40 protein-coding genes (1 of these 40 running past the window's edge) are annotated in these 57,671 nt (G+C 52.8%); 20 read left to right on the top strand and 20 right to left on the bottom strand.

Translation table 11 applies throughout. From position 1 onward, the window contains the following. Positions 1 to 450 carry the final stretch of a DUF1573 domain-containing protein gene (locus tag AB1L42_RS11345; RefSeq protein WP_367054971.1) on the top strand. 453 nt of this gene lie to the left of the window's left edge, so the window shows 450 of its 903 coding nt (coding positions 454–903); its start codon lies off the left edge, out of view; its stop codon occupies positions 448 to 450. Here the strand turns inward: AB1L42_RS11345 and AB1L42_RS11340 are convergent. Beyond that, on the bottom strand, positions 414 to 728 hold the full coding sequence (locus tag AB1L42_RS11340) for a transcriptional regulator (RefSeq protein WP_146510233.1): 315 nt from the start codon (positions 726 to 728) through the stop codon (positions 414 to 416). The genes AB1L42_RS11345 and AB1L42_RS11340 overlap by 37 nt on opposite strands. Before the next feature lie 397 nt (positions 729 to 1,125). Here AB1L42_RS11340 and AB1L42_RS11335 point away from each other — a divergent pair, with 397 nt between their 5' ends. Continuing rightward, entirely contained in the window at positions 1,126 to 3,708 is a 2,583-nt protein-coding gene (locus AB1L42_RS11335) for a hypothetical protein (protein WP_367054967.1), read from the top strand. A 71-nt stretch (positions 3,709 to 3,779) separates the two neighbouring features. Next, entirely contained in the window at positions 3,780 to 4,298 is a 519-nt protein-coding gene (locus tag AB1L42_RS11330; protein ID WP_367054964.1) for an NUDIX domain-containing protein, read from the top strand. Positions 4,299 to 4,364: 66 nt separating this feature from the next. Here AB1L42_RS11330 and AB1L42_RS11325 read toward each other — a convergent pair whose 3' ends face one another. From AB1L42_RS11325 to AB1L42_RS11315, 3 genes are all read right to left on the bottom strand, one after another. Then, entirely contained in the window at positions 4,365 to 5,093 is a 729-nt protein-coding gene (locus AB1L42_RS11325) for a glycosyltransferase (protein WP_367054961.1), read from the bottom strand. A gap of 158 nt (positions 5,094 to 5,251) precedes the next feature. Next, positions 5,252 to 6,427, bottom strand: a complete 1,176-nt coding sequence (locus AB1L42_RS11320; RefSeq protein WP_367054958.1) for an ELM1/GtrOC1 family putative glycosyltransferase — start codon at positions 6,425 to 6,427, stop codon at positions 5,252 to 5,254. 57 nt (positions 6,428 to 6,484) lie between these two features. Then, positions 6,485 to 7,213 carry a glycosyltransferase gene (locus tag AB1L42_RS11315; RefSeq protein WP_367054955.1) on the bottom strand — a complete coding sequence of 243 codons (729 nt, stop codon included), beginning with the start codon at positions 7,211 to 7,213 and terminating at the stop codon, positions 6,485 to 6,487. A gap of 322 nt (positions 7,214 to 7,535) precedes the next feature. On the opposite strand from AB1L42_RS11315, the gene AB1L42_RS11310 reads away from it, so the two are divergent. Beyond that, positions 7,536 to 8,981: an MFS transporter gene (locus tag AB1L42_RS11310; protein ID WP_367054952.1), complete on the top strand. Its 1,446-nt coding sequence runs from the start codon at positions 7,536 to 7,538 to the stop codon at positions 8,979 to 8,981. A 16-nt stretch (positions 8,982 to 8,997) separates the two neighbouring features. Here AB1L42_RS11310 and AB1L42_RS11305 read toward each other — a convergent pair whose 3' ends face one another. Next, positions 8,998 to 9,894 (bottom strand): TIGR01777 family oxidoreductase, encoded by an 897-nt coding sequence (locus AB1L42_RS11305; protein WP_367054949.1) that lies wholly within the window; start codon positions 9,892 to 9,894, stop codon positions 8,998 to 9,000. Positions 9,895 to 10,115: 221 nt separating this feature from the next. Continuing rightward, positions 10,116 to 12,611 (bottom strand): tetratricopeptide repeat protein, encoded by a 2,496-nt coding sequence (locus AB1L42_RS11300; RefSeq protein WP_367054946.1) that lies wholly within the window; start codon positions 12,609 to 12,611, stop codon positions 10,116 to 10,118. A gap of 642 nt (positions 12,612 to 13,253) precedes the next feature. Between AB1L42_RS11300 and AB1L42_RS11295 the strand changes: the two genes are divergently transcribed. From AB1L42_RS11295 to AB1L42_RS11285, 3 genes are all read left to right on the top strand, one after another. Further along, a complete protein-coding gene (locus AB1L42_RS11295; RefSeq protein ID WP_367054943.1) occupies positions 13,254 to 14,486 on the top strand; it encodes an efflux RND transporter periplasmic adaptor subunit in 1,233 nt (410 codons plus the stop codon). 13 nt (positions 14,487 to 14,499) lie between these two features. Then, positions 14,500 to 17,697, top strand: a complete 3,198-nt coding sequence (locus AB1L42_RS11290; protein WP_367054940.1) for an efflux RND transporter permease subunit — start codon at positions 14,500 to 14,502, stop codon at positions 17,695 to 17,697. Between the two features lie 172 nt (positions 17,698 to 17,869). Further along, positions 17,870 to 18,490, top strand: a complete 621-nt coding sequence (locus AB1L42_RS11285; protein ID WP_367054937.1) for a 4Fe-4S binding protein — start codon at positions 17,870 to 17,872, stop codon at positions 18,488 to 18,490. Between the two features lie 185 nt (positions 18,491 to 18,675). On the opposite strand, the gene AB1L42_RS11280 is transcribed toward AB1L42_RS11285, so the two are convergent. The 6 genes from AB1L42_RS11280 to AB1L42_RS11255 all read right to left on the bottom strand — a co-directional run bounded on the left by AB1L42_RS11280 (position 18,676) and on the right by AB1L42_RS11255 (position 28,652). Further along, on the bottom strand, positions 18,676 to 20,718 hold the full coding sequence (locus tag AB1L42_RS11280) for a serine protein kinase (RefSeq protein ID WP_367054934.1): 2,043 nt from the start codon (positions 20,716 to 20,718) through the stop codon (positions 18,676 to 18,678). Positions 20,719 to 21,001: 283 nt separating this feature from the next. Continuing rightward, positions 21,002 to 22,381, bottom strand: a complete 1,380-nt coding sequence (gene argH / locus AB1L42_RS11275; protein ID WP_367054931.1) for an argininosuccinate lyase — start codon at positions 22,379 to 22,381, stop codon at positions 21,002 to 21,004. 162 nt (positions 22,382 to 22,543) lie between these two features. Then, positions 22,544 to 23,398, bottom strand: a complete 855-nt coding sequence (locus AB1L42_RS11270) for a rhomboid family intramembrane serine protease (RefSeq protein ID WP_367054928.1) — start codon at positions 23,396 to 23,398, stop codon at positions 22,544 to 22,546. A 337-nt stretch (positions 23,399 to 23,735) separates the two neighbouring features. Next, complete coding sequence (locus tag AB1L42_RS11265) at positions 23,736 to 24,722, bottom strand: TGS domain-containing protein (RefSeq protein WP_367054923.1); 987 nt, start codon at positions 24,720 to 24,722, stop codon at positions 23,736 to 23,738. Between the two features lie 196 nt (positions 24,723 to 24,918). Next, complete coding sequence (locus tag AB1L42_RS11260; protein ID WP_367054920.1) at positions 24,919 to 25,449, bottom strand: FKBP-type peptidyl-prolyl cis-trans isomerase; 531 nt, start codon at positions 25,447 to 25,449, stop codon at positions 24,919 to 24,921. A 137-nt stretch (positions 25,450 to 25,586) separates the two neighbouring features. Further along, positions 25,587 to 28,652 carry an insulinase family protein gene (locus AB1L42_RS11255; RefSeq protein WP_367054917.1) on the bottom strand — a complete coding sequence of 1,022 codons (3,066 nt, stop codon included), beginning with the start codon at positions 28,650 to 28,652 and terminating at the stop codon, positions 25,587 to 25,589. A 1,866-nt stretch (positions 28,653 to 30,518) separates the two neighbouring features. On the opposite strand from AB1L42_RS11255, the gene AB1L42_RS11250 reads away from it, so the two are divergent. From AB1L42_RS11250 to AB1L42_RS11240, 3 genes are all read left to right on the top strand, one after another. Further along, a complete protein-coding gene (locus tag AB1L42_RS11250; protein WP_367054914.1) occupies positions 30,519 to 30,836 on the top strand; it encodes a hypothetical protein in 318 nt (105 codons plus the stop codon). A gap of 178 nt (positions 30,837 to 31,014) precedes the next feature. Next, positions 31,015 to 31,650 carry an imidazole glycerol phosphate synthase subunit HisH gene (gene hisH, locus AB1L42_RS11245; protein WP_367054911.1) on the top strand — a complete coding sequence of 212 codons (636 nt, stop codon included), beginning with the start codon at positions 31,015 to 31,017 and terminating at the stop codon, positions 31,648 to 31,650. 38 nt (positions 31,651 to 31,688) lie between these two features. Continuing rightward, a complete protein-coding gene (locus AB1L42_RS11240; protein WP_367054908.1) occupies positions 31,689 to 31,955 on the top strand; it encodes a hypothetical protein in 267 nt (88 codons plus the stop codon). Between the two features lie 71 nt (positions 31,956 to 32,026). Here the strand turns inward: AB1L42_RS11240 and AB1L42_RS11235 are convergent, their stop codons facing one another. Further along, entirely contained in the window at positions 32,027 to 33,865 is a 1,839-nt protein-coding gene (locus AB1L42_RS11235; protein ID WP_367054905.1) for a sulfatase-like hydrolase/transferase, read from the bottom strand. 453 nt (positions 33,866 to 34,318) lie between these two features. Between AB1L42_RS11235 and AB1L42_RS11230 the strand changes: the two genes are divergently transcribed. Further along, the gene (locus AB1L42_RS11230; RefSeq protein WP_367054902.1) at positions 34,319 to 36,592 is read left to right on the top strand and encodes a serine/threonine protein kinase; all 2,274 of its coding nucleotides are present in this window, start codon (positions 34,319 to 34,321) and stop codon (positions 36,590 to 36,592) included. Positions 36,593 to 36,613: 21 nt separating this feature from the next. Here the strand turns inward: AB1L42_RS11230 and AB1L42_RS11225 are convergent, their stop codons facing one another. Further along, positions 36,614 to 37,021, bottom strand: a complete 408-nt coding sequence (locus AB1L42_RS11225; RefSeq protein ID WP_367054899.1) for a cyclophilin-like fold protein — start codon at positions 37,019 to 37,021, stop codon at positions 36,614 to 36,616. 210 nt (positions 37,022 to 37,231) lie between these two features. Between AB1L42_RS11225 and AB1L42_RS11220 the strand changes: the two genes are divergently transcribed. Continuing rightward, the gene (locus AB1L42_RS11220) at positions 37,232 to 37,948 is read left to right on the top strand and encodes a hypothetical protein (RefSeq protein ID WP_367054896.1); all 717 of its coding nucleotides are present in this window, start codon (positions 37,232 to 37,234) and stop codon (positions 37,946 to 37,948) included. Between the two features lie 76 nt (positions 37,949 to 38,024). After that, positions 38,025 to 38,603 carry a thioredoxin family protein gene (locus AB1L42_RS11215; protein ID WP_367054893.1) on the top strand — a complete coding sequence of 193 codons (579 nt, stop codon included), beginning with the start codon at positions 38,025 to 38,027 and terminating at the stop codon, positions 38,601 to 38,603. A gap of 121 nt (positions 38,604 to 38,724) precedes the next feature. Here the strand turns inward: AB1L42_RS11215 and AB1L42_RS11210 are convergent, their stop codons facing one another. Next, the gene (locus tag AB1L42_RS11210; RefSeq protein WP_367054890.1) at positions 38,725 to 39,807 is read right to left on the bottom strand and encodes an SGNH/GDSL hydrolase family protein; all 1,083 of its coding nucleotides are present in this window, start codon (positions 39,805 to 39,807) and stop codon (positions 38,725 to 38,727) included. A gap of 145 nt (positions 39,808 to 39,952) precedes the next feature. Further along, a complete protein-coding gene (cysK, locus tag AB1L42_RS11205) occupies positions 39,953 to 40,885 on the bottom strand; it encodes a cysteine synthase A (protein ID WP_367054887.1) in 933 nt (310 codons plus the stop codon). 295 nt (positions 40,886 to 41,180) lie between these two features. Between cysK and AB1L42_RS11200 the strand changes: the two genes are divergently transcribed. Next, positions 41,181 to 42,122: a hypothetical protein gene (locus AB1L42_RS11200; RefSeq protein ID WP_367054884.1), complete on the top strand. Its 942-nt coding sequence runs from the start codon at positions 41,181 to 41,183 to the stop codon at positions 42,120 to 42,122. Between the two features lie 6 nt (positions 42,123 to 42,128). On the opposite strand, the gene AB1L42_RS11195 is transcribed toward AB1L42_RS11200, so the two are convergent. Both AB1L42_RS11195 and AB1L42_RS11190 read right to left on the bottom strand, forming a co-directional pair. Further along, entirely contained in the window at positions 42,129 to 42,932 is an 804-nt protein-coding gene (locus AB1L42_RS11195) for a metal-dependent hydrolase (protein WP_367054881.1), read from the bottom strand. A 197-nt stretch (positions 42,933 to 43,129) separates the two neighbouring features. Then, positions 43,130 to 44,794, bottom strand: a complete 1,665-nt coding sequence (locus AB1L42_RS11190) for an alkaline phosphatase (protein WP_367054878.1) — start codon at positions 44,792 to 44,794, stop codon at positions 43,130 to 43,132. A gap of 288 nt (positions 44,795 to 45,082) precedes the next feature. On the opposite strand from AB1L42_RS11190, the gene AB1L42_RS11185 reads away from it, so the two are divergent. Continuing rightward, positions 45,083 to 46,519 carry a porin gene (locus AB1L42_RS11185; RefSeq protein WP_367054875.1) on the top strand — a complete coding sequence of 479 codons (1,437 nt, stop codon included), beginning with the start codon at positions 45,083 to 45,085 and terminating at the stop codon, positions 46,517 to 46,519. 67 nt (positions 46,520 to 46,586) lie between these two features. Here AB1L42_RS11185 and AB1L42_RS11180 read toward each other — a convergent pair whose 3' ends face one another. Both AB1L42_RS11180 and AB1L42_RS11175 read right to left on the bottom strand, forming a co-directional pair. After that, positions 46,587 to 47,534 (bottom strand): MotA/TolQ/ExbB proton channel family protein, encoded by a 948-nt coding sequence (locus AB1L42_RS11180; RefSeq protein WP_367054872.1) that lies wholly within the window; start codon positions 47,532 to 47,534, stop codon positions 46,587 to 46,589. Next, on the bottom strand, positions 47,534 to 50,701 hold the full coding sequence (locus tag AB1L42_RS11175) for a tetratricopeptide repeat protein (RefSeq protein ID WP_367054869.1): 3,168 nt from the start codon (positions 50,699 to 50,701) through the stop codon (positions 47,534 to 47,536). Before AB1L42_RS11175 ends, AB1L42_RS11180 begins: the two co-directional genes overlap by 1 nt. A gap of 530 nt (positions 50,702 to 51,231) precedes the next feature. Here AB1L42_RS11175 and AB1L42_RS11170 point away from each other — a divergent pair. The 5 genes from AB1L42_RS11170 to AB1L42_RS11150 all read left to right on the top strand — a co-directional run. Continuing rightward, positions 51,232 to 53,511, top strand: a complete 2,280-nt coding sequence (locus tag AB1L42_RS11170) for an MMPL family transporter (RefSeq protein ID WP_367054866.1) — start codon at positions 51,232 to 51,234, stop codon at positions 53,509 to 53,511. Between the two features lie 401 nt (positions 53,512 to 53,912). Then, positions 53,913 to 55,307 carry a sigma-54 dependent transcriptional regulator gene (locus AB1L42_RS11165; protein WP_367054863.1) on the top strand — a complete coding sequence of 465 codons (1,395 nt, stop codon included), beginning with the start codon at positions 53,913 to 53,915 and terminating at the stop codon, positions 55,305 to 55,307. Between the two features lie 78 nt (positions 55,308 to 55,385). Next, a complete protein-coding gene (locus tag AB1L42_RS11160; protein ID WP_367054860.1) occupies positions 55,386 to 55,832 on the top strand; it encodes a hypothetical protein in 447 nt (148 codons plus the stop codon). A gap of 289 nt (positions 55,833 to 56,121) precedes the next feature. Then, on the top strand, positions 56,122 to 56,541 hold the full coding sequence (locus AB1L42_RS11155) for a hypothetical protein (RefSeq protein WP_367054857.1): 420 nt from the start codon (positions 56,122 to 56,124) through the stop codon (positions 56,539 to 56,541). 328 nt (positions 56,542 to 56,869) lie between these two features. After that, positions 56,870 to 57,671: DUF3644 domain-containing protein (locus AB1L42_RS11150; protein ID WP_367054854.1), on the top strand; the 802-nt coding region annotated here is incomplete at its 3' end.

Raw genomic sequence — 57,671 nt, 5'->3', positions numbered from 1 at the left:
TTTCGGATGGTGATTCCCGAACGAAAAGTGACTGTCACGCCAGCCGAAGTTTACTTCTATCAGACCCACGGAAATCCTGATTCACGCGAAATCCTCGTGCAGGATCATCGCGGTCGGCAGCTCAACGTGCTTCGTGTCGAATCGAAATCGAACAACGTCTCGGCCGAAATTGGAGAGCGACGCATTCGCGGTCAGGGTGTCGAAGTCCCCATCCGAATTGACGTGCCCGGTGATGTTGCTCCGGGAAAAGAGACGTGTTGGCTGAAAATTGAAACCGACGATCCCGAATATCAAGTGATTCAAGTGCCCATTTTGATCTGGGGGCCTCAAGCAGCGACGAAGCCCGAGATTCAGCCAGTGTCAAATAACAGCCCCAGTGAAGCGTCAGCCCCTTCAAACGTTCAGCCAGCGACCTATGACCAGCCCGACTCAAAATCGTCGGCACCTTGACCATCAATTTCAGCCTGCAATTCGTCTCGCTCCGAGCGAGTCACTTCGAGATCGAACATCAGGTACTTCACATCCAGACGCAGCTGTGAAAGTGCCTCTTGAACCAGTTTCAGGATTCTCCGCCGTCTTCGAACAGAATCTACAACCTGCGAGTAAGCCCCTTCGATTTCGCGGAAGTGCTCCTCCGGGAGTGCAGCGATTTTTTTTCCGAGGTCCAGCAATTCACGAGGGAGTGCGTCTGCGGATGATTCAGGAAAGCGGTTTGGATTGTGCATCATGACACCAACTCGAAAGTCGTTGAGAATTTGCGGATTCGCCGCGAGCCTCCGAAGCTGTTGCCGTGATTCGGTTCAAAAGCACTTCCTGACGTTGTTTGGTTTCGGCAACAGACACCAGAGTCGTTTATGTTGCCAAACTGAAACGATCAAACACAAGTGTCCCTCTCGCTGGTTCTGCAATTTTGAATCAACATCCACGCTCCAGGCACTGATTTCCTTGGTTTTTCGTCGGTTCCCTCAGGGAAATCCTGTAATTGGCATCTGTCTGTTCGTCTTGTGCGCGAATGTTGCTTCTAGTCAACAGCCGGAGCCAGTCGTCATTGAGGAGGCGGAAGAAAAGAGCCCGTCGCGGCTTTCACTGGTTGACTTTGAAGACGGGGAATTGAGATGGGCAGCGGTGTCGGAAGTGCTGCGGTCCGTCGTGACAGACTCTCGTCACACAGACCTCGGACCGCATTCTGGGGCCGGATGTGAACAGTGGATCTTTGAAAGCAACCGAATTCTCCTCGACCAACGACTCGAAATGCGCGTCGTTCCGTCGTACGTCTTTGACGAACTCAAAACGTCTGTCTGGGTGAGGACCGACTGCCAGAACGTACGGTTCATGCTCCGGATTCGGTTTCCGAATCAAATCGATCCGCGGACGAAAGAAATTCTGTCGATCGATTTTCCCGGAACTGTCTATTCGAAATCCGGGCAATGGCAGCAACTTGTCTGTTCCACCTCTGATGAAGAAGTCAGAAATCGAATCATCCGAGCCCGTGGACAACTCGCGGGATTGCTGTCGGGTGGGACGATCGATACGCGAGAAGCCTATGTCGATCAGATCGCCCTCGTCTTCGATGTGCCAGCTGCAGGCTCGGTTCTACAGATCGATACGCTGCGTCACGGACCGATCGTGACTCCTGAGAATCTGATCGAGACACCCGAAGCGGCGGACATTTATCAGCCTCGTCTGACGGTGACGGATGACAGAGTCATGAAAGATGACCGTCCGTTCTTCCCGGTCTTCACGCTCTATCATGGAGAGAGTTTGAAAGAAGTCGAGTCGACCGGCGTGAACATGCTGTGGATCGAAGACTACGCCGATCGCGCCATTTTGGAAGCACTGGATCAAATCGGGATCGGCGCGATTGCTCAACCTCCTCAGCCAACGACCGAAGATGCGATTCTTCATCGACAGGGGATTCCAACATTCGAATCCTGGACGGAGCCGATCTGGGCGTGGATGTTCGGGTTCGCGATTCCGGAAGACGATGTTCGATATCTGCAAGGCTGGTCAAATCAGGTCCGAGGCGCCGATCGCAAATTCCGTCGGCCAATCCTCGCGGATGTCGTTGGACAGGAGAGGTCCTTCCATCGTCAGGTCGATTTTCTCGGCAGCAGCCGCTTCGCAATTCACAGCGATCTGCCGGTGGCTGATCATGTCGAAATTCTGAAGCGAAGCCGAAACGCAGCGCTTCCCGGAAAGCCGATGTTCACCTTCGTCCAGACCGAAGCACTTTCGACGTATTCTGGAAAGAATCGTGAGCCGGGTGCCTCGCCAATCGTCGAGCCAGAGCAGATTCTTCATCAGGGATACGCAGCCCTCGCAGCAGGTTACAAAGGGATCGGATTCTGGAAACAGATTCCCCTTGATCAACAAACCGTTGGGCTTGATGAGCGAATTCATGCGATTCGATTGTTCGCGCTGCATTGTCGAATTCTCGAGTCGTGGCTGGCAACAGGCAGGGTTGTGGATGACTTGATCGTTCGCACCAATGACTCGTTCCCCCAACAGACGGCGAGCTTACTCAGCCCGCTGAAAACACGCTGGGATCAACCAATTGATGCCGCTGGCGGACAGCCGTTGGGGGCGAATTCAGAGATTCGGGCTTCCGTGTTTCGATGCGATGACGGCTTCTTGATTCTCCCTGTCTGGTACGAAAAAGACGAACAGTTTGTTCCCGGTGCTCAGGCAGTGAAGGGAATCCGGATGCTGCTGAGGGCGGACGTGATGCAAGCTTGGGAAGTCACACCGACGGGGATCACACAATCCAACCTTGAGCTTTCTCGCGTTCCTGGCGGTACCGAAATTCACTTGAAGGAATTCGATCAGCAAACTGCCATTGTGGTGACGAGCAAACCGTCTGCGATCGAGGAAATTCGTCGTGCGTGCCGGACTTATCGCACAGATGCCGCACAATCGACTGTTGCGATGGCTGCCCAGAAATTCGAACGAGTCTCGAACGTTCATGCTGAGCTTGTCGAACTCGCTCCTGCAGTTTCCGATGCTGAGCTTGTCCTGAAGTATGCCTATCAGAATCTCGAGAACGCTCGTAAGGCATTGGCTGCGGGACATGATGCGGATGCATATGCCGCCGCTCGTCGTACGCTTAGAAACTTACGGGTTTTGCAGCGACGCTATTGGGAGTCCGCCGTTCAGGAACTTCCCGTTGCGACCGCAAGTCTCGATGCAACCGGGTTCCAGACTTTGCCACAACACTGGCTGACGATGCGAGAACTGGAAGATCGAACCTCCACAACGCAGAATCTTCTCTCATCGGGTGACTTTGACAATCAGGCCGATGTGCAGCAGGACTGGCTCGAAGACTCTTCCGGAAACGGCCTGCAACTGGTCGAACTCAATTACGATGCTGCTTCTCAGAGGACATTTCTGCGGATGCAGTCTGCCAACCAGGGCGGGAACTTCTTTGCGTTGACCGGTCCGGGAATCCCGGTCGCAGCGGGGGATTTGGTCGTCGTCTCCGCTCGTGTTCGATACGCTCCAACACAGCAGGACATCGGAAACGAACTCGTCATCTACGACACAACTGTCGGATTGCATGGTGCCACACACCTTCGCAAAGCGAGCGAAGACTGGCAGCAGGTCGAATTCATGCGGAAGATCGACGAAGACCGCGAGTTCAGAATTCGTCTAGAGTTGCGCGGATCCGGGATTGCCGACGTCGACGATTTGAAAGTCCGGCGATTGGAATAGATCATCTCATCAGATGCTCGCTACGAGTCGCAGCAGCCCGGTCATGTCGTGGTCAAAGAAAAGTCGATGCAATGGTGGAAGAAGTCTTTGATGTCTGCGATTCGGATGACAACGTCATCGGGCAAGCTCCCCGTTCGGTCGTCCACGCGGAGAATCTTCTGCACCGTGCTGTTCACATCTGGATTTGGAACACAAAGCGTGAGTTGCTCATTCAGCAGCGGACCGCTCTCAAAGATCAGTATCCGCACTGTTTGACATCGTCCGCTTCAGGGCATGTCGACTCAGGTGAGGACTATCTGACAGCTGCTGTGCGGGAACTCAAAGAGGAACTGCAACTTTCCGGCCAGCTTGAGTTTCTCGTCAAACTCCCGGCAGGACCGGAGACCGCTTACGAACACACTGTGCTCTATGAACTGGTGACGGATGATCCTCCGATTCCCGATCCGAATGAAATCGCCGATCTGTGGTTCGAAGCTCCAGGCAAACTGATGGAGCGACTTCAGCAGACGCCAGACCTCTTGACCCCACCATTTCGAGAACTGTTTCAATGGTGGGCCGAACAGAACGGGATGGCGGATCGTTCCGAATGACGATTAAGAGTCTCGCGGAGGTTTGATGCGTCGCTCGCTGATTCAAACCCGTTCGAGCACTCTCCGCTAGATCCAGTGTTTCTTCAGCGCGGGTTGAGCTTTGACGCGACGAAGTTTCACCCAGGTTCCATTGATCGCTTCTTCCGGTTTTGGTCTTCCGTGGAATGCGATGATCTTCGCCTCGCTGGGGATTTTCGGAGCTTGGAACCAGTTCCATGGCCATGGCGCAATGCAGTCGTGTTTGTAGCTGACGCACCACTCTTGCGGCCAAAATGTCACGGGGCCAATTTCTCTGAGCTTGCCGGTGACGTAAGCCTGTTCGCGGCGGAATTCACTTTGAATCTGCTGACGATTCTCAATGAAGTATTCGTAGACCTCAGCATGTCCCCCCGCTTCGAAGCGGTAGACGGATGTGTTGCCGATCAGTTGATTGGGGTCGGTCCATTCTTTGATCACACAGAACCCTTCCCCGAATTCGAAGAAGCAGTTGATGTTGTCGATGATCAGAATGTCGAGGTCGAGGAATAAACACTGGCCGGTGATTCCGTCGAGCTCGGGGCGGAAGTTATAGACTTTGTTCCACGCTCCGGTGGTTGTACCTTCGGTCAGGTCATCGGCGGGGAGGGGAAGTCGTTTGATTCCGGGATCGAGATCGAGATCGTTGTTGGTGAAACAGTAGAAGTTGTGGGGGAGTGTGAGATGCCGCTGCACCATGCGATACAAGCGATTCACATAGCTGGCACCGTAGAGAGTGCCCCAGTTCATGCAGATCACATTTCGATTCGTCTCGCTCACTGGACGGTTCCTTCTTGAGAGCAAGTTGCTCTAGCTTGTGTATTCAGTCTTGCGTGTTGATTGACATGTTTTCGCGTTGATTGCTCAAGCCGGCCTGCGAAAACCAATTCTCATTGTGTTCGTTGTTTGTTCTGTTGCTCGCCGATGTCAGGATTCTCTCATGCAGCAGATGAGATACCCGGGGGCTTGTCGTGTGTCTCATTTTCCGATCGTTGATCGGCAGCGACTGTGAACAACTCTGGGCATCGAATTCGTATGTGATGCAGCACCGTTTCTTCCCATTGTTCCCGCAGCGTTTGGAATTCGGTCACGTCTTCCTTCACGGAATGTGCGGCTGCGAATTCTTGGGTGCTCAGACGAATCAGTCGGCGCTGCTCGGACTGATGTTGGGCGAATGTATAGGCTTTTGTGCGTTGAGGTGCCCGGTCCGGAGTCAGTGCGTAGACCGGGCGTTGTGAAACGATCGCTTCAGACAACATCGAGATGCTTTCTTCGGTTGCGAAGACTCGCTCTGATGCTCCCAGATACGCACTCATGATCCGTTGAGGATTCTCAGCATACCAAACCGCGTGAGCGATCGAATTGGGTGAGATTCGAGACTGCAGAATCGCTTCCGCACGAGAGCCGGTTCTTCGAGATGTTGTCAGAACCCATTGAATGTTGAATTGAGCGGCAACGTTGTTGATTCCATCGGCGAGGCGTTCCCAGTCTCGCTCCGACCAGCGGTATCCACCGCCGTCGCCACCGACGAGCATCGCCCAGACTCTGTTCGGAAGTTCGACCTCCTGTCGGAAACGTTCGCCAGCTTCATCAAGTGATTTCGAGCTGACTTGTGTCGGTGCCACCGGAAGTGGAACTTCACCGGCTTCAGGGTTCACTCCCTGAGGAGTAATCACCATTGAAAACTCGCCAGAATCGACACGGCAGGGACGCCCGATGTGAACGCTGTGGCACTTCCAGTAGCGGGTCAGTACGGCGTTTGGAATTTCGCCTCGGCCGAGAGTTCCACATACCAGCTTTGGAGGTCGTCCGAGAGGAAATGCTCCGCGAAATGCGATTCGCCAGAACCAGTTCCAAACTCGAGGATGTTGCATCAGCCGTTCGACGAACTGAAACCGAAGGGCTCGCCTGAGCCCCCATGCCAGGATCGGAGCTCGAAATTTCACGTCAACGACTTCCACCTCACCGTGAATCTCTTCAGCAATCAGCGAAGCGATCGCGAGGACATGGGTGTCGTTTCCGATCTTTCCGTTGTGCAGCGCAATAATTCGAGCTTGAGAATCGCACGGGATCGTGAATTCAGTCGTTTCAGAAGATGCGGCTTCTGATTCCACAGCGAAAATCCTGGTGCGACGTTTCAGAGAATGGATGTGACAAGATGGGGACGAAATCTATCGCCAGTGATCGGCGAGCGCCGGAGTTGCTTGAATGCGACGGAGTTTGGAGCGGCTTCCGTGAATGGCATCCTCGGGTTTTGGGTCCCCGTGAAAAATCAGGATTTTGGCATCATCCGGAATCGTTGGAGGCTGAATCCAGTTCAGCGGCCAGGGAGGCAGGCAATGTCTCTTAAAGCTTCGGCACCAGTTGACGGGCCAATAGGTGATCTCGCTTTTCGCTGCGATACTCTCCGTGACGTAAGCCTGTTCGCGGCGGTACTTTCCGCAAATCTCGGCTTTGTGTTCGATCAGGTTTTCGTAGACGTGAGTGTGAGCACCGATGTCGAACCGATAAACCGAGGTGTTTCCGGTTCCCTGGGAGGATTTATCCCATTCTCGAATCACGCAGAACGATCCGGGGATCTCAAAAAAGGAGTCGATGTTCTGGAGAATGATCACATCAAGGTCGAGGAAAAGAGCCTGCCCACGCAGGTCGCCGAGTTCTGGGCGGAAGTTGTAGACTTTGTTCCATGCCCCGGTTTTCGTGCCCTTGGTCAGATCTTGCTCAGGCATCGGGAGGACTTCGATATCGGGATGAAACCCTTCATCGTTGTCAGTGAAACAGATGAAGCGATGCGGCAGAGTCAAGTGGCGACTGACCATGCTGTGAAGCTTGTTCACATAGGTCGCGTCGTACTTGCGTCCCCATTTCATACAAATGACGTTACGGTCAATGACATCCATGTCCTGCTCCCGGGCGATCGCCAGCTCGAGCCGTTCCTGGTTCAGTCTGGCGGATTTTTGAGTCTACTTCTGTGCGTTCCATCAATGCAAGATCGAATTGAAACCACTGTCGCAGCATCGATTTCCGGATGAATGCGGAACGATTCGATTGAGCATCGACCGCTACAAGCCGACTTGGGCATGAGGAGAGAACCCGTTCGCTTCTGAGAGGAAACAGTCTTCGGTTTCATGAGAACTGGTGATGATTCGACACCGAGCAGAAATGTCTCTACTGTTTCGCAAACCCAAATCCGTCTGTCCCTGAAAAAGCAATCTTGCCATCGTGTCTGCACCTCGAAAAGCTGGTCTGTTTCTCGTTTTTGTCACGGTCTTCATCGATCTCCTCGGATTCGGGATCGTGATGCCGCTGTTGCCACGATATGGCCGCCACTTTGATGCCGAAGGGTTCCCACTGGGGATGCTGATGGCGTCTTTCTCAGCGATGCAATTCCTGTTCGCGCCGATCTGGGGACGGATTTCTGACCGAATTGGTCGTCGTCCGGTGCTCATCGTGGGGCTTGTCGGGTCGACGGTCTCTTATGCGTTGTTCGGCCTAGCGACTTCGCTCGGGCGTGAGGGAACATTGCTGGGACTGAGTGCACTGACATGGCTGTTCCTCACCCGCATCGGAGCTGGAATCGCTGGAGCGACGATTTCGACAGCCCAGGCTTACATCGCGGACTGCACTGGTCCAAAAGATCGAGCGAAGGGGATGGCTCTGATTGGTGCAGCTTTCGGAATTGGCTTTACGTTCGGACCGCTCATCGGGGCAGCTTTCGTTTCGGCAGATCCTGTGGTCAATTTGACGTCCGAACAACTGAGGTTTGTCGAGAGCTATGACTTCGCAGAAGTTCCCAACGTAGACACTGTCGTTCAAGAAGTTCGAGAGATCGCCCCGTTGGGCAATGATGACGAAGCGCTGTTGCGGTCGGCCATTGAACATGATCCGACTCGGATTAATCCCGTTCCGAGTGCTGCGCCCGGATACGTGGCGGCAGTGTTGTCAGGATTGGCTCTGTTGTTTGCGGTGTTTCGATTACCGGAATCCCTCAATCCGGAGTCAAAACCTGCTTCGAGTCACTGGTTGGATGTGAAGCAGTTCCAAACACTGCTGAAGACGCGATCGGTGGCCGTTGTTCTGCTCGGAATTTTTCTTTCGACACTCGCACTGGCCCAATTCGAGAGTTCGCTGTCGTTGCTGACCCAACGACTTGGTGTCTCTCCACGGTACAACTTCTATGTGTTCGCTTACATTGGACTGATTCTGACCCTCAGTCAGGGAATTCTCGTCAGACGACTGGTTCCGAAGGTGGGCGAATACAAGATGGCATTGATCGGAGCTGTATTGATGACGGTCGGTCTGGCCCTGATTGGAGTGGCAGGCGATCTTGGCTCAACAGCTTTTCTGTATTCAGTCCTTCCGATCTGCGTGATCGGGTTCAGCTTCATTGCTCCGTCGCTACAGTCACTTCTTTCGCGGCTGGTCTCGAATGATCAGCAGGGAGGAGTCCTTGGGGTTGGCCAGAGCCTGTCATCGCTCGCGAGAATTTTGGGGCCGATTGCCGGATTAACGATCGAGAAAAACTTTCCCACCGGACCATATTGGTTGGGAGCTGTTGTGATGCTCGCAGGTGGGGCTTCCTTCTTCTCACTCAAGACAGAAGTTCAGCGATTGAACGCCTCGGCCGACACGACTTCTGATGAGCCAACTTCGTCGGAAGCAAGTTGAATTCGCAATTAGATTCTCAGAGTTTCAATGACTGGAGAGCTTGTTCGAGGTCCGGATGCGAGAACTTGAACTCGTGCTTATCAGCTTGTTCCGGAAGGACTCGCGAACTCGCTAGAATCAGGGCTTCTGCCATTTCGCCAAGCACAATCTTGGCAGCGAACCCGGGGAGCGGCAGGACGGTCGGACGCGAGATCACTTTCCCTAAAGTTTTGGTGAACTCACGATTTGTGACAGGTTGAGGAGCGGTTCCGTTGACCGGGCCAGAGACTGATTCGTCTTCGACTGCGAATTGAAAGATCCGGGCGATATCTTCAATTGAGATCCAACTCCAGTACTGATCGCCGCTGCCGATCACCCCTCCGACTCCAAATTTGAAGGGAGTCAGCATCGAAGGTAGTGCTCCGCCTTCTTTGGCGAGAACAAGTCCAGTGCGAATGTGGGCTGTGCGAATGCCAGCCTCTCTCGCTGGGTCTGCGGCAGCTTCCCATTCCTGACAGACATCGGCCAGAAAGCCTGAGCCCGCGTTACTCTCTTCGGTGAGGACTTCGTCCCCACGGTCGCCGTAGTAGCCGATCGCACTCGCGACGACGAAGGCGGTCGGAGTTTTTTCCTGTTCCGTGAGTGCCTTCGCGAGAAGTTTTGTGGAGTGGACACGGCTCTCCCGAATCCGCTTCTTCTTCGCTTCGTTCCAACGTCCTTCGGCGATGCCTTCACCAGCGAGATGAACAAGTACGTCGCACCCCTCGAGGACTTCTCGGGGAAGACTCTCTGCTTTCGGATCCCATTGCCGCTCGTGAGGATCGGACGGTTGTTTACGAGTTAACCACGTCACCTTGTGACCAGACTGTTCCAGCATGGGACAAAGGTAGCCACCGACAAGTCCACTCGCTCCAGTCACAAAGACATGCATCATTCAACTCCAAAGTTCCGAATCACGAAGATCGTTGACTTCTTCTCCGAAACGACGTCATCGACGCGACTTCGATTCGGGGAAGAGAGGCCATCCCTCTGAGTTTGAATTGTATGCAATGGCTTCGGAGTGACTACTCGAAGGCATCTGTTTCTTGAACTGAGAGAGCACGAACGGACGTCATGCGAAGTCCTTAAACACTCATTGCGTCGCCTTTCATCCGATCATCGTGAAGATGGTCGAATCAATGGGCGGAAGTCTTCCGGAGCAGGTTGCTTTGGAAGCGAGTGTTGAGGCGTGCGGATCAATGGAGTCGCTTCCTCGGAAGTTTCAGCAGGCAGAAGACGCATGCGTGGTGCATCTGTCGCTGGGGCGCCACTGCTCGTTGAGTCGAGTTGATGTTGTCCAGAGTGGAGTGTGTGGACGGGAGGAGTTTGTCCAGCTTCCGGGTCTGGAGTGACGACCATTCCATACGGAGGAGGAGTTTGAATAGATGGATCACTCGATCGATTCGCGAATACTGAGGCACTCGATGTTGGTTCGACTGCATCGTAGCTGGCTTGTCGAATACCTGGCGAAGTTCCGCTGGACGTTGAGGAACTCGTCGCTCGCTTGTATGAGGAGAGTTGATTCGATGTCCGCTCTGTTCCTGATGAAGACTTCAGGTTGAGTGGATGACTTTGACTGAGCGTGGCAGGCGAATTCTGCCGTGACGAATACGGCTCCGGGGTGACATGGTCAGGACCGGCTGTCGTCATTCCCCCGTAAGTCGCTGGGGATTGCATCTGTGCCTGCGCGCTCTCTGATTCGAAAACGTGAACAGGTCGGTTCTGAGAACCTTCTTCAACAACTTGATTGAGCTGTTGGCTGAAGGCCTCTTTCTCAGCATTCCATTGATCAGCCACGGAAACTGAAGAGGTCGGACGAGCGCTCGGTTTTGATTGTTGTTGATCCCACGGAGATGGAATGACCGTGTTCGAAGATGGATTTTCGAATCGCGACGCTGTTCCGAACTGTGTTGCAGCTTGGAGTGGATGCGTTTGTCCGACTGAAGTCTCCGGCAGTTGTTGGCCGAGTGAACTGTTCATTGACTTGTTCGTGTCACTCAAATTGTGCGCTTGTTTGAGGTCAAGCGGGGCAACGTCTGTCGGCAGGAAGCGTTCTGGTTGCGAGAACTCTGAACCATTCCAGTGCGAGTTCGATCCCGGAACCTGTTTCGGAGCACTGTTCTGTACGCTGATCAGTTTCGTTGAAGATGTCTTCGAACGTGGTAATCCCATTCCGAGGCGGGCTGCGACGAGGCTGGCATTTCGAAACGGATCGGAATCTTGAGGCTCTGGAGTCGGCGGAATTGGATGCTGCTGGTTCAACGTCTCGTTATTGGTTGCCATGTGTTGTTGGCTGTTCAACGCTGCCTCTGGCATTCCGTTCGATGGAACCGGACGATTGGACGCTGGAGCCGTTCCATTCCATGGACGGCGAAGCTGATCTTGATAGTCGGTGACGAGATCGCTGTCCGTATGAATCGCGACACTGGATTCGTGATACGCTGCCTGTTGGATGATCGGTTGTGAAGGAATTGCTTCGTATTGGTCGATGGTTGGCTTTGGGATGTGACGAGCGTCAGGCAGGTTGGCTGCAACGACCTGGTTGCCATATCCCGCAGGACCTTCTTCGTGAGCCGCCTGCAGAATCTCGGAATTCCGCCGAGCGAGTTGTGGCGGAGATCCATATCGAGGGGCACCTGTTACACCATCGATGACGACTGGTCCGCTTTCCAGTTGCGAGTAAGGTTCTCGATCAATCGCTGCCAACTTTGATTGAAGGCTTGGCTCGTTCGCAGTCAGGATCGGATGCAACTGATTCGACGGATGAGGATGCTGCGGAAGTGCGGCATTGCTTGCGGCAACAACCTGCTGTTGGGGTTGGTTCTGCTGACGTGTTTGCCGATCTTGTTCGGCTCGCATGTCGAGAATCTGCTGGGTGACGTCTTTCTTTTCTGGCTGATCAGATTTCGCCATCAGTTTATCGAAGACGGAGTTTTCACTCTGCTTCTCAGGAGTTTGATTGATCAGAACCGCAGCGTCCGCCGGGCTCATGATTTTTGAGTAAGTGGCGAGTGCCAAATCCCTTCGCCCGGTTTGGGCGTAAACTTCGCCGAGGTTTCGAATGGCGTCACCATTCTTTGGGTCGATCTCAATGGCACGCTCCAGATACCGCTGACTGTCGGTGAATCGATTCTGCAGCAAATAGGAATAGCCGAGATTCCCGAGCAGGCGCGAGTCCTTCGGCGAGAGCGCGAGAGCGATCTGATAGTGTTTTTCCGCTTTTGCGAAGTTCTTGTCGAGATCGGCAGTAACTGCCAGTCCGTGATGGGCATCGACGTTGTTGCGTGGCTGCTGTTCGAGAGCTTTCTCAAAGTGCTTCCGCGCAGCTTTGATGTGTTCGTCGCGATGGTCTTCGTACCAAGCGGCGATTTCCTGTTGCCCGAGGCGGATCTCTGTCGACGCTGTATCTCCTGTTTCTGAAGATGTTTGCGTCGATGTCTTGGATGAGATCAACGGTTTGGAAACGTCCTCTTCTTCCTGTTTCTCCAGGCGGTCTTTCCGTGAGAAGGGAAGGTAGTCGCCCGGATGGAATGAGGTCAGTTTCGCAGACTGGCATCCGACGCCCGCACAGAACAGGAATCCAGTCAGTGATAGTTGCGCAATACGATTCATGACGACCCTCGGTAGGACGGGGATGGCCTACTCAAATGGTCGCAACACATTGTTGCGATGAGATTTATGAATTGGGTGGGGGAGAGGTATAAACGTGGGAAGGACTTCCCTGGGTGATATGCTCTTAGGAGGGTAGCTCGGAAATTTGTTGTAAACCATGACCGAGCGCGTGTCGAGACGAAATCTCACGTCGGTGGGGGCCAACTCTTTTTGAATGGAAGTCGAATCTCGGAGCGGAATGGATCGAGATGAGAGATTGTCGGCGATCAGATTTTTTGTTTCGCGCGAAGTCAACGCGATTGATTGAGCAGAGGGTTTTTGGCCTGATTATCAGGAATCGCTGCAATCCGAAAATGAAGACGATGCAGTTCTTTTCGATTCCTGTTGTAGGCGTTGAGATGCCTGTCCACTCTGCTGAGCCAGTTTTTTTTAAACTGACATCAAACTCTGTTGATGTCGACACTTACAACAGGTTTAATGGAACTCTACCACGGGCTTGAGAACTTCTCATCAATTGGTCTTCACTCGTTCGCACTACCGAACATGGCGAAACCAGTTTGAACCGCCCAAGCAGATGCACGCGCGAGAACACCAACCTCTCGCCACTCCCACCCAGCTCCTCTCCCTCCCAGGAGTCCAGACGTGAAATACTTGAACTGGTTTGGTCGAGTCCTCATTTGTTGCTGTGGAATCGCAGCAGCCTGGGGGGCTTGGTACGTGGTCTACCGCGAATCGTTGCAAGCCATAGCGACTCCTCAGAAACCGAAAGTGACTCGCAAGCTCGCCGTGGAAGTCGTCGAGGCGCGTCGCGATTCGATCGATGAGCAGATCGTCCTCGTCGGAACTCTCATCCCGGCCGCACAGACTGAGATTCGTTCGAAGCTTGAAGGCTACATTGAGACGATGGGATTCGATCTTGGTGATCGAGTTCGTCGTAGCGATGTTTTATGCGAACTGGAAAATCAGGATCAGCTGGAAGCGATCGAGCAAGCCAGGGCAGCGTTAAAAGTCGCGGAAGCGCAGCTGCAAGTGCGAGTTGAAGAATCAAAACTGGCCAAGCAGAACCTTGACGTAGAGAGTCTCCTTGTTGATCGCCGAGCCGGTTCTCAGCAGCAGTTGGAAACAGCTCGGGCGAATTATCAAATCGCTGTGGCGAGTGAAGAACTCGACCGGGCTCGTGTGACCGAAGCTCAGAAATATTTGAATACCGTTCAACAGGGGCTGAAAGATTTAGTTCTCGCCTCTCCGCTGGATGGCTACATCGCGAGCAAGCTGGCAGATGTGGGTGATCTCGCCAAACCAGATTTACCGCTGTTTCGAATTGTCGATCTCGACACCGTCGAAACCACCGTCCAAGTCATCGAAAAGGATTACCGTCGAGTCGCAGTCGGCCAACGGGCTGTGGTGAATGTCGATGCCTATCCGAATCGAGACTTTCAGGGAACAGTCACTCGAATTGCTCCGATTCTTGATCCGGAATCCCGAACCGCTCCGGTACACATTGAAGTTCCCAACTCTGAACTCATCTTAAAGCCGGGGATGTTCGCCAGGGTTTCTTTGAATTCGGAAGAGACCCGCGAAGGTGTTTTGATTCCGCTGGCGGCTGTGGTGAATACAGCAGACGACACACAAGTTTTCGTTGTTGATGACGAGACTTCAAGAGTCGAGAAAAGAGTCGTCGAACTTGGCGTCTCCAATGGTCTCGTTGTTGAAGTGAAACGGGGAATTGAGGAAGGCGAACGGGTGATGACGCTCGGCAATCGCCTCGTTCAGCCCGATCAGGAAGTGATCGCATCGGTTCAGGAATGGCCAACTCTTACAACGGCAGCTCTGGAACCGGAAGACGTCGACAATTCAACTTCTGACGGCGAATAAGGAGCGAGTGACGATGAATCTTCCTCAACTTGCTGTTCATCGCCCGATCAGCACACTGATGGCGAGTATCATTATCGCCCTGCTGGGTTGGGTTGCACTCACGGAACTTTCCGTCGACTTGATGCCCGATCTTGAGTTTCCAACAGTCACTGTGACGACGCTCTACCCCGGGGCTGGTCCGCAGGAAGTCGAAACGCTGATCACTCGTCCGCTAGAGCAAGTGCTCAGTTCGGTGAGCGGCTTCGAGCAGATGTCCAGTCGAAGCATCGAGGGCAGCAGCGTCATTCGAGTTCAGTTTCAATGGGGGGCGGATCTCGATGTCGCTGTCGACGAAATGCGGCAATCGATCGACAAAGTACGCCAGCAGTTTCCCGACGATGTCGATCTTCCCTATCTCAGACGCTACGACGCCAACGACTCTCCTGTTCTCTATCTCGGATTGAACAGCGAACTGCCCGCGACACAAGTCACTCGACTCGCAGAAACGACGATCATTCCACAGCTGGAACGACTCGAAGGTGTGGCGCGAGTTTCCATGCGAGGCAACGTTCGACGGGAAATTCACGTTGATATCGATCGAGACAAACTCGAAGCACTTGGGCTGGGAGTGAATCAGGTCGTCACAGCTTTGCAGGAAGGAAATATCAGTAAGCCTGCCGGAGACTTTGAAGAGGGGCACCTGCATCGCCTAATCCGAAGTCGCAGCGAGTTTCAACGTCTGGATGAAATTCGAAGCCTGGTCATTCAACGTCGTGGATCAACGGTCGTTCGAATCAGTGATGTGGCCGAAGTGGTGGATAGCCACGAACGCATCACACAACGCACGCGAACCAATGGTCAAGCGGGGATCATGGTTTACGTTTTCAAACAAGCTGGGGCCAATACGATCGACGTGAGCGACTCGGTTCACGAAGCGGTCGCTGAGTTGAATGAAGAACTTCGAAACTCGGAACTCGTGATCCGTCTCGATAAGTCAGACTATATTCGCCATTCCATCGACAACTTGAAAACATCCGCTCTGTTCGGAATGGGGCTGGCGATGGCCATTCTCGTCCTCTTTCTGAAGAGTTTCCGAAGCACCATCGTGATTGGAATCTCGATGCCTCTGTCGGTGCTCGGGGCATTCGTTCTGATCTATTTCAAGGGCTATACGCTCAACATGGTTTCGTTCGGCGGTCTCGCTCTCGGGATCGGCATGCTGGTCGACAATTCCATCGTCGTGCTCGAAAGCATTTTCAGAAAACGTGAGGAAGGGTTCGATTCCAAAACGGCCGCAGTTGAGGGAACGAATGAAGTTGCCGGAGCGATCACCGCCAGCACGATTACGACGCTGATCGTCTTCTTACCGCTGGTCTTCACTCACGGAATGACCGGGATTCTTCTGCACCAACTCGCATTTGTGGTGTGTGGGTCAATGGTCTGTTCGCTGTTTGTCAGTCTGACGCTGACTCCGGCTTTGGCTGCATATTGGCTAAAGACTGAAACAGATGCTGATCGTGAAAGAAAAGCCAAATCGCGAGGAATTGGGTCACAGATTCGTCGAGTGATCGAGTTTCCCGCGACATTACTTCATCGCGCCTCCGAATTCGTTTTCCGCAGTGTCGAGCAAATTTATTCCTGGGTTCTGGTGCGATGTCTCAAAGCCTACCCAATCACCGGATGTTTTTTGATCATTGTCGTCGCTGCCTCGCTGGGACTGATTCCTCGCATTGGAACGGACTTTCTTCCGAAGACCGATGACGGAAGGCTCGGGATCACTGGTGAAATGGCTCCGGGAATTCAGTTAAACACGCTGGATCGACAAGCTGCCAAACTTGAAGCAGCGATTGAGGAACACATCCCTGAAGTGGAAACGAATTCCCTGTTCATCGGAGATGAAGCGGATGAGGGGGAAGACTGGAATCAGGCGCGGGCGATTCTGCAATTGGCTCCCCGGGATCAGCGAACCGAAACTGCTGAGGAAATTCGATCGCGGTTCATGAAGAACCTGCCTCCAATTGCCGGGATGACCGTCTCTGCCCGTGTATACGGAGGGTTGCCGATTTCGCGCATGTTCTCGAGCAACGGGAACGACAATATCGCCATCTTCGTCCGTGGTCACGATCGAAGCACGGCAGATCAACTTGCCGAAGCTGTCATGGCCGAGATGAAAGAAATTCCCGGGCTTGTGAACGTCGAAAAGCAGATGGACAAAGATCGCCCGGAACTGATGACAGTCATCGATCGTCAAAAGGCGAGCCACATGGGCGTAACTGTCCAAACGATTACAGAGACTCTCGAGACGACTTTTCGAGGACGTGAAGCGACCGTCTTCCGAGTCGATGGGGATGAATACAACGTCTTGGTCCGACTCGATGAAAAGAACCGCTCACGTCAGGCGGATCTTGATCGGATTTCTCTGACGACCGAAGACGGAGGACTTGTTTCACTCGGGAACCTTGTCTCATTCCAACTCGATTCGACTCCATTGGCGATCGATCGCGTCGACCGTCAGCGAGTGATCATTATCAGCGCGTCGTCAGAAGGTCGCGATCTCGGAGCAGTCGTTGGGGACTTGAAGACAGCCTTGGCTGGACTTGCCGTTCCCGATGGATTTCGCGTCGACATCAGTGGGGACTGGGAAGAGCAGCAGGAAAGTTTCACTCTGCTCGTGCAGGGATTTTTACTGGCTGTCGTCTTGATGTATATGGTGATGGCAGCCCAGTTTGAGTCGCTGACCGATCCGCTGTTGATCTTGTTCACGATTCCGGTCGCTGCGGTCGGTGTGATTCTCGTGCTCGTCTTCTGGGACACCACATTGAATGTGCAATCGTTTATTGGTCTGATCGTGCTGGCTGGAGTGGTGGTCAATAATGCGATTGTGCTGGTCGATTACGCCAAAAAACTGCGCGTTCGATATCCGGAACAGACTCCCTTGGAGATTACGAGAATGGCCAGCGTCAGGCGATTTCGCCCGATTGTGATGACGACGCTCACCACCGTACTCGGCATGCTCCCGGTTGCTTTCGGGATTGGGGAAGGTGGAGAACTTCAAGCTCCCGTCGCCCGTGTGGTCATTGGCGGTCTTCTTTCGGGGTCTGTGATTACGCTGATTCTGATCCCGTTAGTCCTCCGGCTTACCCTTCCAGAAGGGCAAGTAGTGATGGCAACGGACAACGATGAGTCTGTTGCTCCTGTTCCGGTCATTCCTCCACAAGTCGTGAATGCTTAAGACTTTGCAGGGATTTGGAGCCTGATCACGTTTTTCCCCGACGGAGACTTGTCAAATTGGTCTCAAGACCGGGAATCAGTCAGTCCGACAACGCAAATCGGTAGCCTCAATAGCCTTTCGCAGCTATCCTGAGGCAGAATCCACTCAAAGACTCTGTGAGGAACGTCGAGCGATGACCATCTCGGTCCACGAGTATTTTGCTACACGAAAAGATGACCGCAAAAAAGAGACGCGTTATCTCAACGTGATCAACAAAGATTCGTGCACGAGTTGCCAGTCCTGTGCGACTGTCTGCCCAGTGGATTGCATCTACGAAGTTCCCAGCTCGATGCCGGGACAAAGCTATCATCAGATCGACACATCCCGTTGCATCGGGTGTCAGATGTGCTATCGATCACCAAATGACAGCTCGGATTATTATCAGCTGACGATCTGCCCATGGAATGCGATCGACATGCTGCACAATCCGAACGTCAAACCGACCGACCACTCGATTTTTCAGCCGTATTGGAAAGGTGAGTCAGATGATTTGCCCTGGCCGAAAATCGAAGAGTATGGTTATCAGCTGTTTTTGGATGGACAAGTCTTCCTCCCGCAACAGCGTGAAGACCTCCACGAGATTCTGAATCACTTCACCGTTCCCTCCTGGCTCTTCTCAGAAGATGGGGAAACGGTCGCGATTGCTGAAGTTTCAGAATCCGACAACGACCTGGTTTGCTACAACGCCACTGAGCAGGGGCGTGATCTTCTCGATTGCATCTACGATGAGTGGGATCGAATTTTCATGGACTAAGCTCGGTTGAGCGTCCATCGAAAAGATCGCACTTTCAACTTCTCGCACGCAGGCAATCGTTCTTGGGATCTGCCAACGTCATGGCGAAAGTTCGTCCGGCGTTTCGAGCGGCGGGAACGTGCGAAAATTACAGCACTCATCGAATCATACTGAATCCAATGAGTGCTGAGATCAATCTGAGCAGGTTAGCTTTCGTCTTTCACGTCGCCGCGAGCAAAGATGCTGGCCACGTATTGCAGGACATCGGTGGCTGATTCGTCGTTGTAGCCGTAGTTGCGAATCAACCTGCTCTTGACGATATCGATCTTCTCCTGAGTGTCTTTGTCCACGACTTGCGAGACGAGGCTGGTGAGCTTGATCGTATCTTTCTGGTCCTCGAAAAGTTTCATTTCGAGGGCTTTCTGTAGTCGCTCATTCGTCTTGTAGTTGAACTGCTTGCCATCGATCGCGAGGGCTCCGATGTAGTTCATGATTTCCCGGCGGAAGTCGTCCTTTCGTGAATCCGGAATGTCGATCTTCTCTTCGATCGAACGCATGAGTCGTTCGTCCGGTTCTTCATCTTCGCCGGTAAATCGGTTCTTGACCTTCTCGTGCTGAGTATAGGCTTTGACGTTGTCGATGTAGTTGCCGCACAAGCGGGTCAATGCATCTTCGTCTGCGGCAATCGCACGTTGAACTTCGTTCTTCACGATGTCGGTGTACTCTTCTTTCACTGTCGAAATCAGTTGGCGATAGTGCTCGCGAATTTCGTCGTTTCCGATCAGCGAGTGATGACGCAATCCTGATTCGAGTTCATTCATCACCATGAACGGGTTCAAGCTTGTCGAAGTGGTGTTCACGACGAGGGCGTTCGAGATTTTATCCTGAACATATCGAGGACTGATCCCTTCGAGACCTTCGTGCTTGGCTTCCTTTCGCAGCTGTTTGACGTTCTCTGCTGTGAACCCCGGAAGTGTTTTTCCGTTGTAGAGCTTCATCTTTTGAAGCAGCGTCAAACCGTGATGCTTGGGCTGTTCGAGTCGAGTCAGAAGAGCCCACATGGCAGCCACTTCGAGTGTGTGCGGGGCAATATGCTTTCCACGCACACGTGCCTGGTTGTAGCTCTTGTTATAGATTTTGACTTCTTCGCTGAGGCGCGTGACATACGGAACGTCGATTTTGATCGTTCGGTCGCGAAGTGCCTCCATGAACTCGTTTGACTGGAGCTTCCTGTACTCCGGCTCGTTCGTATGGCCGATGATGACGGTATCGATATCGGTCTGTGCGAATTTCTTCGGTTTGATTTTGTGTTCTTGCGAAGCTCCTAGCAAATCGTACAAGAACGCAACATCCAGCTTGAGAACTTCGACGAACTCAATCATCCCTCGGTTGGCGACGTTGAACTCGCCGTCGAAATTGAATGCACGAGGGTCAGATTCGGTTCCGAACTCGGCAATCTTTCGGTAGTTGATATCGCCTGTCAGCTCGGTCGAGTCCTGGTTCTTTTCATCTTTGGGCTGGAAGGTCCCAATTCCGATTCGGTCCTGTTCTGAGAGGAAGATTCGCCGCACGACGACGCTTTCGAGGACTTTCGTCCAGTCTCCGTCGTGTTCCTGAAGTCGTTGTTGAAAGTAGTAACGTGACAGCGGACAGACATCTCCGGTGATTTCAACTGAGTATGTGTCTGCAGGTCGTTCCGCATTGAGAGCGCTGCAGACATCGTCTCGGGCGCTCATCGGAATGAGTTGCAGCGGTTCGCAATTCATCGGATCCCAAGTGATCGAACCGTCTTCTTCTTTCCAACCGAATGAGTAAAGCGCTCCTTCTTCAGTACGGCTGTAGCGAACGAGTCCCTGTTTGAGCAGACGTGCAATTGTTGATTTCGAGCTTCCGACCGGTCCGTGTAGAAGGAGCACGCGACGTTCGGTGCCATACTTCAAAGCAGCTGACCGGAAGACATTGACGAGCGCCATGAGAGTTTCGGAAAGGCCGAAGATGGCGTCTTCGCCGTTGTTGTGCGGATCATCGAAGAAGGTGTAGCGGACAAGATTCTTGCTGCCCTCAACCGGGTAGGTTCCGTCAGCGATGATCATGTCGTACATCCGCTGGTACGACGTGCGTGCTACTGCTGGATTCGCTTTGACGATGTCCAGGTACTCCGAGAACGAACCTTGCCAGTTCTCGTGACGATACTGCTCGGTGTTTTGCTGAGCAGACATCTTCGACAGAATTGCTTGACCGGTAGACACGTATATTCTCCTGTGCAAGCAGCCGGCAAGCCCCTCCATGTCGCACGCAGTCAATCTCAATAAGCATCAATCATTCGTCGATGCCTGTACGCAAGTCAGTAGACTGAGAGCGAGGACGGAAGAGGCGTCCAAAGCCGACTGCTGGATTGCCAAAGGAACGGCGCAAGTGAGATTCGAAAAATGCTGTGCCGGAAGAGTTAAACTCTTCGCTGCCCTATTATCACGAAGCCGTCTATTCTGACAAGACCGTTTTTTAAGAAGCCTTAACGTGTCCGCCGTCGCATCAACTTTCTGCGAGGCGTTCTTGCCACAACTTCAGTTGATGCTGAACACTCTCGTGCCCACCTGAACCGAAGCTGCGCAAAGCGGAAACAGCGTTCTCAGCACCGAGTATGTCGTACACATCGTTGTCGATTTGCGGCGCTGTCTTCTGGAACTCTTCCAAGCTCAAATCTTTCAGCCGGCAGTTCTTTGATTCACACAGCGCGACGAGGTTTCCAACGATCTCGTGTCCGGTCCGCATCGGTACCTGTCTGAGGATGAGATATTCCATAAGGGCGGTTGCGTCTAAGAATCCATCGTCGATACGGCTGGCGATCTTCTCTCGATTCAGCCGGGCGTTGATCACGATCGAAGGGGCCAGCTCGAGGCAGCTTTTGATGGTGTCGATCGCTGCGAAGGCAGCCAGTTTGTCTTCTTGTAGATCCCGGTTATAGGCCAGCGGCAACCCTTTCATGAGAACAAAGAGTTGTTGCGAAGCAGCAATGACGCGGGCGGACTTTCCTCGAATCAGTTCGAGGACGTCAGGGTTCTTCTTTTGCGGCATGATTGAAGAGCCGGTTGTGTACGCATCCGAAAGGGTCATGAACCCGAATTCAGTCGTACACCACAAGATCCATTCTTCAGCCCAGGCGCTCAAGTGAATCGCAATCAATGAAAGCGATGAGACCAGTTCGGCGAGATAATCACGGTCACTTGAAATGTCGAGGCTGTTGGCTGCTGGAGCCGTGAAGCCAAGGTCTTTCGCGGTTTGATCACGGTCGATAGGGAGCGTTGTCCCAGCGAGAGCAGCTGCGCCAAGTGGAGAGAAGTTCAAGCGACGGCGACAGTCCGCGAGCCGCTCGCGGTCGCGTTGAAATTTTTCCGTGTAAGCCAACCAGTAATGAACAGCGTTCACAGGTTGAGCGCGTTGCAGATGTGTGTATCCAGGCAGGATCAAATCGAGATCGCCGTCACGACTGACGAACGCTCGCTGCAGCTGTTGAAGAAGTCCGTCGAGATGGTCGATTTCGTTTCGAACGTAGAGCTTGATGTCGGTCGAGACCTGATCGTTTCGCGATCGACCGGTATGCAACTTTCGTCCAACATCGCCAAGTCGGGCAATGAGCGCGGACTCGATGTGCATGTGGATATCTTCAAGGGATGGACGGAATTCCATCTTCCCCTGTTGAATTTCACCGAGGATTTCATCGAGAGCGGATTGAATCTGATTCGACTCTTCTTTTGAAATCAGTCCGACTTCGGCCAGCATGCGTGCGTGGGCTTGAGAACCTCGAACGTCGACCGCAGCCAGTCGCGCGTCGAAGGAAATCGACTCAGTGAACAACTCCACCTGTTCGTTCGTTGGTTCTGAAAACCGTCCGCCCCAAGCTTTCCCGGCCACAATCAATTCCCATCTAAGTGTGAATAATCTGTCTATTCGAGTTGTGTGTTGTACGTCATTTCGAGCGGAACATCACGGTCATCGGCAGCAGTGCCAAAGATTCGCTGCAAACTTGCTGCTTCGGTGATCTTGCATCGAATGCGGAGCCACCATGATAGCGGACTACTTCGAGGAGCGTATCGAACCGACAAGCATTCCGGCCATCAGTCCTCCGAAGTGCGCTCCGTTGGCGATTCGCATTCCGATTGCGTCGAGGCTTCCAGACATTCCGAGAAAGAGCCAGACCAGCATGAACAAAACTATCGACTGCGGGACACCCAACTGTTCTTCCGGGGAGACCATCGACTTCATCCAGAGATAACCGAGTAGTCCGTAGACAACGCCAGAGATTCCGGAGAAGGCCGGTCCGAACAGGAAATACTGAGTCATGCTGGAACCTGCAGCGGTCAGAATCGTCAGCAAGATCAAGCGTGATGGTCCTTGTCTGCGCTCGATAACTCCGCCCAGAATCCACATCCAGTACATATTCATCAGCAGATGCAGTGCAGAGAGGTGGATGAAAATCGGAGTGACGAGGCGCCAGACTTCTCCTTGCATGATTTCGGGAGAAAGAGGCCAGTTCGGACCAGTCTTTTGATACTTCGAATAGAGCAACCAGTTGACGACTTCGGGATGACGTGAGCCCATTCCCGTGTAAATCGTGAGGACGACACACGCAACAATCAAAAAACGCGTCACGCGGATGCTTGAGTAGTCCGAGAAACCTCTCCGTGGAGTCGGCTTACGTATTGGCTTTTTGACGACTTTCGGCGGAGTCACACGGAATCGCGGATCGTCTGGCGATTCCTGGAAAGCTGTCAGTTCCTCCTGAGCCTTGGGGAGAAGGTCGTCATCGAGGACCCAGATTTCCCATTGGGGCGGAACTTCATCGAGTTGATTCTCGATCTCTTTCGAAATCAGAAACCAGTGAAATCTTTCTGCCAGCGATTGAGAATCAAACGTTCCAAGTTTTCGCATAAAACATCGTCGAGAAGTGGTATCACAGGAGTCAACGCCGAGGTGTCAGTCAGGTGCTCGGGCTTCAGATCATCTGAATGCGACTCAAGTTTAAATTGTCCTAGTCTGTGCTCTGAAACGATGCGGAATCGACAAGTCTTCAAGGATGCTTCTCAATCCACATAATTGCGATCAATTCGAGAGCATATTGCTGTTGCCGGGGCGCTCGGAAATCTGATGAAGCTCATCACATCCGAATTCGAGGATCGACTCGTCGAGAATGGGGGCGGATTGTGCTTCGTCTCAGTCTCTATTGACCAGAGTGTCACTCGAAAGTCAATAGGCAGAGCTTTTGACGTCAATGGAGTTCGACGACGTCTCCGTCGGAGAGAACGTGATCGCGGCCGACGGTTTGGCCATCGAAAGCACTGCTGCCCCATACCTTAGCGAACTTCAATCGAGACGCGATCTCATGATGAACTTTTTCGGCCAGATCCTCAACAGTTCCTCCGACTGGAATGGTCATGGGCGAATCCATGACGACGTCTTCTCCCGGTCGCTTCGTGAAAATTCGAATCAGCCCCAGCGACTCGAACATTCGGATTTTCAGTCGCTCCACATCGCTGGGAGAATCGAGGCCGACAATCTCGATCGGCAATTGCAGGCCGGAAGAGTCTTTCCACTGATTAGCAATCGATGAGGCGCTCGGAAGATTGCCTCGCGTGACTGCGATCAGCGAGCGGATCCGAACGGTGGTGAAATCATCAACAGCGAACCCCGACTCGCAGTCGAGGAGGGTCTTTCGATCCGCCAGCTGTCGATACACTTCGAGTGTTTCTCGTACGGTCTCCGTCGACGATCCATCCAGACAACAGGCGACGAGATCGGCCGTTCGAACCAAGTCGATCAGAGCAGGAGGGACGACGTTCTCGGCGATTGCCGGAGTGTCGATGAGTTGAAACTGGACTCCACTCACGGTTGCGAGACCCGGAATTGGTTCGCGTGTGGAATAGGGATAATCGGCGACGACCGGAGTGGCGTTGGTCGCTTCCTTGAGGATGCGGCTTTTCCCGGTGTTCGGAGCACCGATGAGAACAACTGTCCCGCAGCCCTGACGTGGGAAACGAGAACTCTTGTGCGCGGAATTGCGTGTTCCCAAGCTTTGAACTTCGGCACGAAGCTCTTTAAGTCGCGAGCGGATGGCACCCTGGATTCGGTCTGTCCCTTTGTGCTTGGGGATGACTCGGAGCATTTCTTCGAGAGCTTGCAGACGCTCACGAGGAGTCGAAGCATGGCGGAAGGCTGCTTCTGCTTTGTAGTACTGGGGAGTGAGGTTAGCGGCCATCAAAACTCCCGAACAGGCAAGGTTAACCCGTTCACTCAACACTCAATAACAATATTGGCTGGCCCGGAAATTTCGAAGATCGCGGATCATCGAGTCGAGGGTGAAGGATGATTTTCACCCAAGACTCTGATGACTGCGCGACTTGTAAACACAGCTTGTTTCCATCAATTCAGTGCTTAACGGAAACAGGTAATGTTTAGTTGACTTTGATTAACTCAACTTCGAAATGCAATGTGGCTCCCCCGGGGATTGTTGGAGGTGAACCTTGTGGGCCGTATCCCAAATCGCTTGGGATTTCGAGTTCGATCGCTCCACCTTCCTGAACCAGTTGCAGTCCTTCTGTCCAGCCTTTGATGACTCCACTCAACGGGAATGTGGCTGCTCGGCCACTGCGGTAGGAGCTGTCAAATTCTGTTCCATCATCGAGCCAGCCGCGATAGTGGCAAGTGACTGTTGAGTTCCGGTTAGGCTTTCGCCCCTTTCCTTCTTTGATGATGCGGTACTTGAGACCGGATGGAGTCGCTCGGAAGTCTCCCCGCTCTTCGGCAGAGACAAGCGAAACCGTTTGCTGATTCGCAGCTGGATCACCGCTCGGGCTGACAACATCAAAGTTGCGGTCGTCTTCTGAAGACTTCGCTGCAAAGTCATCCGGGCCAGCGACGCAACCGGCCAGCATCAGGGCGGTCATCAAAGAGCATGAACATGCAGTTGTGATATCGAATCGCATGTGACGTTGATTCCTTCATTGTCATTCATGGTAGATGGAGAAACTCGAAATCGATCATGGTAATCCGCCGCACAGCTTCAGTGTTTCGTGCGACTGGATCACCAACGCTGAGGTGTACTTAGACGATTATTTACTTCTCAGCGAACATCCAAGAGTTCGACTTCGAAGTGCAGAGTTGCTGATGGTGGAATGACGGGAGGAGCACCACGATCGCCGTAGCCGAGTTCCGAAGGAATCTCGAGTTCGATCTTGCCGCCTTCCTTGAGAAGCTGAAGACCTTCGGTCCAACCCTTAATCACACCACCCAGCGGAAATGTGGCAGGTTCCCCACGGTCGTAGGAGCTGTCGAAGACGTTGCCGTTGTCGAGCCATCCTTTGTAGTGACAGACGACAGTGCTTGCGGCAGTCGGTTGAGCGCCTTCGCCGGGTTCGATGATCCGGTATTTCAGTCCGCTCTCCGTTGTCTTGAGTTCTTCTTTTTCCGCCGGCATGGGGTCTTCACTTTCCTTTTTAGGGGTGTCGGTTTCTCGATGCAGATCACCGGCAGCGAAGACGGCGTAATGCTTCAAGCTCAGAAATTTGTTGAGTGCGTTGTTGACGTCTTCTGTTGTCAACGCGGCGATTTCTTCTTCCTGTTTTGCGTAAAACTCCATCGTTCGATCGAGATACGCTGTGTTCGTCAGAGTTGTTGCCAGTTGACGATCGTCGGAACGATCAACAGTTTGTCGCTCCAGATAGCCGTTCTGGGCTGCTTCCAGTTCTTCGGCGGTGACTCCCTTCTCGAGAAGGAGTTCAATCTCTTCTTCAATGGCATCTTCAACCTTGGACATGTTGTCAGGATTGGTGATGGCATAGACAAGCAGAGTCGTGCGAGGATCGATCGATGAACCTCGAAGGATTGAGCCAACTCCGTAGGAGAGCCCGTCTTTCTGGCGGACTCGATCTCCGAGCCGTGATGAGAGTCCACTACTTCCGAGGACGTAGTTGCCCATGACCAGAGCAGGGTAGTTTGGATCATCGTCGGTGATCGGGAAGAGTGTTCCGGCGAGGTAAGTCGCATTTTCTTTCCCCGGAATCAGGATTTCTTCACGACCTCCGTGAACGTCGACAGCTTCTGGACGACCGACTCGTTCGAATGGATAATCTGATGTCCAGTCGGCGAGAATCTCTTCAACCAGAGGTTGAACCTCTGAGATTTCAAAGTCGCCGACGATTGAGACTTCACCGTTGGTTCCGTTGAGGAAGTCTTTGTAGAGACGTTTGATCTCGTCGAGCTCTGTCGCTTTCAGCCGTTCAATTTCTTCTTCGATCGTCGGTGTGTAGCGAACGTCATCAGCCGCGTAGTCCTTGCTAAGTGCGCGAGAGACAGCAACACGAGCGAGGGCTGTGGGGTCGGTGAGTTGTTGTTCGTAGCTGGCGACTTTCGCGTTGCGAATGAGTTCGAGTTCTGACTCTGGCAGCGAGGGGTTTCGAACGATGTCTTTGAACAGTTTGAGAACTTCGGGAAGGAATTCACGTCGAGTTTCGATCGAGAAGTTGATCAGTCCCGGAATTCCAGAACCGGACAGCTTGGCTTTATTCTCATCAAGTGCGTCCTGAATCTCTTGTCGGCTGAGCGACTCTGTCCCGCGAGTCATCAGTGTTGGAAGGAGTTCTGCAGCTGTAGCCAGTCCCTTGAGTGAGTCTGTGTCTCCGTAGCGGAAATTGAACTCGAGGACGACCGCTTCGCCTCGCGTTTTCTTAGGGAGAAATGCTGCTTTCACCCCAGTCGGAAGGTCGACTCGGGAGGTGCGAGACTCGATGTTCGCTGGCGACACATCAAATGCTTCACCAGCTGCGACCGCCTCGCGACCTTGGTAGTCGCCGATCATTTCTGCCAGTTCCGGAGTTTGCGGAACGGTGACTCGTTCTGGCTCTTCGGTCGGGATGAAGAGTCCAGCAGTTCTGTTATTTTGTTGCAGGTACTTCGCTGCGACGCGCTGCACGTCTTCCGGAGTGACTTTCTCGAGTCGATCCCGGTACAGGAACATCAAACGCCAGTCACCTTGTGCTGCCCATTCGCTGAGTTGAACCGCGAGTCTACTGCTGTCGGTGAGCGACATTTCCCAAGTCTTCAGCCAGTAGCGTTTCGCGCGTTCGACTTCTTCTTCGGTCACTCCATCTGTCCCGATGGACTCTGTGATCTCGAGAAGTTTGGAAAGCACATCTCGCGGGTCAACTCCCGGGGAAGCTTCTGCCATCAACCGCAGAACGCCTGGATCGTGCAGAGCGTAGGCAGCTCCAGAGATGCTCGCTGCGAGTTTGGACTCAACGAGTCCGGTGTAGAGTCGTCCGGAAGGGGACGATGTCAGAATGTGTTCGAGTGTATCGATCGCGACATAGTCAGGATGAGCACCTGAGCAGATGTGATAGACCGCTGCGGCCAGTCCAACGTCTCCGACGCGGCGAAGCGTGACGAGTCTTTCTCCGTCTTGGGCAGGCTCTTCAGTATACGTGTCTTCAAGAACTCGGTCAGGCCGAGGGATCGAACCGAATCGCTCATCAATTTCCTTCAGGGCAACTTCCGGATCGAATGCTCCAGCGACGATCACCATTACGTTGTCGGGCTGGTAATACTTCCGATAGAAACGCTGCAGCGATTCGACGGGAACACGCTCAATATCGGCGCGGTTTCCAATTGTCGACTGACCGTAGTTGTGCCATTCGAACGAAGTCGACATGACTTTCTGTCCGAGGATTCGACTTGGCGAGTTTTCGCCTGATTCGAACTCGTTGCGAACGACCGTCATCTCTGATTTAAGGTCTTCACCTTTGACGAAGCTGTTGACGAGACGATCTGCTTCCAGCTGGATCGCGAACTTCAGATTCTCTTCGCTGGCGGGGAGCGTTTCGTAGTAGTTCGTTCGATCGAGCCACGTCGTTCCGTTGAACTGGGCTCCGTGTTCTTTGAGCACTTTTGGAATGTTCGGATGGTCCGGAGTTCCCTTGAATAACATGTGCTCAAGCAAGTGAGCCATGCCTGCTTCGCCGTATCCTTCGTGACGCGAGCCGACGAAAACTGTCATGTTGACTGTGACTTGAGGTTTCGAAGGATCAGGGAAGAGAAGCACCCGGACTCCGTTCTCAAGCTGGTACTCAGTGATTCCCTCCACTGAGGTGATTTCTTCAGCGCCAGTGACAATTTGTTGTCCTGATATCATCATAATCATCCCTGAAATGAAGAAGCACAATCCGTTTCGGAACATGATGGGAGTCCTCGTAGCCGATTGAGAATGGAAGCCGTCTCGCAGGCGGATGAGCGAATTGAGTGTCTCATGATTCAATTCCTGCTGATACTAACAGCGAGGCCTGGATTTGCAAACTCTTCAACAGTCGAGTGTTGCATGCGATAGATGGACTGCGGACGCTTTTCTTTGCACGGCGATCCGCCGTCATTTGGGCCACGATGATCTTTGACGTTTTGGCTTGGTGTGGCAATAGGAAGACTGGGGAAACCAATGTGTCAGGGATGACTTTTCGTTCTGACTCCGGGGCGAATTGGCTGGTTCCGATTTCGGGGGAGAGCATCACTGTCTTCGAACAGACAAAAGGTCGATGAAGTGCGCATCGGCCGCCTTTCATTGCTGAAGCAAATCCCGGAACTCCGCATGGACCTTGAGTGTCACTCCAGCTCGAACGACCTTCGATCGCAAATTGTCGATGTGTTGACCGAGGAAGCATCCCAAGCTTCGAGTGGACCGGTCCGCAGAATGCTTCTTCGTTCTGCGTGTGAAGTCATCGAGACTCAAATTTTTGATCGCGAGATCCACTCGCCAGCTCAGAGGGCAAGCAAGGCGGGGGGCCTTATCGAAAATCGCACGATCCTCCGCGTTCAGTGAAGTGAGCTTCGGTTGTCTCGATTTCGAGGTTGGAATCGAAAATTGCCGATGGGTTTCTCAGTCTGAAGCTTTGGTGCAATGCATAGGTTTGGGGGATCGTTCCATCACTTTCTTTATGAGTGAGTCGAGCGATCTGAACAAGCCTCTGTCAATTCGGAACGGTCTTCACCTCGCGTTTCCGGTTCACCCATTTCTGTTTATGAGGCGATATTGAGAGTTCCTTGAGGGCCAGTCCTGGAATGAGAATTTGAGGCAATCGGCCAAGTCACTTGTGATCGCTGATGGGTTGTTGCTCCAGTGAGGATTTATTCCAGATTGTGAGAAACTTGTTAAGTCTCTGATGCCCGGGGCAAAAAACGAAAAGTGCAGCGCAGCATGGAATTGGGCTCAATTCAATCCGGCAGAATCTCGAAATAGTATCGGTCTGGTCACACCTCGTTAGCGGGTGCCTGGCTGGTGAATATGACGAGTCAGGAATCCGGGGAATCTTCTTCCATAGCTCATTTTTTTATTGACAATTTGCGACGATCCGAGAGAATCTGGAGGACTGAAAGAGAGCGTTTTCAATCCCCTAACCTCTGTCCCTGTGTCGTCATTCTGAAGGCCGAATGAGTCGGACCTGCTGACGCAAATTGCTTATCCAAGGGACTGGAAAAATGGAATTGGTGGGTGGAGAGAGTACGGATTGACCGTCGCGGATGCGTTCATTTCAGTATGAAGATGGTCATTCGAGTGTTTCAAAAAGTTTTCATGTCGTGAAGTCGGTATGAAGAGGGTTTGAAATGCGGCCAGTAGATCAGACGGGATTTTGGTGTCGAGGTTCGCAGTCTTGCGAGCGGCACCACCCCGATTGAATGTTTTGATTCCGTTGCGTTCGACTTGATTGTTTCGAAGATTTCTCAAGAAATCAGATTCGAGGCATCGGTCTGCGGCAACAGTCCATGGTCTGAATCAATGATTCGGAGTGTGGGTTTCCAGACGATCGTTCCGTCCTGCGGAAGAGATTCGTCTGTGTTCGAGATTAGTTGATCGCGGGGATTCCATTTTCCTCGCGGATTTGTGATTCGACCTGACGGAGGAATCTCCGTCGAATCACGTTGAGATTGTGGAATTTGGTAGAGACGACACGGACTTTTCCGCGCGTCATTGTTGAAAAGTCACTCATTGACAGAGATGAGGGGAGATTGGTTTATGGAGTTTTCCTTCGAGGTTGACCCAGAGGTTGACATCGCACTTGGCATTGAATCCGCTTACAGCGACGATGGAGCTGAGTTCGAAGAGGGTGTCGAGGAATTTGACATTTGCGGGTACGATCCGCTTACTCCAACTGAGGCGAAACCTGGTTCCGAAGATAAAGTCAAAATGTTGGCCGCACGTTACTCCGCTGGAGTTCCACTGTGGCACGACAGTGACTGCTATGATCATGGTCCAGACCTTCAAAATGCTCTGACCGATTCCGACGTCAGCGGAGTTGACGAGTTGGATGAACTTGAGATCGAAGAAGAGTAATTTTTTCGAAAGTGCTGAAGTTCGATGAAATCATCAACCGAATTTTCACAAGTTGTGAAAATTCGGTTTTTTGTTTGCCCCTGTCCGGTTTCTCTGTGTCTCTCAATCGAAGCATGATTCGAGAGTTAGCTGGCTGAACTCAATTCGGGGCATTCAGAAAACCACGACAGGCAGATTCATGATTGGAATTATCGATTACGGGATGGGCAACCTGCGAAGCGTCCAAAAGGCCTTCGAGTTTCTGGGAGTCCATGCGCAAATCGTGAGTCGTCCGAGCGAGTTGGACCAGTACCACGGATTGATTCTGCCGGGAGTCGGGGCATTTCGAGATGCGATTCAGGAAATCCGTCAGAAGGACTTTCCGTCTGCTCTCCGTGATTCTGTCGATTCCGGAAAGCCGCTTCTCGGAATTTGTTTGGGACTGCAGCTTCTCTTCGAAACGAGCTACGAAGATGGAGAATATGAAGGCTTGGGATTAATCGACGGGGATGTCGTTCGGTTTCAGAATGAGCCGGAACTCAAGATTCCCCACATGGGCTGGAATGCTGTGGATACCGTTCAGACCCATCCGTTGTTGGAAGGAATCTCAACGGAATCGCATTTCTATTTTGTGCACAGTTTTTTCGTCCGTCCCAGCGATCGAGTGACCGTCATCGGGGAGACGACTCATGGAACTCAGACCTTTGCTTCAATCGTAGCAAAGGGAAACCTGATGGCGACTCAGTTTCATCCGGAGAAAAGTCAGCGGGTCGGATTGCAACTCCTGAGAAACTATGCCAATCTCGTTGAAGAATCTGCGACAATTCGGAGTTGAATGTCGGTGATCAGTTTTCAGTTTTGCGGAGTGAACTCTTGAACCATTTGCTGCGAATTGGATGTCTCGGACTTTTGGTCGACACAATTTTCACTTCCGCCGTCTTTGCTCATCCCGGACATGGTGCGGTCTCTTCCGAAAGCACCGCGCATTACATCATCGAACCAGTCCATGGTGGATGGATCGTTGGATTGTTGCTGCTCGTCGTGGGCTGGGCTGTTTTCTTTCGAAAGAAGCCCGCTAAGAAGTACGCCCGCCAAACTGTGCGTGGCACTCAGCATCCGCGAGACCGATTCCATCAATAGACGATCGATGCTTTACCCCATCGGAGCGATGTGAGGGGCTGATGCTTTGCCCTCATTCTGTGGCTATCGTTTCAGTTCGAGTTCCCTGATCGGATGAGAGTCAGCGAGCCCAGGTCGATTCCCTTTTCACCGGCCAATGAGTTTATTTTGACGCGAATTGGATAAACCCCAGCTTCGAGGTCGTACTCATCAATCTCGAGAGTCGCCCAGCTCGATTTGTCCTGGTAGTTCGTTGAGTACAAATAGTCCGGTTTGGGAACGAGCGGTGGATCGAAGGCTTTGGGAATGTTAACGGCGGTTGTCTGATCGCCGATTTCGATGCGAAGTTGACTTCCAACGCTTTCAAGCGGACAGGTGTATTCGAGGCTGATTGAATATCGTCCAGCTTCTGTCACTTCGATGGTCCACTCTGGATAAGCGTCCGTGTTTGTCCAATCAGTGATCCAGCTGTTGGCATACCCGGCCGAAGTGTCGCCGGTGTAGCGAATCCCTTCTCCAACGTCCGGGATCAAGAAGGCTTCATTCGCCGGGAGCCGAAAAGCATTCCGGGAGGGATGACCCACTGGAATGCGCACATCATCGAGCGAATCGAGATCGATCGTCGATCGCCATTTGAGGTAGCTTTCACGGAGTTGTGTGACCACTTCGGGATGGAATGCAGCGACGTTTTTCTGCTGGCCTGGATCGGAAACCATGTCGTACAGCTTCCAATGCTGAGAGTCGGCCGATGCTCCCTGAATTGTGGCTCTCCACTGATTCGTTCTGACGGCTGCACGAAAGTGTTTGGGGCGAGTCATTCGATACATATCGGTAAAGATCGTCCGGCTCGGCCATTCGGACGGGGAAGTCGAATCGGTCAGGAGCGGAACGAGAGATGTTCCGTTGAGTCGCTCTCGAACTTCTTCAGGCACTTCAACGCTGCAGAATTCTGCGAGTGTGGGCAGCAAGTCGAGATGTGAAGCGATTGGCTCCACCATGGTTCCGGATGAAATGACATCTGGATAGCGGACCAGGAGCGGGACGCGCGATCCGCCTTCGTCGATCGACGCTTTGCGTCCTTTCATTCCCGCGTTGAACCGATCCGAGTTGGCCCCGTTGTCAGTCAGGAACAGAACTATTGTCTCGTCTGCGGAAGTTTCATCGAGGGCGGCGATCAGTCTCCCGAAATTGTCATCAATGTTCGCGACCATGGCGTAAGCACATTGCGCTTTGGTGTCGAGCCCCATCTTGTTGAAGCGATTCCAATACTCATCCGGAACGCGCCAAGGTGAGTGAGGGGTGTTGTAAGCGACATAGCAAAGCCAAGGTTCGTCATCGTCTGTCTGAATGAACTTGATGGCTTCATCAGTCAGAAAGTCAGTGATGTAGCCCTGTCCCTGAATCTCTTCTCCGTTGTGCTCAAGCGGTGGATCGAAATAGGTGTTCCAGTGACCGGCGCAGAATCCGATAAACGTCTCGAAACCCTGTCCATTCGGGTGCATTGGCATGTGTCGTCCGTTGTGCCATTTCCCAAAGCACGCGGTCCGATAGCCAGCGTCTCGGAAGAGTTCGGCAATTGTGACTTCCTCTGGACGTACGTTTTCGAACCCTCGGGTGACTCCACTCACTCCGGTTCTCAAGTGGTCTCGTCCGGTGAGAAGACTCGCTCGCGTTGGGGCGCACACCGGGCTGACGAAGAACCGTTCAAATTGTGCTCCCGAACGAGCGAAGTCGTCGAGATTCGGAGTCTGAAGGTGCGGATTCCCATGTAAACTGAGATCGCCATATCCCTGATCATCAGTCATGACAATCAGCACGTTCGGATGCTTTGTCGCTGCCCAGCACAGATTGCTGAGAAGCAAAGCGGCTCCAGCGATGGCGAATGGCGTCCTCACGAAATTCGCAAAGTTGAACGCGCTTTGTTTATGCATGAGCACATTCTGAGTTTGTTTTACGGGCTTTTGGAATGATGAGTTCATGTGAGTTCGCGAAGACCGTTTCGAAGCATGCTCTGGCATTGCGACGTCTTCCAATTCAGGGAACAACCGTGTTGGAACGATTGAGATGGGTAAATTATCGAATTTGGCTTTTGTGTGTTGCTGATTCTGATTGCTTCAGTCGGTTCCGTCAAACTCGCAGGAAGATTGGTTTAACGTGATCAATCGTGCGAACCGTTAATTTCATTCCATCTTCGAAGAGGCACGGAACCGTCAGGAATTGACTCGATCGGCGACACAATCGCGGCATTTGATGGCATTGGTTTCTCCTGGATGTGATTGTCGAAGAATGATTGATGCGGTTCATTGTCGGTCGTGACGACCTGTTCCGTTCTGCTCTCCGCCAACGGCAGTGAGCTGATTTGTGCTCTATGAGTATTTCCGATCGTGAAATTTTTCTCTCCAAACTTCCGCAACTCGCTTCTCAACCGTTCGATCACCGCTGCCCGGCAGTCGTGGGTCGGGGGTGGACTGTCGCAACAGGTGACGAGAACCCGGCTCTTTCTGAAGAAGCAGCTTTGGGTTTGGCCGATCATCGCTGTGATCTTGTTGTTCGGAATTGGTGTCTTCGTACAGTCCGCGATCGAGCAGACCATGAAGGCCAATCTCAGCGCCGGGTTGACGGCGTTTCGAGATCTTCAGGCAGAGATGCTCATCAGTTGGCTGCGTGTTCAGGAATCAAATGCTCAAGCTGAGGCGAATGACCTCGATGTTCGTCAGCACATCTACGAGCTGATCAAAACCGATCCCAGTGAGAAAGCGGATGCTGAGACACTGGCTCGAATTAGAAATGAGCTGACGAAAGAAGTCTCCGCTCTCCTTTCTTCTCATGCGTATGACGGATACTTCGTCGCAAATCGAGATCACGAGATCATCGCCAGTTCGGATCAAGAATTGGTCGGTCAGAAGAATGTTCTGGAATACGACAAATTTCTGGATCGAATTTTCGACGGAGAAGCGACCGTCACTCCTCCGTTTCCCAGCGTTGTTCGAATGGATACCGAGCAAGGTGAGTTGAGAACCGGACAACCGGTGATGTACGCAGCTGCTCCGGTTCGTGATGACAGCTTTCAAGTTGTGGGTGCGCTCGCTTTGCGGATTCGACCCGACGAAGAGTTCACTCGCATCCTTCAGTTGGGACAGGTTGGAGAGACCGGGGAAACATACGCTTTCAATCGCGATGGAATGTTGGTTTCGAACAGTCGTTTCGATGACGAGTTGATTTTGCTGGGGCTGATCCCCGACGAAGCGGATTCAAAATCGATCCTCAGACTGCTGGTTCGTGACCCTGGCGGAAACATGACGACAGGTTATCGTCCCAATCAGCGACGCTCCAAGCTTCCGATGACGTTTATGGTGCGAGATGCGATCGCTGGGAATACCGGTGTAAATGTCGACGGATACAATGACTACCGTGGCGTTCCCGTCGTGGGTGCGTGGACTTGGATTCCGAACTACGACATTGGCGTGGCTGTTGAAGTCGATGTCGCTCAGTCTTACCGTCCGCTGTTTATTCTCAAGCAGACGTTTTGGGGGCTGTACACATTGCTGGCACTCGCTGCCATCGCCATCTTCATCTTTACTGTGATTGTGGCCAAGCTGCAGCGAAAAGCACAGGCGGCAGCGATCGAAGCGCAACAACTCGGTCAATACACACTCGAAGAAAGAATCGGCTCGGGAGCGATGGGGGAAGTCTATAAAGGGTTCCACTCAATGCTTCGCAGACCGACGGCGGTGAAGTTGCTCAACCCGGAAATCGTCAACGACACTTCCGTCGCTCGCTTCGAACGTGAAGTTCAAATTACATGCAAGCTCAACAATCCGCACACCATTGCGATTTACGATTACGGTCGGACACCGGAAGGCGTGTTTTACTACGCGATGGAGTATCTCAGCGGAATTGACCTTCAGAAGTTGGTCGAATCTTACGGTCCACTGAATGAGTCTCGAGTCCTTCAAATTCTGGACCAGATTTGCAGTTCACTTTACGAAGCTCACTCGCTGGGACTGGTGCATCGAGACATTAAACCCGCCAACCTGATGCTGAACCGTCGCGGCGGGGTTCCCGACGTCGTTAAAGTTTTAGACTTCGGTCTGGTCAAAGCGGTTGATGATGACAAGCAGTTCAAAATGACTACTGCGGATTCGTTGACTGGAACTCCACTCTATATGTCACCGGAAGCCATTCAAGCTCCTGCGACTGTGGACGCACGGAGTGATCTGTATGCAGTGGGAGCGGTTGGCTATTACCTGCTGACGGGAAGACCGGTTTTCCAGGCCCGAAATCTCGTCGAACTGTGCAACTTGCATGTGACTGAGGCGCCAGTTGCTCCTTCAGAATTCACTGGGGAGACAATCACCGATCAACTCGAGAGCGCACTGTTGAGTTGTCTGGAAAAGTCTCCCGCGAAACGACCACAGACAGCCCGAGATCTGTCGATGCTGCTTCGCCGTTCGCCACTATTTCAAGATTGGACGTTCGAAGACGCGGACGCCTGGTGGGGGAAATTCGAACGCGGAATCCGCCCTGATCGTCCTTCTGCCTCGCAGTCGTCGACGAAGAAACAAGGCGAAGCGACTTCAAGTGCGAAAGATACTTCTCGCACAGATTCGGGAGATGACGATCCGCCGTCGTCGATGGATCGAACGATCATTCAGTAATGTCGATCAACAAGAATTCTTCTACGAATTCGAATCGCTCTTCTCTTCTTGAGGTTGATCGAGCACGACACGAACTGTCGCAGCTTTGATGATCTTGTGCAGTTTCTCCGTCCCGTCGGTGAGCCAGCCGATCGGGTTTCCACGGTTTGCCATTTTCGGTTTTCCGCCGTTGGAAATGGGAGTTGGCCCGTAAAAGATGCAGAACGCATTCGCTGGCGGCCAGTAGCCGAGTTCACCGATCCCAAAATCGGCTCGAGCATCCGGTTCGGGATCACAGGCAACGGGCGTCTGGAAATAGATTTCGTCTCCCCACCAGTTTGCTTTGGCTTCAAGAGGAAGTGCTTTGGCGATGGCCTGAGCTGTCTCGCTGTCGTTGAGTTCCGCTCGTAGCGTGACGTTGTTCAGCACGATTCGAATCGGTGTGGGCATCGATGACATCTCCTAGCAGAGTTTGTTGTCGCTGATTCTTGCTCGAAGGACTTCTCTGCTTCAATGTTGGTTGCGGACGTGCGAAATAAATCGATAGCCTAACAGATCGTCGACGTTTCAAGAGTCTGTTCGTTCGAAACGATTCCAGTCCGCGTAGACTCATCTGATCACGGCAATTCGGGAAACACACCTTTCTCCAGGAAGATACACATGAAAAACATGACCTGTGGCTTGTTCACCTTGGTCACGGCAGTGTTCAGTGTTGCAGTTCCCTGTTCTGCATTTCTCTTTTCTGCGGGGCTGACGATGGCGGACGAGCCGCTTCCGGTTCTGTATCAGGACGACTTCGAAGGTGGCGCCGACCGATGGTCTCCCACAGATGACTCGAAGTGGAAAATCACGGCAGAAGATGGAGATCACGTTTATCATCTTCTCGGCAAGAGTGACTATGCTCCTCCGCACCGGAGTCCACACAGTATTTCGTTGCTGAAAAATCTGTCTGTGAGTGACTTCGTCATCACCGCAAAAGTAAAGACTCTGCAATCTTCGCGAGCCCATCGAGACATGTGTCTCTTTTTCGGGTATCAGGATCCGTCGCATTTCTATTACGTGCACCTTGGCGAGAAAACTGATCCGCACGCCAATCAGATTTTCATCGTCAATAATGCCCCTCGCGTGAAGATTAGCGAACAGGTCAATAGTGGGACTCCCTGGAAAGACGACACCTGGCACACTGTGAAACTCGTTCGCAATGTGGATGATGGATTGATCGAGGTCTATTTTGACGACATGAGTTCGCCTCAAATGGTGGCTCACGATCAAACGTTTCAATGGGGGCAGATTGGGCTCGGATCTTTTGACGACTTCGGAATGTGGAACGACCTGGAAGTTCGCGGTCGAAAAGCTGTTCGTGACTCAGATCAGTAAACTCAAACGCTCAACGCCATCTGAATTGTCATTGCTTCATTCATCATCCTGATTCAATCGAAACAAGGAATAACCAATGGTTAAAACTGCCTCCACAATGCTGCCTCTCGGCAATGCAGCCCCCGATTTTTCACTTCCGAACGTCGACGGGAAGGACGTCTCCCTGAACGACTTCGCAGGTAAGCCGCTGCTGGTGATGTTCATTTGCAATCACTGCCCGTTTGTCGTCCACCTGCGTTCTGCTCTGGCTGAGTTTACCTCGGAGTACCAGATGAAAGGGCTAAGCGTTGTTGGCATCAGCGCCAATGATGTCTCGACACATCCGCAGGATGGTCCGGAAGAAATGAAAGCTGAAGCGAAGTCAGCCGGGTACACGTTTCCCTATCTCTACGATGAAACTCAGGAAGTCGCCAAAGCGTATCACGCTGCCTGCACACCGGACTTCTTTCTCTTCGACAGTGATCACAAGCTGGTCTATCGAGGACAGTTCGACGACAGTCGCCCGCAATCGGACATTCCGATTACTGGTCAAGACTTGAAGGCTGCCTGCGATGCTCTTCTGGCGGGTGAGCCCATTCAAGAGGATCAGAAGCCAAGCATCGGATGCAATATCAAGTGGCGTGAAGGAAATGCTCCCGCTTACTTCGGGGGATAACACTCCGCCGCTGCAGCACATCTCAGCAGCGATTTGAGCTCGAAGATGTGACTTTGTGAATCGCTCGTCCGAGCCAACATGCAAGAGGTACTTTCCTCATTGGTTGTTGGCGCGGACGCGTTCATTTTGGGGCGTCGATTTGGTCAGAATCTGTCTCGTCGCTGGCCGATTCTGCTTCCAAGCGTTGAGAGACGATTGGTTCGATCGACTGCTTCCAGAATTCTGCGAGTTTGCGTTCACCAGTCAGAGTGGGGTGAATCGCGTCGGCGAGGTGATCGGGATCGATCGAAATCGACGAGTTGGCGTCGATCAACATGAGATCGCGGTCATCAGCAACCTGAGTGAGTTCATCCCGCAACCAATTGCCGAGCTCTTTGACTTCGCGCACATCTTCAGGCGTTGTTCCGAGGGAGGCGTCAAGCTGCGAATCCGCTTCGGGATGTGCGGCCATGAGTTGGATGCAGATGATCGGGACGGCTTCACAGTCTTCGATTTTGTTCAACAGCAGATCGAGGTTTTTGCGAAACTGCACGACACCGGCATCCGTCGGTTGCTTATTGATGCCCGACTGAGGTGCAAACTGCGGAGATCGTTGGAAGATGCGATAAGCAATGACGTCGTAGAGCACGAAGCTTCCGAGCAACCGCTCCCACAATGGGGCCAGCGTGCGTTGTTGATGTTGTTGCTCGTCGGGAGTTTCGCTGACGACGTAAGTCAAGTCATTCCATCCCAGATAGAGCAACACGAAGTCCGGTTTCAGCGGGCAGACGCGGCTTTCGAAACGGTGCAGAGTGTGAAACAGGTTGTACCCCGGGACTCCCGCGTTCAGGACTTCAATCGTGAAGTTCGATCCATCGGGAATCGATTTCTGAAGTCGCTCTTCAAGAATCCGGGCAGCTTCCTGGCCGTCGCTGGCGAAATATCCGAACGCCGAAGATCCGCCGAGAACTGCGATGCGAAGAGTTTCTGCAGCTGCATCTTTTTCGATTTCGGGTCCACGAAGGCCGAACTGGTTCGTGCGAATGTCGAACGATCCGGACTTCAGCCGGAAGTTGTTTCGAAGAGTTGCTCCGTTCACCGGGTCGGGGACAAAGAGGTCAAGTTGCGGAGCGAAGCAGTTGGTCGTCCAACCTCTTGAAGCGATGTAGACGCGAAGCGAGAGTTCTGAGATCACAATTGAGACGGTGAAAATCAGAAGCGCCAACAGCAGAAATAACCTGAGCCGGGGCCGTTTTCGGGACCCGGCTCGGGTGGTTGAACGAGTGGAGACGTTCAAGGGTAGAGCATCTTTCCTAAAACTATGTCGCGTTTAAGAAGCTCGACGTATGTAGTGAAGCTGTGAGTTTGAACTAGTCTCGGCAACTGTCGAACAGGGCTGTCGAGAGGTAGCGTTCCCCGGAATCGGGAAGGACGACGACGATAGTCTTGCCTTCGCTTTCCGGACGGGCTGCGACTCGGAGTGCAGCTGTCATCGCTGCACCACAGCTGATTCCGCAAGTGATGCCTTCTTCACGGGCGACGCGCGGAGCCATTTCGAAGGACTCTTCGTCCGTGACTTGAACGACTTCGTCAACGAGGCTCATGTCCAAGTTGTTCGGGATGAATCCAGCACCCAAGCCCTGAATTTTGTGCTTACCAGGTTCTCCTCCGGAGAGGACAGGACTCGCTGCGGGTTCGACAGCGATGGAGTGAATCTGCTTACCTTTGACGTTCTTGAAGAACCGTGTCACTCCGGTAATTGTTCCACCGGTTCCGACGCCAGCCACGAAGATGTCGACGTTGCCTTCCGTGTCGTCCCAGATTTCGGGACCGGTTGTCTTTTCGTGGATGGCAGGATTTGCTGGATTGTTAAACTGCTGCGGCATGAAGAAGTTGTCTTGTTCAGACAATTCGGTTGCCTTGTTGATGGCACCCTTCATCCCGTCCGCTCCGGGAGTCAACAGCAGGTTGGCGCCGAAAGATCGGAGCATCATGCGTCGTTCGATCGACATTGTGTCTGGCATGGTCAGCGTGAGTGGATATCCTCGGGCGGCACAGACGAATGCGAGTGCGATTCCGGTGTTTCCGCTGGTTGGCTCCACGACCTGCATTCCCGGCTTAAGAAGGCCTTTCTCTTCGGCATCCCAGATCATGGCAGCCCCGATCCGGCACTTCACCGAGTAAGCTGGATTGCGGCCTTCGATCTTGGCGAGAACTCTGGCTTTCAACCCTTTGGTGAGATGGTTGATCTGGACGAGTGGAGTCCGGCCAATGGAGAGTGAGTTATCTTGATACACAGGCATGAGTCGTTCCTCCTGATTTCTGCTCGTCTAGTTGTTTTCGAAAGCCTCCTTTGCGGATTATGGAGGGCAGGCGGTTTGCGAGCAATAGGGATCATGTCGAGGGCAAGGCAAAATCCCGCCCGGTAGAAAATCAGAGCCAGCTGACGTCTCCGAAGTTCGATGTCGGAGATCCGGAATTCGACTGTTCTCATCAGAGCAACTTTGCCGATGATCACGAATACAACGTCACGATCGCGCTGGGGGGCAGTGCTGGGCGGCAATTCTTGCCGTGTGTGGCGTCGTAGGGGGGGAATTCATGCGACCGTTGCGCTCACTGGTCAATGCCAGCGTTTTGGCTTGCCTGTGTTGTTCGGTATGGACGCCGAACGGACACAACCTGGCAGCCGATGATGGGATTGAAAGTTCATCCGTCATTCCAATTCGTCGATCGACAATCAACGAACAGGAATTGTCTCTGACCGTCGAGACAATCGAAGAGGGGACGTCGAGTCGTCGAGTGCGAAGCGCCGCGATTGAACAGTTCCCAATTCAAAAACTGACTCCACATGGTCAACAGTCAGCGATGGGAATTCTCGATGATCTCACACTGTTCCGCCGACTGCCTGTCATTGAGTTCGAAGCAGACCCGCAAGTCTATGACTTCTTTGCAGACCGACCCGATGTTGCGGTGAGTATCTGGCGAGCGATGGATATTTCCAAGGTCGAACTCGATCGTAAGTCGCCGACGCTCTTCGAGACGAACACCAACGATGGAACTCAAGGAACGGTTGAAGTTCTGCTCCGGGATTCGGAAAACTATATTGTTATGTGTCGGGGAGAGTTTAAGAGTCCAGCGCTCAGCTCACCTATTCAGGCGGTGGCGATGATGCACTTGCGACCGACATTCACTCCGAAGGGCGTTCGACATCAGGTCGATCTCTATGTTTCGCTTCCATCAGATGCAATCGCTCTGATCGCAAAATTGATCTCTCCGATCAGCAATCGCATCGCCGATCGGAACTTCGAAGAGATCAGTCTGTTCGTCAAAATGATGTCGGTTGCGATGACGCGACAACCGGGATGGGTCGAGGCTGTGGCTTCGCGCCTTGAAGGAGTTTCCGAAGAAGACCGCGGAGCTCTGTTGCAGACGACAGCAGAAGTTTATGTGAATGCGTGTCGAGAAGAGCAGCGAGCAACGGGAGCTGCGCCGACTCTCGAGGGAATTTTGCCACCGCAGATCACAGAAGCAAAGCCGTAACTCGCTCTACTGAGTCTGAAACCGTGGCGCGTCGGTGAGTTCGTCGGCTGCTCGAGACGCTGATTGAAGTGGAAGTGCCTCGGAAGACTGCTGAAAGTCGAGTTGATCTTCAGCGTCTTCTGTTTCTTCACCGGATGGAGATGTCGCCTGTCGCGGTTCGGGGGGACCGATGACGCCTGCATCTTCGAGGGTGACGAAAGTCATGAAAGCCAGCAACGCATAGGCAAACGCTGCCGGTCCAAACTTCGTCCCGTACAGCTTGAGTGCGGTTCCGAATGATTTCTTCAACTTCGGGACCGGTCCGGACCATCCGACGGAATAGATTTCGTCAAGCAAGAGATGTGAGAAAAATCCGATCGTCACTGCTCCGGACATCAGGATTTTCACGGATAGCTCATCACTTGGATAGAAGAGATACGTTGCTTCAGCAGAAATCAGCATCGCTGGGATGCTGTGAAACATGCCGCGATGGACGCAGAGTTTGGCCACCAGCCAAGATCCTCCATAGCGGATCGCGAAGTACATCAAGAGCAACGTCAGCATGACAGTTTCGGTGTCGGTCGGAAGTCCTGCCCATTTCAGGACATACCCAATCAGCACGAGTGGGACGACGGCAGCCGTCAGCGAAAAGATTTCCTGACCTGGTTTGCCCGTTGGGGAATCAAGATCGGGAAGCATGCCTCCTACGCCAGCGAGATATCCAGCCAGGGCAGCTTGTGTCGGCTGAAAACCGAACATGAACGTGGCTGCGAGTCCGTACCCGACTCCCAGCAATCCACTAAAACCAACATGCTCCTTGAATGACGCCATTGCGTCCTCCATGACGCTGGTTCACTGCGAAAGATGGTCGAAGAAAACAATTGCTCCTTCGCTGCCAATCGACAAATCATGCCTTGAGAAGACATGCGATCGAATGCGCGTGCCACTACTGAAACCGCATCGAGCTCCGGTTCGATGGCTGGTTTTCACTTACATTCGCTGCGGAATAGCATAGATCGCAAAATTCATCAACGGGAAGTCGTTCCCGTAGCCGGCTGGAGCAGCAGTTCCGGTCGTTTGAGCACGAGAAAATGTCCGTGGTCGGCAGTGACGATCATGACTGATTCGTCCCACGAACTGTTCTTCTCGACCCAGTTCGTGATGACCTGCACCGCTTCGTCGCCCGAAATTACAGCACCGATCGAGTTGTCGATGTTGTTGTCGTGGTTTGCCCAGTCGACGTCACCTGCCTCGAGTAACATCCAGAAAGGTTTGCCGTCTGCTTCCAGAACGGTAAGTGCTGATTGCGTCATTTCTGCGAGCGTCGGGTTTTCTTCGAGGTCGGCTGGCGTGTACGACTCGGCGGTTTTGCTGCGACCTTGAGTCGGGTTGTATTGACCGTCAGCTGTGCGAAACGGCAAGTGTGCCGCTTCGACACCGTAGAATCCAAAGAGGCGATGGCCGTTGGCTGCCGCATGTTTGGCGGCTTTCTGGAGCTCAATTGCACCGTCTTTGCCTGCCTGGCGAGTCGAGACGACGTATCGCCCGCCCTTGTTGACATCAATCTTTCCGATGGAACCCTCGGCGAGATAGGCATTTCCTGGAACAAAATTCTGGCCTTGTCCGGAATCGAGATCACGCGCAACTCCGTAGCCAGCACCGATCAGTACATCGACACCTTCCAAAGGTTTTTCCTGGTGGGAAATGGAAGGGAGGCCGAGCAGGTCGTTCGTCAGGTCTTGGTAATCATTCCTCGAAACATTGTGCGCGTAGGTAGCGGCTGGTGTGGCGTGGCTGATGGGGACGCTGGTCACGACTCCGATTTGATATCCCTGCTCCTGAGCTGTGTGAGCGATGGTCCGAACTCGTTCGCCGCTGTGGTCAACGTTGATGGCCGCGTTAAAAGTCTTGATGCCTGCCGTCATGCTCGTGGCGGAACTTGCCGAATCTGTATATGCCTGTCGGGGGCCTGCTTTGGTTTTCTTGGCGAGCAGGTAAGTTGGGTCAGAAGGCTCACTCCAGGGAGCTTCGCCTCCGCGCTCGAACCAATAGCCACCGAGTGCCGAATTGAGATCGGAAACCGCAGTCTGAAGATCGACGTTCACTTGAGCGTCATCAACATAAGGGCTCGTGACCATGAACCCATATTGCGTTGTTCCGTTCGCTGTGTAGTCCTGGAAATGCAGTCCGTTTCCTCGCCCTTCGTCGTATGTTATGGCCCCTTGTTTGTAGACGTTTGCTGCACGAGTGGTGATCCAGTCCATTCCATCGAAGACGACGAGGAAGATATGTTTCTTCCCCGCAGCCAGGGCTGCTGACTGGATTTGCATGATGTCTGTCTGATCACAGTATTCCGCGTGAGGGTTGAGCGTGGCTTGCGGAAGTCGTCCGTAGAGTTCGGTGATGCTCTCAGCAGATCGGTAGCGGCTATTTGGACCGGTGTAGTCATTCAGGTCGATGCCTTTTCCGGCACCAAGCGTACCGAAGGTGTAAACCGGGATCAGCCGATTGCTATGGGTTCCCCATTGAAGGTACTGGTCAGCTGTCCACCCCCAATGTCCGAAGTCAGCTTTTTTCGCTTCGACTGCATCAAGCTGGATCGTTCGAAGATAGTCAGAATCTTGTGCCTGAACGCATTGAACAGCTGCCAGCAGCGCACCGAGAGCGAGGAAATACCGCATAATAAACGCCATTGATTTGTACAAAGTGGAGAGGCTTTGAACGCAATTGGGGGAGGGTTTCGCCTTTTCAGTCACAGCGACTCACGTCTTGAAGACTGAAAATGGATGCAGGAAGTCTAAACACATATTCCCGGACAATAAAGGAACAGAGGCCGGTTCGAAGGAGTGAAAAGAGGGAACTCGAAGCAACTTTTGTTGAAATCTTTAGAGTGATTTCAATCTTCTTCAAAGTTGAAGCAAGACTGGGGCCGATTGTAACGATTAGGGAACTTCATCCCTCCCCTGAAACTGGTCAAACAAATGCGCATCCCGGAATGGATCACTTTTTCGATCTCCTGGATGATCTTGTCGCCACTCCTTTGCGCTCAGGACGATGACCCGATCGTCCCTCCTTTACCAATCCCAATCCTTTCTGATTCTGCTCCGATTGACGAGGTGCCCCCCGAAGCAATCCCGGCAGACACGACGCCTGCACCTGCTGCTCCAGTGACTGATGAGGATGCCCCCCCTCCCGTTACGCCGGAACAGGCAGAACCGCAGGAGCGACTCAATCTGACTGACTTCGAGTTCAAGACTCCGACTATTTCGGAGGCGATCGAACAGGAGACGAAGTACCCCACATTACACTGGAGCGGCTTTCTTCAGCTCGACTCAGGGTGGGTCGTCGCGGATGAAGAGACCATCGATATCGTAGGAGATATCTCTTCGCAGTTTGGCTTGCGACGTGTTCGCTTGAGAGCTGGAGGAAGAGTCCGCGAGAATGCTTCATACGTCGTCGATCTTGACTTCGCAGCGAGTGGACATCCGAGCTTTCGGGATGTCGCACTCATTTTTTCTGAAGTGCCTGTGATTCAAAATATCGAGGCGGGTTACTTCAAACAGCCTTACGGAATGGACGCTGAGTCGAGCGGCCGTGAACTGCTTCTCCTGGAACGGCAGTCTCCGTTTGCTATGACCCCGTTTCGCCAAACGGGAATTCGAGCTTTCGGGACGTTTCCACATAAGTCCGGGACATATGCCTTCTCCGCGTATCGTTTTCCCACGAATGCTTTTGGTGTTTCAAGCGGAAACAACGGGGGCTGGGGACTGGCAACGCGAGAAACTTTGCTGGTGGTCGATCGGGAGGATTTTCTGATCCATCTTGGTGGCGGATATACCCTCATTGACCCATCGACTGATGAACTTCAGTTTTCATATGAACCAGGATTCTTCATTGGAGATCCTGCCAGCCCGGATTCAGATTCGGTGCCTCAGTTCGTCAACACGGGTGAAATTCCGACGCGTGTGGCGAACTACTTCAATACAGAACTCGCTTTCCAGTGGAAGTGCTTTCGCGCGCAAGCTGAATACCGTTGGACGGTCGTGAATCGGATCGACAATTCCGCGGTTCGGTTTCATGCTGGCTATTTGCAGGCGGGGCTGATGCTGACGGGAGAGCATGCGATCTACAACAGGAGTCGCGGGATCTTCTCCGGTGTTCTCCCGAAGAGAGATTTCGGAGATGATGCGGAGGATGGTTTTGGAGCGATTGAGTTGACCGGCGGACTTTCGCACATTGACTTGAACAGCGAAGACATCATGGGAGGGTCGATGACCAATTTCGTAACCGGAATCAACTGGTACTTGAACGATCATGCACGAGTGGTCGTCAATGTGACTCCGGTCAATCTCAACAACGACGGGATTGAAAACGCACGCAGCCTCTTCTTCGCGACTCGACTGCAATTCGAGTTCTAGACCCAATACATGGTTGCTGAGTGATCCTCGGGCGATGAGTCTTCAATTACTTGCCGATCGATGCGTCTTACCCCGCGGATTTTTTCGTGCCGCCTTTCGAGCCAGCGACCATTCTCAATCTCGCTTCTTTCTCAGCGATGCCTTCGGCGGAGATGTTGTGGACCACCCGTTGAGCAAGGTCGTCCATTTGCATCACGATCGAATCGACTCGACCGGACAAATACATGTAAGAGATGAGCGATGGAATCGCGACAATCAGGCCAGCTGCTGTCGTGACGAGTGCCAGAGCAATTCCCGATGCCAGCTGGTTGGTGTTTCCCATAGCTCCTGAGACAGCGATTTGGTTGAACGATTCCAGCATTCCCCAGACCGTTCCCAGAAGTCCGATGAGCGGAGTCACTGTTGCGACGCCATTGATCACGCGCAGGTGCTTTCGGAGCGCACTCACCTGTCGTTCGCCGCCGTCGATAATGGCTTGCTCGACTTCGACACTCGGCTTTCCCCACTTTCGAACGCCATGGGCGAAGACAGTCGCGACTGGTGATCCGTTCTCCTCGCAAATCTGAAGCGCCTCTTCGCGATCGAGTTCCCCTTCGTCGAGAAGCTTCAGGAAACGAAGAACGAACGGTTTGGGAATGACCCGTCCCCTTCGCAGCACAACGACGCGTTCGGTGGTGAACCAGACAGCGATCAACGTCGCCAGCGCGAAGGGAATGATCCAGTATCGGAGGGAGAGAAAGATCTCGAGAATGTTCGTAGGCAGACCGCGACTGGGGGCGGCCGTATCGCCTTGGGCTACATCGCTCTGCTCGATCGCGTTTTGAGAAGCGGTTGCGCTGTCGATGTCAGAAGCAGGAACAGGAGTCAGCTCGACTTCCTGTGCGTGAGCGGAGTTCGCGAAGAACGATCCTGTGAACGCCAAGGCGATGACAAGGCAGAGCGTGGAGTGTTTGGTCTTGCTCAATCCGAGCCCGCCCGATCGAGTCCAATTGTTCAGGAACGACACTTTCTCCATTACTCTTTTTCCGACTTGAGTTCGGGGATGGCTTGAAGGATTTGGTCGATTTGCGTTTGTGCTTCGGGAGCGTACTGGCTGTCCGGAAATTCGTCGAGCAAAGTTTGATACGATTTTAAAGCCCCTTGCCACTGCTTCATGGCTGCGTCGCTTCTTGCTGCCTGGAAGAGTGCCGCTGCTTCATAAGTGGGTGCATCATACCCAGCATAAACCTTGTAGTATTCTTTGAGTGCCAGTTCGAAGTTTTCCTGCTTGAGAAACGATTCCGCGATTCGGAACTGGGCTTCCGCAGCTGTTTCGGTTCCTCGTCCGGTTGGGGAAGAGACGATTCTCAAATAGGCTCGGCGTGCGTCGTCGAAGCGTGCCTGTTGTTCGTAACTTTGACCGACGAGAAGTTCCCCTCGTTGAATCGCACTTGTCATCGGATCGAGACTTTGCAGTTCTTCGATGGCGGCGCGGAGTTCTTCGTATTCTTTTAGCCGCAACGCACTTTCCGCGTACAAAATCCAGACTTCCGCCCACCAAACCGGGGCATTGTCCAACTCTTGCCGAATTGAATCTCGAAGCGTATTGAGTTGTTCATAAGCCTCGGCATTGGCTCCAGTTTGCAATAGAGCTTCGCCAATTCTGTACTCTGCATACTGGGAGTGTGAATTCATTGGGAATTCGTCTCTAAGCATGCGTGCTGAACTGAGCACAGTTTCCCAGTCTTCGCTTTCGGCTGAGAGGTCTGTCATATGCACAAGCGAGCGGCGGCGAACGAATTCATCGGCGTTTGGATCAGCGAGAATCGTCTGGAAGGCTTTGATGGCCTCAGCTGACTGTTCATCAAAGCGTAAGCTCTCCGCGAGGATCAAGCTGGCATCGTCAGCGAGTGGGCTATCGGGACGCTCTTGAACGAGAAGCTGATAGAGCTCGTCGGCTCGTTTGTAGTCGTCCGCGTTGTAGTTCACATCCGCCCATTCGAAAATCAGTCGGTCAAGTTCTGACTGCTCTTCTGCTGGACGCGATTTCATCTGATTGAAGGCGACTTGATAGAGCTTGTTTGCGACATCAATCCGCTCGAGTTCACGAGCGACACGTGCTCCGCTCTTTGCGAGCCGGTAAATGTTCTCTTGTGTTTCTTCGCTGAGCTTAGAGAAGTCAGCCTCCTGATAGGCTGAGACACCTTCCTCAAACGCCAGGAGTGCATTCTCGAGTTGCTCTGCGTTTCGCAGGGCCGTCGCTTGCATGTAGAAAGCGTGAGTCTTGAGTTCATCAACTTTGTCCGCGAGATCGGCGAGCGCGGCGAACGAGTGAGCTGACTCTTCAAATTTCTCCTGCTTGAAGAAAGCGTGACCCAGTCCAGAATAGGCGGATCGGGCAGCATCATTGTCCTGATTGCGGGAGATGACCATTTTGAAGAATGACTCTGCTTCTTCCCATTCCTGAATCTCGAAGGCGGTGTCACCTGCGGCGATTGCGAGCCGACTCAGTTGTCGATCTTCTTTGTCAATCTCTTTGAGTTGTTGCAGAGATTGTCGGACGATTTGCCATTCATGATGCTCGGTCGCAGCGACAATCAGCCCGGTCAGACCGTTCATCCGTTCGGCGTCGGACTCCGCACTGTCAATGACGTCTCGGAATCCCTGCATGGAATTCGGGAAGTCATCGAGTCGCAAGCGAGCGTTGGCCAGTAGGAGATGAGCATCGTGGACAAGTTCATCTTCCAGCGGTGTTTCACTCTTTAAGAGTGCGGAGATTGTGTCGATGACTTCCTGGTTCTTCTCGAGTCGTTCGTAAGCGCGTGCCAGTTGGAACTGTGCGAGTTGCGATGTTTGCGGAATCGTTGACGTCTCAGCGACGCCACTCAGGAGTTCAACTGCGCTGTTCAGCAATTCCTCACGCTGAGCTGCTTCGACCATGGGAGCGTCGCTGCGAGCGATGAGCACTCGTCCGGCGAGCAGTTGTTGCACCATACGTAGGCCGCCTTCGGCATAACTTTGATTGAACACCAGATTCAGAGCTTCTGCGCGTTCGAGGTCTCCGAGTCGGAAGGCTGCCTCGCATGCGGAGTGAACGGAATCGTCGGCGTACTCACTGTCTGGCCAGTTTTGATAGACCGTTTCAAATTGTGCGATGGCGACGTCGAGGTTTCCGAGTCGCAACGCGGAGTCTCCCCACTGGAAGTGAAGATTCGGGGCGAGAGCTTGCTTGGGGTTGTCGTTGAGTGAACGTGAGAAAACTTCGACGGCCTGTTCAAATTCGCTGAGCGATTTGTAACTCAATCCGGTCCAGTAGTCTGCGTTTTCTTTTTGTTCCGGCAGCGTTTGAGCGATCTTGAATTGTTCGATCGCTTCTTTGAATTGTTGTTGCTGGTAGTGAGCGTATCCGGCATTCAAAGAGGCGAGAGGGACCAGTCGATGGCTCGGGAAACGAGAGCCGACTGCTGAGAAGGCTTCGGCTGCGGCGCTGTAGTTTCCGGCTGCGAACTGAGCAGCTGCGAGGTTGAAGAGAGCATCGGCAGCTCGCGGATGAGTCGTCGAGTTTGAGATCTTCTGATAGAGCTTGTTCGCTTCTTCGGCTTGTCCATTCGCTTCGAACGCTCGAGCCAGGCTGTACTCGGCGTCGTCCTGAAGTTTACCGCCGGGATAGTTGTCCAGATAATACTGAAAGGCCTTCACAGCTTCGGTTTGCTCACCGCGACGGAATTCCACTTCGCCGAGATAGATGATGGCCCACTCTGCGAGTTCGTGGCTGTTGTAAGACTTCAGGAATGCAGTCAGTTCGGCCTTCGCTCTGTCGAGGTCATTGACGAAGTAGCTGCACTCGCCGATGCGGTACATCGCCAGCGGACGATCAGAGGAGTTGGGAGAATCTTTGAGGAAGCGTTCGAATTTCGCTCTCGCATTCTGAAAGTCTCTCAGGTGAACCAGCGACTGTCCCCAATAGAGATGGACGACCGGCACCCGATCGTGCGTGGGGTATTCGGTCACGAAGGTTTCGCATGCGTCAGCAGCCAGCTTCCAGCGCTGCTGCTTGTAGAACTCGATGGCGAGATTGTAATCGGTGACTGCGTCCGCGTACGAAAACAGCGGTGTCATCGCGATGAGAATCAGGCAAGACAACCATTGTTTCAACTGGATTGGAACACCGCCGTATTGTGAGCAGGGAGTTTGACTCATCATCTACCGGATGTGTTGTCGAATGAGGAGAAGTGCGGAGTGGGAGAGCGCTGAGTTGCGAATGGGACGGACTCCTTTCCGAAACGTGATTCCTCACCCATGATGGAAGTTGCGATCTGGATAGTTCATCTTACCTGTCCCAATTGGAAACCGACAAGTGGGCGCTCGAATTGGTTGGTTGGAAAATGCAATCTTCCTGCCTCTCGAAGAGTTGCCGTTCTCCAAAACTACCTAAAATCCCAGCATCCTCGACCTGTATTCTCGAAGCCGAGATCGAAGCACAATTCGCTCTGGCGGGATGGGTGTTTCAAATTGAATCTCAATTTGCAGGTTGTCTTTCCAACGAAGGTGAGAGTCGTCATGATCTCGGAAGATGTCATTTGAGTCGCTTCGACGCATCGCTTTACTCATAGACGTACCGAGAACAGACGAGGAAATTCCCGATCGTCGTGTGAAGCAGAACGTTTGTTGTTAGTTGTCGAAAACTCTCTCGTTGAGCGCTTCAGCATTGCAGGCAGGCACAAAGCAAGACCATGGACGAACGACTTATTCGCGGAAGTTGGATACTTCTGGCGATCGCCTTTGTGGTGACAGCAGTGCTTTACGTCCCGTCGACGCAGTTGCAATACGATCAGACAATCGAGTCACTCTACGATCCCAGCGATCCACTTCTCGTTTCCTATCTGAGAAACAAAGAAGCATTCGGCGGGGATGAGTTTCTGATCGTCGGATTTCCTGTCGACGATCCGACCAGTTCGGAAACTCTCGAAGACATTCGCCAACTGGCAGACGAACTCTCGGCCGTTCCAGGAATTCGGTCTGAGAGCACACAGGATCTGGAAGCCACGCTTAGAAACGATCGAGCCAGTGGGCTGCTTCGCGTGGCGATGCGATTGAGAGCGGTCGAAGAATCCATTCTTGATCTTTCACGTCGAGTTCTCGTCAGTGACGACGATCACACCGTTTCAATCATTCTGAGGTTGGAAGACGCCTCAACTGCAACTGTTTCACGAGGTGAGACTTTTCGACAAGTCCGCGAGATTGCAGCGAATCACTCACCTGAGACGGTCGTCGCTGGCGAACCGCTGCAAATCTTTGAGACCTTTCAATACGTCGAGCAAGATGCCTGGGTGCTCGGGTACGCTTCATTCATTTTGCTGTCACTGGTCATCTTGTTTCTATTTCGAAGTCTTCGGTGGGTGATCCTGCCGTTGATCATCATGGAAGTCGTGTTGATCTGGACGAAAGGGATGACCGCGCTGACGGGAATTGATTTGAGCATCGTCAGCTCAATCGTTCCGTCGCTTGTGACCATTATTGTCATTGCGACGACGATGCACGTCACACTTGTGTATCGTCGATACCTCCTCGAGTTCGACCGGGAGAAAGCCTTTCGTCTGACGGAGCAACATCTCGCCCGTCCGATCTTCTGGACGTGCGTCACGACTGCGGTCGGTTTTTTCTCGCTCTTCAGCTCGAGTATTGTTCCGGTGCGAAGTTTCGCAGTGCTCATGGCGACTGCTTCGCTTCTAATTCCGATCGTCTGTGTCTTGATCCTGCCGGGAGGAATGCTTTTAGGACGAGGCCAGTACACTCCCGAGTCGCCGCCTGAAGAAACCAGAATGGTGGCAGCGCTGACGCAAATTGCTCACTGGGCCAACCGACATGCCAAAGGGCTGTTCACGGCAGTCATATTAGTGGCAGTGTTTTCCGGAATCGGGCTGACGCGATTGAATGTCGAAACGGACTTCAGCAAGAACTTTCGAAGCAACAGTTCCATCGTTCAGGCGATCGAGTTCTTCGAGACACGTATGGGCGGTGTCGGAACCTGGGAAATTACATTCACCGCTCCGAATGAACTCGATGACGAACTGCTCGACAAAGTCCGCGATCTGACCGCGGAACTGAAAGAGATGGTGAGCGACGACGAATCCGGGCTGACGAAAGTGATCTCTCTGACGGACGGACTCGATCTGGTCCCAAAGATTCGTGTCTCTTCCGGCCGGGAAGGGGGCGTCTTCTCAGTCATCCCCAGATTCCGAACGCCCACCTTGGAAGAACGACAAGAGTTGCTCGATTCACTTCAGCCTGAAATGACTCCCTCGCTCTATCGAGCTGATCTCGGGCAGATGCGAATTCTTCTTCGTGCTCGCGAACAGCAGTCGGCCGAGGTGAAACTCAAGCTGATCGAAGAAGTCGAGGAGGTTGCGCGTCAGTACTTTCCCGATGCCAGAGCTTCTGGGCTGTACGTCTTGCTGGCCAATCTCATCAAGAGTCTGCTTAACGATCAGTTGCTCAGCTTTGTGATCGCAGCGCTCGGAATCACAGGAACAATCGCGTTTGCACTGCGAAGCATCAAGCTAGGACTCATTTCGACGATCCCGAACATGTTCCCGATTCTCGTTGTCATCGGTGCGATGGGATGGCTCGACGTGCCAGTGAATATCGGAACCGCCATGATCGCCAGCGTCTCCATAGGTCTCACGGTCGATGCCACGATTCATTACATCTTCACTTATCAACGACAGCGACGAAGCGGGCACGATCACGAAACTTCGGTCGTCAAAGCTCATACCGAAGTCGGGCTCGCCATGGTTTTGGCGACGCTGGCACTCGTCGTCGGGTTCAGTGTTCTGATTCTCTCAAACTTTGTGCCACTCGCGGACTTTGGAATTCTGGTCAGCGTCGCAATGGCAGGTGGGCTGTTGTGCAATCTATTCCTGCTCCCTTCTCTGCTGAAGATCTTCGTCGCAGATCCAGTCACGACCCAAGACGAAGAGGCCGTTTCCGAAGCGGTCGAGTCAGTCGCCTAAGACGATTCTCTTTTTATCCGGGTAGCTGTTGCTTCGACGAAGCGGCGCATGTTGCACTTTTGCAACACGGCAACTCCACGTGTGGGATCTTGGCAACACGTATGATTCATCAATTTTCGACAGGGCAAACCCTGTGAAGTGAAGAACGGTGAAGAAAACGGGATAGAACGCACGTTTGCAAAAAAACTCGGCAAAACCGGTTTGCTTGGCACTGCATATGTTCTTTCTGGGTTCCGATGAGATTCGTCGCGTCTTGCAGCGACACTGAATCTTCCCACTCAACTCTTGACCTCCAAGGGTTCTCAAGGAATCCAATTATGACTTCGTCCTCCTCGCTCATTTGCTGTCCGTCGGAGACTCGACTACATCGCATTTGTGCATCCATATCTACCGGTCAGACTGTGCTTACGACGACAGAATTGTCGAGCGTCTTGACGTTACTCACAGAGAATGATGTCAATCACCTGATCATCGATCAGTCCGCCGGGACAAGTGAGAAAGAAGTCGCCGCTGCACATGACTTGCGATCTCGGCTGATCACTTTCCTGAAGAAACACAATCTGAATACACAAGTCTGGGAACTCGTTTCTGTCGACGAAGCACGACCTGCTGTCGAAGTGACAGCCTTCGACCGATACGTCGCTTATGAACGGCTCGAAGATCTCGTCTCCGCCTACCTCGCGAAGCTGGCAGAATCTGTCGACGTCACCACCAGTCGGCCCAGCGAATCGGTCGAACTTCCGCCGGACTCTTCACGACTGACACCAGTCTCTGACGCGGAGATGGAAGTCTTCGACGGAAACATTCCACTCGTGGAAACGCGATCTCCACAGTTTCGGAAGATGCTGACCGACCTCGAGATCGCTGGTGGTCACGACGTCGCCATTCTTCTGATTGGAGAAACCGGTTCCGGAAAAACTCATCTCTCTCGGATGGTTCATGCCCGCTCGCCCAGAAATGACCAACCCTTTCTGCACGTCGCGTGTGGAGCACTGCCACGAGATTTGATTGAAGGCGAACTCTTCGGCCATGCCAAAGGAGCGTTCACGAGTGCTCATGCCGATAAGGAAGGAAAGTTTCTGGCGGCCAGACGGGGAACAATTCTACTCGACGAAATCGATGTTCTTGGCCCGGATCAGCAGGTCAAGCTTCTGCGAGTCATCGAAACCGGCGAGTTTGAGCCGGTCGGTTCGAACCGAACCCACGTCTCGGAAGCTCGTCTCATTTTCGCGAGCAACCTGGATCTGGAACCACTCGTCGAGCAAGGCAAGTTTCGCCCCGACCTCTACTACCGCCTCAACATGATGAAGTTTGAGATTCCTCCACTTCGAAAACGGAAGATGGACATCATCCCGCTGAGTCGGTTGTTTATCCAGAAGTTCCGAAGCAAACATGGAATCCCAGTCAGCAAAATTGACGATGCGGTTCTCGACGCGCTGTTGGGCTATCCCTGGCCCGGAAATGTCCGCGAACTCGAACACGTGATGCAGCGAGCGGTGATCTACTGTCGCGATGGTGTTCTTAAGCCCGAACATCTCCCGCCCCACCTGCTCAATGGTCAAGTCGGCCCCACCAACGATCCTTCCATCCGACTCGGAACGACGAAGCCAGCCGCCGACGAAAACTCGCTGGGCCAGCAAGTCGCTGTCAGCGAGAAGGAGATCATCGAGCAAACTCTTTATAAGAACAATTACTCTCGAACCAACACCGCCAAGGAACTCGGCATCAGTCGCGTGACTCTCTACAATAAGATGAAAAAGTACGAGATGCTCAAGCCGTCTCAGTCGAACAACTGACATCGCCCGGGGATCTGACGAATTGGAGTCGAGCCCCTCTGTTCGCGAGATGCATAAAAAACGGAGTTTGTGAAGCAAATGGATTCGATCTACCGGAAGCATGGAATTGTGTTCCAATATCCCCAGGGGTGGGAAACGATGGAACAGCAAACTCCGGACAATGATCTGACAATCACAGTCAGCGACGGGGCGGCGTTCTGGTCGATCACTCTTCTTTGGGAACGTCCCGACGTGGAGCACGTTCTCAATGAAGCCCGCTCCGCTCTCGAAGAGGAATACGGGGAAGTCGAAACAACCCCTGTCACAACAACTCTCGGAGACCGGGAAGCAGAAGGGCTGGATCTGAACTTCGTCTGCCTCGAACTGATCAATTCCGTCATCTTGCGGGCTGTCCGCACGGGCCGGTTCACCGCTTTCATCATGGCTCAGCTCACCGATCACGAACGCGAATTCTATCGCCCGACGTTCGATGAAATCACTGCCAGCCTCGATCTCGACGACGATGGAGATGTCATCATCTCTTGATGCTCACCGTCGAAAGAACGCAACTCTCAGTAGCAGCGAACGTCTTGTTCGTTCGCGAATCTCTCCGCCGCTTCACTCGATGACGCAGCCGACAAAGCGACGATTTCTGACAGATCGATTGCGAAGACCGCATCGGGACAGGACAATTATGCCGATGCTCGCTATCTCTTCGAGAGCATTTTTCGTTGAATTTGCAGCGTTCCTCATCAGCAAACGCTGCATTCATCGAGAGTAGCGAGTTCAAGCAAGTTCATAAGTTTGTATTGAATATCGAAGCGGAGAGATTGTGATGAATAGGAGTGCTTATTTTACCAAAGTGCGCAGCTACAGCCTGGCAATTCTTGCAGTCTTTTCCGGGCTCATTCTCTCAGCGAGCGGATGTGCCGAGAAACAGGCCGAGAGTCCGAATGCAGCCACCGAGCAAAGCAACTCGGAAGAGTCAGCTACCGAAGAGCTGACAGCAGCAGATCGCGCGCTCATTGAAGCACAAGTCGTCTGCCCGGTCGGTGGAGGCGAACTCGGAAGCATGGGGACCCCGGTCAAAGTCATGGTCGAAGGCGAACCCATCTTCATCTGCTGCGAAAGCTGCCGCGAACCACTACTGGAAACTCCAGACAAATACCTTCCACGCATCGAAGAAGAAAAACAAAAACGCGGACTCTCCACGCCCCCCTCAGAAGAACAATCACCCGAAGCAGACAACGAATAACAGCTACCAAGTTTGTTGTGTTCAACGCGGATGAAGGAGATTCTCCGCCTGTAGATTCGTCGTACTCTTGCGTTTTGTCTTGTCGCGAGGACTCTTAGGAAACCGTCTGGTGATCATGTACATGCTAGACAGGGTAGCATAGTAAACGAGAATTGAATGCAGTGGAATGCCCACGTAAGCAAGGGCAGTACAGATCAATTTCGTCAATTAACTGCTATGGCCGAAAGCAGTTACGCGCTTTCCTTAGGTCGAAATCAATAAATGGGTTGTGTTTCCTTGTCAACTATAGCAATGATGGGCGTATTTGCTTGGATAAAAGAGGGCCCGTATGTCTCGCAGCAAAAAGATGATGGAGAAGAGCGTTTCCGCGGCGCTATCCGCGATTGAGGTGTACAACAAACCAACGTTCGAATATCGCGACGAGACATTTGCGAACTTGTTGATAAACGCTTGGGAGTTGCTGCTGAAGGCGCGCATTCTCCAGTTGAACTACAACAAGATTAAGTTCATCTACGAGCTAGAATATCGGAAGAAAAAGAACGGAGAGAGGTCTAAACGGAAGTATCCAAAGCAGAACCGATCAGGAAATAAAATGACCATCGGACTACGGAAGGCGATGAACAAACTTAGGAGCGAGACACCTCCGCTTCCCAGTGAAGTAGCCGAGAACTTGGTACTCTTAGAGGAAATCCGGGACAACTCTGTTCACAATCTCAATACACATCTCGGCCTGAGTGCGCGGGTGCAAGAAATTGGTACGGCAAGCCTTCGGAACTTCATGATCTTAGTTCAGGAGTGGTTTGACCACGATCTTAGCCGGTACAACTTCTTCTTAATGCCGATGTCGTTTCACCACGAGGCTGACATTATCGAGAGCTTCTCGGTCTCTCCTCCAAACAAACAAATGAAGAATATGCTCGCCTACCTCGCGCATGCGGAGAGCCAATTCCCATCAGACGAAAAAAAAGAATTCAACATCACCTTAAGAGTAGATACGAAATTTGTCCGCTCTACGACTGACGAGGCAATGAATGTCCAGTTTTCGAACGATCCAAATGTGCCAAAAATAACAATCACAGAGGAGGAGGCCCTTCGCCGCACTCCATTGCCTTACAAGGAACTTTTAGAGC

Source organism: Thalassoglobus sp. JC818 (genome assembly GCF_040717535.1).
Taxonomy (GTDB): Bacteria; Planctomycetota; Planctomycetia; order Planctomycetales; family Planctomycetaceae; genus Thalassoglobus.
The sequence above is the reverse complement of the archived record's forward strand: the minus strand, read 5'-3'. Positions and strand labels throughout refer to the sequence as shown.

Excerpts from the sequence above, each read along its gene's own strand:
- AB1L42_RS11300 (WP_367054946.1), bottom strand. The coding sequence starts at position 12,611 with ATGAATCGTATTGCGCAACTATCACTGACTGGATTCCTGTTCTGTGCG.
- AB1L42_RS11190 (WP_367054878.1), bottom strand. The coding sequence starts at position 44,794 with ATGGCGTTTATTATGCGGTATTTCCTCGCTCTCGGTGCGCTGCTGGCA.
- AB1L42_RS11315 (WP_367054955.1), bottom strand. The coding sequence starts at position 7,213 with ATGGATGTCATTGACCGTAACGTCATTTGTATGAAATGGGGACGCAAG.
- AB1L42_RS11175 (WP_367054869.1), bottom strand. The coding sequence starts at position 50,701 with ATGATGAGTCAAACTCCCTGCTCACAATACGGCGGTGTTCCAATCCAG.
- AB1L42_RS11285 (WP_367054937.1), top strand. The coding sequence starts at position 17,870 with ATGACCATCTCGGTCCACGAGTATTTTGCTACACGAAAAGATGACCGC.
- AB1L42_RS11155 (WP_367054857.1), top strand. The coding sequence starts at position 56,122 with ATGAATAGGAGTGCTTATTTTACCAAAGTGCGCAGCTACAGCCTGGCA.
- AB1L42_RS11200 (WP_367054884.1), top strand. The coding sequence starts at position 41,181 with ATGCGACCGTTGCGCTCACTGGTCAATGCCAGCGTTTTGGCTTGCCTG.
- hisH (WP_367054911.1), top strand. The coding sequence starts at position 31,015 with ATGATTGGAATTATCGATTACGGGATGGGCAACCTGCGAAGCGTCCAA.
- AB1L42_RS11340 (WP_146510233.1), bottom strand. The coding sequence starts at position 728 with ATGATGCACAATCCAAACCGCTTTCCTGAATCATCCGCAGACGCACTC.
- AB1L42_RS11265 (WP_367054923.1), bottom strand. The coding sequence starts at position 24,722 with ATGGCCGCTAACCTCACTCCCCAGTACTACAAAGCAGAAGCAGCCTTC.
- AB1L42_RS11250 (WP_367054914.1), top strand. The coding sequence starts at position 30,519 with ATGGAGTTTTCCTTCGAGGTTGACCCAGAGGTTGACATCGCACTTGGC.
- AB1L42_RS11195 (WP_367054881.1), bottom strand. The coding sequence starts at position 42,932 with ATGGCGTCATTCAAGGAGCATGTTGGTTTTAGTGGATTGCTGGGAGTC.
- AB1L42_RS11225 (WP_367054899.1), bottom strand. The coding sequence starts at position 37,021 with ATGCCCACACCGATTCGAATCGTGCTGAACAACGTCACGCTACGAGCG.
- AB1L42_RS11270 (WP_367054928.1), bottom strand. The coding sequence starts at position 23,398 with ATGCGAAAACTTGGAACGTTTGATTCTCAATCGCTGGCAGAAAGATTT.
- AB1L42_RS11235 (WP_367054905.1), bottom strand. The coding sequence starts at position 33,865 with ATGCATAAACAAAGCGCGTTCAACTTTGCGAATTTCGTGAGGACGCCA.
- AB1L42_RS11170 (WP_367054866.1), top strand. The coding sequence starts at position 51,232 with ATGGACGAACGACTTATTCGCGGAAGTTGGATACTTCTGGCGATCGCC.
- AB1L42_RS11255 (WP_367054917.1), bottom strand. The coding sequence starts at position 28,652 with ATGATGATATCAGGACAACAAATTGTCACTGGCGCTGAAGAAATCACC.
- AB1L42_RS11305 (WP_367054949.1), bottom strand. The coding sequence starts at position 9,894 with ATGATGCATGTCTTTGTGACTGGAGCGAGTGGACTTGTCGGTGGCTAC.
- AB1L42_RS11185 (WP_367054875.1), top strand. The coding sequence starts at position 45,083 with ATGCGCATCCCGGAATGGATCACTTTTTCGATCTCCTGGATGATCTTG.
- AB1L42_RS11260 (WP_367054920.1), bottom strand. The coding sequence starts at position 25,449 with ATGCGATTCGATATCACAACTGCATGTTCATGCTCTTTGATGACCGCC.
- AB1L42_RS11220 (WP_367054896.1), top strand. The coding sequence starts at position 37,232 with ATGAAAAACATGACCTGTGGCTTGTTCACCTTGGTCACGGCAGTGTTC.
- AB1L42_RS11290 (WP_367054940.1), top strand. The coding sequence starts at position 14,500 with ATGAATCTTCCTCAACTTGCTGTTCATCGCCCGATCAGCACACTGATG.
- AB1L42_RS11215 (WP_367054893.1), top strand. The coding sequence starts at position 38,025 with ATGGTTAAAACTGCCTCCACAATGCTGCCTCTCGGCAATGCAGCCCCC.
- AB1L42_RS11330 (WP_367054964.1), top strand. The coding sequence starts at position 3,780 with ATGGTGGAAGAAGTCTTTGATGTCTGCGATTCGGATGACAACGTCATC.
- AB1L42_RS11160 (WP_367054860.1), top strand. The coding sequence starts at position 55,386 with ATGGATTCGATCTACCGGAAGCATGGAATTGTGTTCCAATATCCCCAG.
- AB1L42_RS11180 (WP_367054872.1), bottom strand. The coding sequence starts at position 47,534 with ATGGAGAAAGTGTCGTTCCTGAACAATTGGACTCGATCGGGCGGGCTC.
- cysK (WP_367054887.1), bottom strand. The coding sequence starts at position 40,885 with ATGCCTGTGTATCAAGATAACTCACTCTCCATTGGCCGGACTCCACTC.